A 51566-nucleotide genomic window follows, 5' to 3' on the forward strand; every position below is an offset into this window, starting at 1 on the left:
ATCCCATCCCGAACTCAGAAGTGAAACGCAAACGCGCCGATGGTAGTGTGGGGTCTCCCCATGTGAGAGTAGGTCATCGCCAAGCGCCTAATTATCTCATTGAGATGTAACCAAGCCAGCTGAATAAGCTGGCTTTTTTGCGTCTGCAATTTGTTAAATCCAGCCTAGTGTCTATTTAATTAGTCAGTTTCCCTCCTATTTTTCTCTCGATAATCCCTTTTTTACCTTCCACGATACGAATAATTTGCACCATTTGGCTTTATATCAATTCTATTAATATCCGCTACAACTGTTCTATCAGATTCAGTTCCGGAGAATAAGGCGGCAGTTTTATCTCAGATTATAAAATCTTCTGCCATCTTTGTTTGATGCCCCCGCACAGTCCATCATGATCGCGGTATAGCGGCCAAAGAACGTAGCTGCAGAAGTTAAGGTGAGGTGCAGCTGCATATAATCGTAGTTTGCAAAAGGCGCTATGATGGCTTTGGATGGCGAGTAAGGGTGGTTATTTAGGATAGCCCTGATGAAACAAGCGATAAATATTGGCTTTTTAAAATGTGATACCAAATTCAGACGGAGTGAAATTAGGACTGAGTGAACTTAGCAACGTTCTTTTCCATCAACTGATCACCTTATGAAGATAAGTTTTGCTGATGTACGAAGGCGTTAAGACACAATGGACAAACGAGCGTTTCGTATAAGCAATGATGGGAATTGGTATTGTGTGGTTTTCACGTATACACTTTTTTTACATTCCCCATCTAGCATCAGCTTTTAGGTTGAAATTTCAATGGAATTGCGTGGCTTATTGAGGTTATTGTCGCTATTGCTGTGTATGCCATTACTGGTGAATGCTGATCGTTTCATGGTGTCTAGTGCTAAATTTGCGGATCAAGATGTTAGCGCCAAGTCTGCTGTGATAGTCCGTTATTGCGTTGATCCTGATTGGTTGCCCTATGAAGGAATACGAGAAGGTAAGCATCTGGGGATTTCATCGGACTATATTCGTCATGTTGAGTCACATTCTTCCCTTAAGTTTCAGCTAGTGCCGACATCTTCTTGGACCGAAACTTTATCTTTTTTGCAAAGTGGTCAGTGCGATTTAACCCCTATGTTGAATAAAACGCTAATACGCGAGACTTATCTGCACTTCAGTGATGTCTATTTCCGCTCACCCAATGTGCTCGTTTCACTTAAAGAACAGCCTTTTCTGCAAGGATTGGAGAATATCAATACGCGTATTTTAGCCGTGCCCAAAGGTTATCGTTTAGCTGAGTATATTCAGCATTATTATCCTCAGATAGAAATGCTTACTGTTGCCAGTGAACCTGCGGGATTGCAGTCGGTTCTGGATAAACGTGCAGATCTGTTTGTTGGGTCAATGTTTTCGGTTAACGCTTACATTCAACAAATGGGATTTGAACATTTAAAAATTGCGGGTTGGGGCGGGCCGGAAGATGAGTTACGGATGGGGGTCGCTTATGGTCAAGAGTCCTTGTTACCTGTGATAAATAAAGCCTTAAACACTGTGAGTGAGCAAGAGCGGATCACGATTTATCAGAAGTGGAATAATGTGACTGTGATAGATGAGACTAACTATTCGCTTGTGTATCAAATTATCTGCGCGACGTGTCTGTTGCTCCTAATGTTGGGGGCGAGAACTTACTTTATGAGTCAATATAATCGAAGATTAACCGATAAGAATAAGCAGTTGGAAACTTTACGCGAACAGCTTGAAGCGTCAAATGCCGAACTCGAATTTTTATCTACCCACGACCCATTAACTAAATTGTATAACCGACATTACTTTAATCGCTTTTTTATTAATAACGAGCAGCATGATAAATCTGCTGGGGCAGGCATGTGCCTTGTAATGATTGATATCGACTACTTTAAAGAGATTAATGACACGCTAGGGCATAACGTCGGCGATCGCATTCTTGAGCAAGTGTCTCAGGTATTACAGCACTGTGTACGTGATTCTGATGTGGTTGCACGTTGGGGGGGCGAAGAATTTGTTATCCTCTGCCAACAGTCATTATTGCCATTAGTTGAAAGCTTGTGTGTGCGGATTGCGCAGAGGATTAACAATTATCAATTTACTGACAATGTTCACTTAACTTGTAGTTTTGGTGTCGCTAAGCTCGCAGAAAACGAACCTATACAATTGTGTTTTGAGCGTGCGGATCGAGCCCTTTATCGTGCTAAAGCACAAGGGCGTAATCAAATGTGCATCGACACGTAAGGGTTTACTCAAGACTGATTTGTGGTTATTTGGCTAAAAGACTGCGATTGAAGTGAGTCGCGGATGTCATCTCTATTTTGGAGATAGGTATAACATGATTGTTCTAGCATCCATGCTTGCAGGTTAATGTTTGATGTTTGTACTGACGATATGATAGAAATCCCTTGAAAATCGCTTTATTCCATTAAAATGACGTTTATTTAAGGTTTTTTATTGATTGAGTGAAAAATAAGCTAAAGTGTTTTACTTATCTGTTTTAGTTCGTGTTTATGGCTATTTACCTAAATTATTACGCGACTTTATCGTGAAAAAGTACTCTAGCCATTTGCGCCGAGCAGGGTTCCAATTTACAATATGCGCCTAAAATAATCTGATGTGCGGTGTGTCGGTGTTTGTCGCATACTCCGTCTACTTCTTAAACTACTCATTAAAGTTGAATCATGACCGAATTATCCAAATACAGAAACATTGGTATCTTCGCTCACGTTGACGCGGGTAAAACCACGACCACCGAGCGTATCCTTAAGCTAACCGGTAAAATCCATAAAATCGGTGAAGTTCACGATGGTGAATCTACCACTGACTTCATGGTACAGGAAGCTGAGCGCGGTATTACTATTCAGTCCGCTGCTGTAAGTTGCTTCTGGAAAGATCACCGTTTCAACGTTATCGACACCCCAGGACACGTTGACTTCACCGTTGAAGTTTATCGTTCTCTGAAAGTGCTTGATGGCGGTATCGGTGTATTCTGTGGTTCAGGCGGTGTTGAGCCTCAATCAGAAACTAACTGGCGCTATGCGAACGAATCTGAAGTTGCGCGTATTATCTTCGTAAACAAGTTAGACCGTATGGGTGCTGACTTCTTACGCGTTGTTAAGCAAACTAAAGACGTATTAGCTGCTACTCCACTGGTTATGGTTCTGCCAATCGGTGTTGAAGACGAATTCACTGGTGTTGTTGACCTATTAACTCGTAAAGCATACGTGTGGGATGATTCTGGTATTCCAGAAAACTTTGAAGTATTAGACGTTCCTGCTGATATGGTTGACATGGTTGAAGAATACCGTGAAATGCTGATCGAAACTGCAGTTGAACAAGACGATGCAGTGATGGAAGCGTACATGGAAGGCGAAGAGCCATCTATCGAAGACATCAAGCGTTGTATCCGTACTGGTACTCGCAAACTGGCATTCTTCCCAACATACTGTGGTTCTGCGTTCAAGAACAAAGGTATGCAACTGGTTCTTGATGCTGTTGTTGATTATTTACCAGCACCAGACGAAGTTGATCCACAACCATTGACTGACGAAGAAGGCAATGAAACTGGCGAATTCGCTATCGTTTCTGCTGATGAGCCATTAAAAGCGTTAGCGTTCAAAATCATGGATGACCGTTTCGGTGCCCTGACTTTCGTACGTATCTACTCAGGCCGTCTGAAGAAGGGTGATACCATCCTGAACAGCGCGACTGGCAAAACTGAACGTATCGGCCGTATGTGCGAAATGTACGCTGACGACCGTATTGAAATTGAATCAGCTCAAGCTGGCGACATTATCGCTATCGTGGGTATGAAGAACGTTCAAACTGGTCACACTTTATGTGACGTGAAACACCCAGTTACCTTAGAAGCTATGGTGTTCCCAGAGCCAGTTATCTCTATCGCAGTAGCGCCAAAAGATAAAGGCGGTTCTGAGAAAATGGGTATCGCTATCGGTAAGATGATCGCTGAAGATCCATCATTCCGCGTAGAAACTGACGAAGATTCAGGTGAAACCATCCTTAAAGGTATGGGCGAACTTCACTTAGACATCAAAGTAGACATTCTGAAGCGTACTTATGGTGTTGAATTGATCGTAGGTGAGCCACAAGTTGCTTACCGTGAAACCATTACTCAAATGGTTGAAGATCAATACACTCACAAGAAACAATCAGGTGGTTCTGGTCAATTCGGTAAGATCGAATATATCATCCGCCCAGGTGAGCCAAACACTGGTTTCGTGTTCAAATCTTCAGTTGTTGGTGGTAGCGTTCCGAAGGAATTCTGGCCAGCAGTTGAGAAAGGTTTCGCGAGCATGATGAACACAGGTACTATCGCTGGCTTCCCAGTGTTAGACGTTGAGTTCGAATTAACTGACGGTGCATTCCACGCAGTTGACTCATCAGCAATCGCGTTCGAAATCGCTGCTAAAGGTGCTTTCCGTCAGTCTATCGCTAAAGCTAAACCACAACTTCTTGAGCCAATCATGAAAGTTGACGTGTTCAGCCCAGATGACAACGTGGGTGACGTGATCGGTGACTTAAACCGTCGTCGCGGTATGATCAAAGACCAAGTAGCTGGTGTAACAGGTGTTCGCGTTAAAGCTGACGTACCGTTATCAGAAATGTTCGGTTATATCGGTACTTTACGTACAATGACTTCTGGTCGTGGTCAGTTCTCTATGGAGTTCTCACACTACAGCCAATGTCCAGCTAGCGTAGCTGAGAAAGTTGTTGCTCAAGTTAAAGAACGTAAAGCTGCTGAAGCTAAGAAGTAATTCTTAACTTATTTGGGCTAATATTTAGTTAGCAAATAAAAACCGCTGTCGGCCTCTAGGCTCGCAGCGGTTTTTTTATGGGTGAGACCCAACTGTAATTACCCGCTATGGCTGACGAAGTTTCGTATCCCGTTGTTTAAAATAATGTGATTGGTATTAGTTCTTGCTTTATCTTCTCAGCGTTCAGTTTTTTGTTTACTCAATTCGAGCAAGGCCTTGGCTGCCGGTGTTAAAGGTAAACTTTGGCGCCAAATAAGCGCCAGATCCCATGTCATTGCGGGCTGCATAGGTTTAAAGACCAGTTTACTGGTGCTTAATCGATTGCAGATAGGCTCAGGTAAAATAGCGACGCCCATATCGGCTTCGACCATGGCGGCGAGGAAATCCCACTGGCCGCTGCGAAAGGCAATATTGAGTTGAACACCTGCTTTGCGACTGAGGCGATTAATCAGTTTAGCGAGGGAGAAGTCTTCGTTATAGAGGATAAAAGGATAGGGCTGGAAGTCCTGCCATTTTAAGTGGTCTTTCTCGGCTAAGGGATGTCCTTCAGGCAGGCATGCGAGTAAAGGGTACTTAGTCAGGGGTTGGTTGACGAGTTCTGTCTCATGGGTCGTGGGGAGCGCGGTAAAGGCGATATCAAGACTGTTATTGAGCAATGCTTGTTCGCAGCCGAATCCACCGTACTCATACATGTGTAGTTCAACTCCCGGATAACGCTTACGATAGCTAGTGAGCAAACCAATAATAAGACTGCTCATCATAGGACATACACCCAGTCGCAACCGCCCCGATTTAAGACCGCTAAGGTTACTCATGTCCTCTTGCAGTCTATGCCATTGGCCTAGAATTTCCCGTGCACTGTGCTCAAAGAGCTGACCAGCTTGAGTTAACTCAACCTTTTGGTTATTCCGGATCAGCAAGGTTTCACCAAGGCTTTCTTCAAGTCTCTGGATTATTTTGCTTAGTGTCGGCTGGGTGATAAAACATTTCTGCGCGGCGCGGGTAAAGTTTTCAGTTTCCACTAAGGTCAGAAAACACTGTAAGGTCTTGATTGGGATGTTCATGCTTAAATGGAATCCATATTATGGAATTTATTCATTTTACTAATGATGGCCTAAGTATTACTTTGACCTTGTTAACAAAACAGGGGAATACCGATGAAATCAAGTTCAAGTCTGTGGGTAGGTGCTTTGTGGCAGGCGGCTATGCCTGTGGCAAAAGATGTGCAAAACGCTAAAGCGGCGCAAGTAACTAAAACGGCTCCAGCGGGTGATTTGCATAAAGCAAAACAACAAGTAAACCCAGCCTAGGCTGGGTTTTTACTTTTCTGTGTTTTAGATTCTGCTCTTATTTTCTTTTCCCTCGATTCTCACTTTGCCTTTTTAACTTCTGCTCAATCCCTTCCTTGGTGAAAGTACTGTTCAGCAACGGACGCTGAACCAGCGATAGACGTTTAGTCTTATATTTACTTGAATACTCATTACTGGCTCTAAGCTAACTCATTAGGATTGGATGCTTAAATAGCAAAAAAGCCACCCTAATCAATTCGGGTGGCTTTGCTCTGCAGGGGAGTGTGGTTTACTGGACGGAGAATTGATTCTCGACGAGTGGTTGCTTGTTTTCGGCCTGAGCGACATGGCATTGAGTACAGGCATAGTTATGTCCGTTAACTGTGCCTTTATCATCAATCACGTGGGACTTAGCTACTGGCGTGGCTTTCATGCGTTTTGCCTTGTCCCAACTATGGCAGCTTAAACAGCCATTTTTATCTAAGGTGATCTTGTAATCGTCCTTATGTGGGATGAGCGGTGGTTGCTCGCTAAAACTGCGCTCAATGGCGGTGCCGCGACTAGGATAAATCGCCATGGCATCGGCTGGGCGGATGTCGGTGATCGCCATGTTTCCTGCGAGGGATTGAATATTAACTGGTGCTACGTTGGTGTCGGTTTGCTGACCTGAACAGCCGGTAATGGCGACGAGTAACGCAGTTAAGGTGAGTATTTTTCTCATTGGTTATTCTCCGCCTTGAAGACTTTCACTGGGCATTTTTTAAAGTCAGTTTCTTTTGACAGGGGATCGGTTGCATCCAATATCAGTTTGTTGACTAACTGGCGCGCATCGAAGAAAGGCATAAATACTACGCCGCGTGGCGGTTTGTTACGGCCTTTGGTTTCAACTCGGGTTTTCACTTCACCGCGCGGTGAGGCCACTATGACTTCGTCACCACGTTGTACGCCGCGAGCTTTCGCATCTTCTGGATGCATGAAAATTTGCGCGTCGGGGTAGGCACGGTAAAGCTCTGGTACGCGGGCTGTCATCGAGCCAGTGTGCCAATGCTCCAGCACGCGGCCAGTCGACATCCATAAATCGTATTCTTCATTCGGCTCTTCGGCGGCGGGCTCATAGGGCAGGGCGAAAATCACCGCTTTGCCATCTGGCTTGCCATAGAATTTAAAGCCTTCACCCGCTTTGACATAAGGATCGCTCCCCTCAACGAAACGACGCAGAGTTTCTTTGCCATTAACGACTGGCCAGCGTAGGCCGCGGGTTTCATGGTAACGGTCAAAGTCGGCTAAATCATGGCCATGGCCACGACCGAAAGCTGCATATTCTTCGAAAATACCTTTTTGCAGGTAGAAACCGAAGTGTCCGCTCTCATCGTTTAATTCGGCTTTGCAATCGGAAATTGGGAACTTGTCGATCACGCCATTGGCAAATAGCACTTCATATAAGGTTTTATCCGCGTATTCCGGTTGTTTGGCTATCAGTTCGGCTGGCCAGACTTCGGAGACTTTGAATCGTTTCGAAAATTCGACTAGTTGCCACAGATCTGAGGTTGCGCCTTCTGGGGCTTTTACTTGCTGATGCCACATATGAGTACGGCGCTCGGCGTTGCCGTAAGCTCCTTCTTTCTCGACCCACATTGCCGTTGGCAAAATTAAATCTGCCGCCATAGCTGTGATGGTTGGATAAGGATCTGAAACCACGATAAAGTTTTCTGGGTTACGAAAGCCAGGGTAAATCTCATCGTTGATGTTAGGGCCTGCCTGCATATTATTGGTACACATGGTCCAGTAACAGTTGAGCTTGCCATCTTTGAGCATACGGCTCTGGAGTACGGCATGGTAGCCAGGTTTGGCGGGAATTGTCCCTTCTGGCACTTGCCATAGCTTTTCGGTAATGGCGCGGTGCTTGTCGTTAGTGACTTCCATATCGGCGGGTAAACGGTGGGCGAAAGTACCGACTTCACGGGCAGTCCCGCAAGCCGAAGGTTGACCTGTTAATGAAAAAGGACTGTTACCCGGTGTGGCAATTTTGCCCGTGAGCAAATGGATGTTGTAAAGCATGTTGTTCGCCCACACGCCGCGAACGTGTTGGTTAATGCCCATGGTCCACAGACTCATGACTTTAACGTTAGGGTCGGCATAGGCTTTGGCTAAAATCTCCAGCTTCTCTGGCTCGACGCCACTCATCTTGGCGGCATATTCCAGCGTATAAGTGCTGACAAACTTGGCATACTCGTCAAAGCTAATGGGCGTGGATTTACCATTGCCTGGATTTTTAGCTTTTTTCTCTAATGGATGTTCTGGACGCAGGCCATAGCCTATATCGTCAACGCCTAAGGCAAACTTAGTGTGTTTGGTAACAAAGTCGGTATTAACTGCTTTATTTTCAATAATGTAATTGGCGATATAGTTGAGGATCACTAAGTCCGACTGTGGGCGGAACACCATAGGGTTATCGGCTAAATCGAAGCTGCGGTTCTCAAAGGTCGACAGCACATGCACTCGGCACGTTGGACTGCTTAAACGTCTATCGGATATTCTTGCCCACAGAATTGGGTGCATCTCCGCCATGTTTGCGCCCCAGAGCACAAACTGATCGGCGGCTTCTAAATCGTCATAACAACCCATGGGCTCATCGATACCGAAGGTGCGCATAAAGCCGCCTACGGCTGAGGCCATGCAGTGGCGCGCATTAGGATCTATATTGTTGGTAAGGAAGCCTGCTTTATGAAGTTTAGAGGCGGCATAACCTTCCCAAATAGTCCATTGACCAGAGCCAAACATACCTACCGACGTCGGGCCTTTGGTGGCGAGACTGTGTTTCCATTTCGCGGCCATAGTATCGAAGGCCACATCCCAGCTGACTGGGGTGAACTCACCTTCTTTATGATATTTGCCGTCTTTCATCCGCAGCAATGGCGTGGTTAATCTGTCCTTGCCGTACATGATTTTTGATAGGAAATAACCTTTAATACAGTTAAGGCCACGGTTGACTGGACTTTCAGGATCGCCCTTAGTGGCGACCACTTTGCCCGCTTGGGTGCCCACTAATACGCTACACCCCACACCGCAGAAACGGCAGGGAGCTTTATCCCACTTGATACTGTCAGCTTGTTCGGCGGCTTCGACCATCTTAATGGGAAGTGTGACGCCAACGGCCGTCGCAGCGGCAACCGCTGCGTTGGCCTTGAGAAACTCGCGGCGGCTTATGCTCATAATATTTCCTCACTCTCTTGTACTAAGGGTTCTACTTGGTGGTAAATCAAGCTGGCAGATAACACGCCGGACAGGGCATTGATGGCTTCAATATTGTCAAGAATCGCTCTTTGGCTACTCCCTTCTAGGGTAACGACCAATTTTCCTTCGGGTGTAATTGCATGAATATCAGTACCCACTAATGCGCGGATATTGGCTTCAACCTGCTGTAAGGTTTTAGGCGTGGCATGCACCACAAGGCTGGTGACGTGGTATTCCTGACTCATATTGGATGACCTGTAGTAGCGTAAACTCGGTTACTTAAGATTAAAAAGGAGGGTAACCGAGTGCTGATACTGGCGAGTCTAGACCTGATAAAAAATGTGGGTATACCTCACAAGAGGTATTGAAAGCGATAGTCGATCCGGATCAAAGTTTTGCGAGTGATCTAACTCCCAGTTTGATATTTAAGCGCTTAGCACTGTCTTCACTAGGACATAGTGAGGAGTACATTTATGGAGAATACTATTGTGCATATCTGGAACCCGTGAACATTAACGGAAGCACAAGTGTGTAGATAGGAATCCTATACTTTTTTACCAATTACAGGTGGTTATAAAATTTCTGGGTAAGAGCAATAGTTGACGTGCATGCTTGCAAAATCCTGCGATAGAACATATTTAGGAATAATTAGTTATATTCACATTGTTTAGTATATATAAGACGTTAATAGCCCGTTAGCTCCATATAACCCGTACCTGTATGGCTGCCAGAGAGTTGCACTGGGCCTTCCCAGTAGGGCGTTGATAATGGCATAGCGCTATTGGGATTGAGCGGGGTGATAGTGAGGTCGATATTCTCGCTGGGGATTTTTACCTGCCAGCTAATGGGATAGTCGCCATTGACTGTGTGTTGCCATTTAAGAGGCGTCATCTGAATGTCATTGGGATTGTCAGTGGAATTGATGTTGCGCCCAGTGCCATCGGCAAACATTCTTCTGGCGCTATAAAATGCTGAGATAGGTGCATTCTTTGCGGACTCTGCTGGCGACTGATCCCGTAGCTGAAACAACATCAGCGTCGAGCCATCATTTAACCTGAGCGCGAACCAATCCCAGCCCTGTTGCGTTTTAGTGAGAAATTGCGAGCTCCATTCCCTGTCGAGCCAACCTTGGCCTGTGACTCGCTCCACTTTGCCATAGCGGTTGATTTCACCTGAAATTTCAATAAAGGGTTGGCTGTAATAGTAAGAGGCTACTTGGCCGTCGCGGCTTTTAAGGCTATAGCCGTTAACGCCTTGGTATTGCAGTGGCGCTTGGCTATTAAGCTGAAGTCGATAGCTAAAATCAGAATTCTCCACCGTTAAGGTCGCGGGAAAGAGTGCATTGGTTTCGCTCTGCCAGTGCCAGTTATCGAGGCGGATTTGATAAGGATCTAATTTCACCTCGGCAAACTCGCTATGGCGGCGCGACCACTTTTCGTGAGCCAGATGAGTTTGACTCGAGGTTAATGCGCTGTGGGCCAAGTAAAGCTGCTGAGTCTCCCACGTGGATTCATTTTTGGGCGTTGCATCTGTTACTTGCAGAGTTGTTTCTTGCGGAGCAGGGGGTTTAAGGGCGACTCTAAACTGAGTCCACTGAGCGCCGAGTTGCTCACCTGTTTCTGTCGTTAAATTCGCGGTCAGATACCACCATTCCTGGCGAAAGCCATTGTGCGCCAAGTGATCCCGCGGAAATTCAAATCTATAGCCGGGAACAACAGGCGTAAAAGCTAAATCATCTTGATTAGTAGAGGTTTTCCCCACCACATTGGCCATGGATTTGGACTGAGTGTTTTGCGTCGATGGCGTTTTATCACAGCCGCCGATCAGCATTAACCCAACTACTGCCCATACAATACTGTTTAGATTGAGTGTTTTCATCACAGTGTCTCCTGTTGCAGACTGGCGACCAGTGGTTTGCGGGTTTGCCAATACAGCGGTAAGAGTACGGCTAAGGTGCAGGTGGTTAAGGCAATCAGTATTGCATGGCCGTAAGCTTGCCAATCCCAAATCATTTTTATCGTCCAGCCAAAGGCTTGCAAGGTGATCTTATTAATAAGCAGGTAACCTAATAGCGCGCCCGTTGGCATAGCGAGCAGGCAAGTGATCAGTACCACAATCAGCATCTGCATAAACACCATGCCGCGCAGAGCATTACGACTGACGCCGAGGGAATACAGCCGTGCCAGTGGCGCTTGCCTTGCCTGAGTCAACATTAAGCAGGCACTAAAGAGGCCAATCGCGGCGACAATCAAGGTTAAACTATTCAGCACTAAGGTAATGGAAAAAGTGCGTTTAAACATAGCGATAGCTTGGGTTTTAATCTTAGTTTGGCTGTAGATTTGTGCTTGGGATAAACCTAACTCAGTCGCCAGTTGGACTTGTAGTTGATCAAGCTGCGCTTCACTTATCCTACTGCCTTGCTCTTTACCGTGAAAACTCGCCGCTAAACTGACTGGCAGTACAGGTAACTGGGCCCGTTGCCAAAGTGGCTGGCTGATAATGACCTCGTTTCGGGTATTGCCGTGGTCATAATAAATGCCGCCAATAATGGCTTTGCTGCTACCTGTTTTCTCGAGCACATCCAATGACACAGTATCACCAAGCTGTAATTGGTATTTGATGGCAAGAGGTTCGCTCACCAATACAACGGGTGCATTAAAGTAGGATTGCCACAATGTGGGCAGGCTTTCCTTAAGCGCACTGGTGTGCCGAGTCGAAAATTCATCGCGGCTGAGTAGGCTCACCGGAATCGTCTGCTCGCTCGGATTATCCGTTGAAACTGGCAGTGAAAGCTGGGCTTCAATTTGCCATTGTTGATAAAGACCGCTGACTCTTGGATCGTGCATCAGTTGGGTTTGAATAGTGTCGATACGCTGGCTCGGTGGGCGGATATAGAGATCGGCATGCAAGCGAGTTTCTAGCCAAGTTCGCAGAGTTTGCTCGAAGCTTCCAACGAGGGTGTTCATCGATATATTGGCACTGAGCGCCAGTAAGATCGCCATCATTGCAAGGGAAAGCGGTGCAATAAGCTCACGGGTTTCGGCGAGCAGATATTGCCATAATCCAGGACGTGCCAAGGGCATTAATGCACTGACGCCCCAATGCAATAATTGCGGCAACAATAAGGGAATAGCGATAGCGACGATACCGAGCAACACTAAGCTGATGTTATAGCTTTGGCTGAAGGGAAACAGCAGAGCCGCTAAGGTCAATAAGCCACAGGCTAAGGCAAATTGAATGCTATGAGTTTTGCGGTGTGCCTGCATTTGCTGATAACGATTCGCCCCTTGCGCCAATGCTTGGCGCGTAAGATCTAAATACAATGGCAAGCAAGCGGCGAGCGCGGCAATTAAGGTGAGGACAATTGCCTCAAAAAGCCAAGTCCATTGCCAAATACCGGGGAGCAAGTGGGCGCCATACATTTGCTCTAAGGTCATGGCGACCATAGGTTGCAGCCAGTGGCTGAGTTGCAAACCACTGATAAAGCCCAGACTTGAACCTATGACAACTAACAAAATTAATTCGAACATCAGTGCCGTCATCAAGGCGCTGCGCTCTATTCCCTGTTGCAATAACTGCACTAACAGTTTTTGCCGTTTCATTAGGCTGTAGCGCACACCGTTATAGGCGATAAAGAGGCCGACAACGAAGGCTAACATGCTCATGGCATTAAGATTAAGGTGAAAACTGCGGGTCAGCGCTATCAGCGCTTGGCCTTGATCTTGCTGGCTAAAGCTGGCCTTTTGCGGCGTAATCCCTAAAGCGTCGAGTTGGGATTTTAGTTTAGGTAGGTTTTCTCGCTCACTGAACATGGCGATATAGCTCAATCTGCCTTGCATGTTTAGTAATCGCTGGGCGAGGGACATATCGGCCAAGATGGCGCTGCCGAGACCAAAACTGTCATCAATTGCAATGACATCTAAGGTGCTATTTTCTAAAATAAGTTTACCGTCGGGCGCCACTTTGGCTGCTAGGCTGCGGCTCATGATTACTGTGGCTGCGCCGTTGATGAGATCGGCAAGCGGTAAGTCATTCATCTGTGGTGAGGTGGCTGATTGTGTGTCAGTCGAGGCGTTACTTCTCGATTTTTGTAGTGTTAATGCAGCGATCAAATCGCTGCCTTCCAGTTGCCAGAACTGACCGTTTTTACCGGAGATTTTGCCACTTACGACGGCGAGACTCTGACTTAATCCGGCTCGTCTCAAGGCGAAATAGATAGATTCATCTAAAGTGTTTTGTCCTAGGGGCGGCGTGAGTAGCACATCGGCGCGTTGACTCAGTAACTCAGTCGCCTCGCTATAGCTGCGCACGGCATTGTCGTTGGTTGCTTTAACCCCAATCAGCAGAGTCACAGCTAATGCGATACCGAGCAGAATGGCACCTGCTTGTATGGGCGCATGGCGATAATGGGCGATAAAAACCTTTAGGCTGAGCCACGTCAGCCTAAGCCAAGTTTGCTTAAGTCCAGTCTGTTTAAGTTCTGTTTGCTTAAGCGCTGTGGGAGTCGCCTTAGTGAGTCGTTTATTGTTCATAGATAGCGACTGCACCTTGGGATAAATGCCAACGTTTTTGCATGAAGGCGGCGCATTCTTCGCTGTGGGTGACCATCAAGATACTAGTTTGGCTTTCCCGTGCCAGTTCACACAGTAGTGCCATCACTTGTTTGCCTGACACATCATCTAAGTTACCCGTAGGTTCGTCGGCCAGTAGCAAGGTCGGTTTATGGGCTAAGGCGCGGGCGATGGCGACACGCTGTTGTTGACCGCCTGAAAGTGCTTCAACTTGGCGGTGAAGTAATGGCAAGAGCCCTAGTTTTTCAACCAGATAGTCACACCAGGCTGACCACGGCTGCGCGGTTAAACTTAAGGAGAAGGCGATATTGTCTTTCACGTTGAGTGGCGTGAGTAAGTTAAATTGCTGAAACACGACACCTAAGGAATTACGTCTGAAACGGCTCCAATCTTTGTCTTGCCAAGTTGAGGTGGACGCTTGTTCTAGCAAGATTTCACCCGAGTCTGGCGTTTCAAAGCCGGCGATCAGGTTGAGTAAGGTGCTTTTGCCGCTGCCGCTGGGACCTGTAAGCGCCACGGTTTCACCTCTGTGGATCTGTAGATTAACCGCTTGCAGTACTTGATGATATTGCTCACCATCGCGAAAGCCTTTGGTGACTTGGTTAAGCTTAGCGACGTCGGCCATTGAGCAACTCCTTTATATCCATTGGCGGCGGGTGTGGTAAGCAGTGTTTCAAACTGCGGCTACAACTTACTTAGTGGCCGCAATTTAGCATTGCCATTCTATGTTCAAGATAAAGCATTTTCTATTCAGATAGATACTGATTTTTCTTGTAATAGGATCATCCACGGGGGTAACAAAACATAAATCGTCACTTGGTGTAAAAATAGTCAACTGGATTAAATCCTCCGCGAACTGTGAGCAAACGGCTTGAGCTGACGCCGCATTTGTTGCATTCTGTGCGTCCTGTTAGCTTGGGAGTAAATCTCAATCTAGCAATCCGTTCGGATGAAGGTAGCAGGAGAGTGGGGAATTGACCCCACACCGACGAGGCAACTTTGGTTTTACAGAAGCGAGTCTTCTTATAAAAACAAAGCACTCTTTCAGGTGCCGATAGGCGTGGACTGTTACTGGACGAGCCTCTGGAGAGACTACCAGTTGCACTCATTGTGCAATCAGGTGGCGCCGAAGGCGAAAGTGTCGTGGTGTTATTGTATAACCTGCGACGCGAAACGCTCAGGCAAAAGGACAGAGGAGAGGATGACTGCACAGTCCCTGTCGTTTGTCGTCGTGGGCTATTTTTACTCTTTTGCTTGAGATGGAGCAGCACTTTTACTCTTATTGAAAGCACTCGTGTAGAGCTCTCGCTTGCTACGCTTTTAGCGTTCAGCTTAGGCGATTCTCGGCCGAGATTAGGTCAAAATAGTTCGCTATAGCGTCCGACTGCGGCGCGTCACAGCCATTTCTTTTCCTCCTCCGTTTATTAATTTTGTTGTTTAATATTCGAGGAATATCATGAGTTTTCAAGCTTTACTTGCCAGTATTAATGGCATCGTCTGGGGCCCAATTACCCTTTGTTTGCTGGTGGGTACAGGAGTTTACCTTACTGTGCGTCTCAAGCTTATCCAAGTATTTCGTCTGCCGATGGCGATGGGATTGTTGTTTAAACCTGCCAAAGGTCATGGGGATTTATCTTCCTTTGCCGCGCTTTGTACTGCGCTGTCCGCCACTATCGGTACCGGTAATATTGTCGGCGTGGCGACGGCAATAAAAATGGGCGGGCCAGGGGCGTTATTTTGGATGTGGCTGGCGGCATTTTTTGGCATGGCGACAAAATATGCTGAATGTATGTTGGCGGTAAAGTACCGTACCACCGATGCTCGTGGGCAGATTGCGGGTGGCCCTATGTATTATATCGAGCGCGGCCTTGGTCTGCCTTGGATGGCGAAATTGTTCGCTCTCTTTGGGGTTGGTGTGGCCTTTTTCGGTATCGGTACTTTTGCACAGGTTAACGCCATCAGCGATGCACTGACGATTGCCTTTGAGGTGCCGACTTGGTTGACTGCGATTGTGTTGACTGTGTTAGTTGCTGCAGTCACTTTGGGTGGCGTAAAGCGAATTTCGAATGTGGCGCAAAAGCTAGTGCCTGCCATGTCGATTGGTTATGTGCTGGCCTGCGTGTGGATTTTAGTGGGATTTTCTGAGCAAATTTTACCCGCCTTAGGTTTAGTTATTGAATCGGCCTTTACGCCACTCTCGGCAGCGGGAGGATTTTTAGGGGCAACAGTCGCGCAGGCGATTCAAATCGGTATTGCCCGCGGTGTGTTCTCGAACGAATCTGGATTAGGTAGTGCACCCATTGCCGCCGCTGCCGCTAAGACCAATGAACCCGTTGAGCAAGGTCTCGTCAGCATGACGGGTACTTTCTTCGATACCATTATCATTTGCACTATGACGGGGTTAGTGCTGATTATCACTGGGGTATGGAGTGGTGAGACGGCGGGTGCCGCGATGACGAGTGCTGCTTTTGCTCTGGGAGGTTCAGCGCTTGTGGGTCAGTATTTGGTGACGATTGCGCTAGTGTGTTTTGCGTTTACAACGATTTTGGGCTGGCATTATTATGGTGAACGCTGTTGGTATTACTTAGTCGGTGAGCGCGGGCTACGCATGTATCAAGTGGTGTTTTTGGTGCTGATTGCCGGTGGTGCTTTTATCAAACTGGATGTGATTTGGTTGTTGGCCGATACGGTTAATGGTTTGATGGCGATCCCTAACTTGATCGCCATTGTGGGCTTGAGGCATATCATTATCGCCGAAACCCAAAGTTATTTTGCTCGTATCTTACCTAATCAAACCTTAGAGACGGCTTCTTAGAGACGGCTTATTAGTATTGTTAAAACAATAAATTACTTCACATTATTTTAACTTTGACATTGTCGCCACTAAATTCTTCGTTTACTTTATAAGTGCTATTTTTAAATGCAGTGCTTATAAAATCGGGGGCTTTAGGGCGACACCATGGAAAAAAGTAAACTTCGTACTTTTCGCAGTAGGATTTTATCCCACATAGCCTTGCCTCTCATTTTAATTATGGCGAGTGTCTATGGTGTAAACGCTTGGTTTAGTTATATCTCCTCAGAGAATCGGCTTTACCATAGCCTGACACAAGAGGCGAGTCATTCGGCTTCTCGTCTGCAGTTTCTGCTCGAGCATGCGGAGGCCAACACTCAAGGTCTTGCTGATTTTATTGGTTTTTTGTCAAGTAAAGAAGACATGAATGACACTGAGAGTGTTAAAAGTGTCTTGATGAATCGAGTCAAACGTAATCCTGATTTTTTTGGCTCCGCAGTCGCATTTAAACCGAACACCTTTCCTAATCGCAAGCTCTTTTCTCCCTATGTTTACCGCGACACCAGTGGCAGCGACGATCTCCATTATCTCGATATTGGCGCTGAAGGCTACGACTATACCGATGGCACTTGGGATTGGTGGAGCAAGGCTATCAATCAAGCGAACGGTTATTGGTCAAAGGCATACTTTGATGAGGGGGCGGGAAATATTCTGATGTTGACCTATTCGGCTCCTTTTGGTGCGATAGGTAATTATTTTGGGGTTGCGACGGTTGATTTAGCCTTAGATGGATTGCCAAAACAATTGGGGATTGCACCAAATCGTCTGGTGGTTTTAGACGATCAAGGGCGGCTTATTTATCATGTAGATAAAGAAAAAGTGCTGGCAACGACTTCAGCCCAGTGGCTCGATAAGAATAAAGATAAAAATGCCGATTTTTGGACGTTACAGGATAAAAGGCTTGATGGTCAAGCAAGGTTTGTCGATAACCAAGATGTTGTTTATCTTGCGAGTATTGCGACTGTACCGCATTTAAAGTGGCGTGTGATTGTATTAGCGCCAGAACAAGATTTATTCAACTCCCTGCTTGATGATCTGGCATCTATCATCCTCAATTTAAGCTTATTAACCCTCTTATTATTGCTGACTTGTTATCTGGCGGCGAAACGGTTAACTCGGCCGTTAGAGCTACTCGAGTCGGGTATCTTGTCCTTTGGACAGGGTAAAACTCAGCAGCTTATTGTACCTAAAGGTGCCGTAAGTGAGATTGTGACGCTGAGTAATACCTTCAATCAAATGGCGGAATTACTTGCAGAACGTGAACAAGCCATTCTTGATTCCCGCGGTAATCGCTTTGCGCGCCTAATTGATGGTATGAGTGATAAATCTTTCTATTGTTCCCTCGAACCTAATGGCCAACTCGCCCAGGTTAGTGAGGGGGTAACTAAGGTGCTGGGGATCTCCCCTGATTTGCTCAAGCGCAAATATCAAAGACTCTTCTCGGCTAATCCCCTCAATGAGAAGAACTGGGAATATACCGATTTAGCCTTAAAGGGCCAGAATGTGCCTTCGCATCAAGTGGAAATGCTAGATGAAAAAGGGTATTTAAGAAGGCTCGATGTCTTTATGCAGCCATTATTATCAGATACTGGTGAGTTAATGTCGGTGGAAATGTTATTTACCGATATTACTGAGCAGTTTTCGGCGGCGGCTTGGTCAAATGCCGTGCTTGAGGCTGCGCCTGAGGCCATGTTGATTGTCGACCAACAGGGGTTAATCGTTTTTACTAACAGTCGTTGCCAGCAGCTTTTTGGATTTGATACAGGGGCTATGTTGGGTTTGCAAGTTGAGCAGTTACTACCACAAGAATTGGGTACCCGACATGTTCTTGAGCGACAACAATTCCTTCGCGAAGGCCGCGATAGAGGCATGGCAAATGCGCGTCATGTTCGGGCTTTAAAAGCCGATGGTAATGAATTTATTGCTGAAATAGCGCTGAGTATGCTCCCTGCGGATGCGGATGGACAAAAGCAAGTTGCAGCTTCGATTCGCGATATGACGGATAAAATTGCGGTTGAACTTAAAATTCGGGAGAGTGAGGAGCGTTTTCGTGGATTGGTCTCCAATATCCCTAGCGCCGTATATCGTTTACGTATTGGCGATATTTGGGTAATGGAATATATCAGTGACAATATTGGTGAAATTACGGGATATGCCGCAAGCCAATTTATCAATAATCAGAATCGTACTTATATCTCTTTGATCATCGAGGAAGATCGGGGCTTCTGCCTGCACGAAATGGATAAAGCACTCGCACTTCAAGCTACCTTTGAAGTGGAATATCGTATCCGCCATCGCGATGGCAGTGTGCGCTGGGTGCATGAGAAAGGTAAGGCAAGTTATACCGAAGAGGGCGTTCCACTTTGGTTCGACGGCAGTATTGATGACATCACAGAGAGTAAGTTTGCTATAGGACAGCTAGAGGCTTCGCGCCTGCAATTGACCAATATTACAGAGTCTATTCCTTGTACCGTGTACCAATTGTTGTGGCACTCGCCTACTGATCGCAGATTTACCTTTCTCTCTGGTGCGGCAATGAAAATGCTGGGGCTACATCGTGATGATCTTATTAGTAATTTTGACATCATCGCTGAGCGAATTTTTGATGAAGAAAGGCCGGATGTCGTGCTGGCACTTTCGGGTAAGAGTGAAGATAGGTTTCAATGGATCCGCGAGTTTCGTTATCGCCATCCCAATGGCAGCATACGTTGGATGGAGGCGGGTGCGAGCGGCCATGTAGAAGATGGCGCTATTACTTGGAATGGGTATGTAATGGACATCACCCAACGCAAGAGCATAGAACAAGAGTTAGCCCTCAGTGAAGCGCACTTTAAGGCACTGTTCGATGGTGCGACCATTGGTATCGTCAATGTGGATGTTAAAGGCGTTATCTTAGATTGTAATGACCAATTCTGTGCCGATATGGCGCGGTCACGGGAGAGTTTACGCAATACCGCAATTTTTGAGGTCCTTAGCGCGCAAGATAAGCTTATTGCCAAGGCGCAATTTAAGGAATTGGTCGGTGGCAAAATTGACCATTATCGTGGCGAGAGAAGCTTTATTCGTCCTTCTGGTGCGCCTTTATGGATGACGGTCAATGTGTCGGCACTGTTAGATGCCCAAGGACAATTTGAATCGGCTGTGATCAGCATGGTCGATATGACAGAGCTTAAATTGCTCTCCGATGAACTGTTACTTGCCAAAGAGCAAGCCGATGCCGCCAGTAAAGCCAAAGGTGACTTCTTGGCGAATATGTCCCACGAAATACGCACCCCAATGAACGCCATTATCGGCATGTCGCAGCTGTGCTTGCAGACAGAGCTTGATCAAAAACAGAAAAATTATGTAGAGAAGATTGAGCGGGCATCGCAGTCTCTACTATCAATTATCAATGATATTCTGGATTTCTCTAAGATTGAAGCGGGTAAGCTCGACATAGAATCTGTGCCATTTCAGCTCGACACTATGTTGGAAGATCTCAGCGATATGTTTTCTGAGAAAGCCGCCCACAAACAGATTGAATTATTGTTTGCCGTTGCGCCCAATGTGCCTCGTTATCTGTTAGGGGATTCGCTGCGGTTAGGGCAAGTGTTGATTAATCTGATGAATAACGCCATTAAGTTCACCGAACGGGGTGAGGTGTTATTGTCGCTAAGCTTAGTTGAGCAGCAAGATGATGATGTCGTGCTGCGTTTTAGTGTGCGTGACAGCGGCATAGGCTTAACTGAGCAGCAGCAAGCAAAATTATTTAAATCCTTTACCCAAGCGGATACTTCAACCACCCGTAAATACGGTGGTACAGGCTTAGGCTTGGCTATTTGCAAGCAACTCGTTGAACTCATGGGGGGCAATATTGGTGTCGAAAGTCAATTTGGTCATGGCAGCACCTTCTATTTCACTGTGAAGTTACAAATTTCCGAGGGCCAAAAATTAGTGCTTGAGCAAGAGCTTGAGGGCATGTCTGTGCTGGTGGTAGATGATAACGCGACCGCCAGAGACATAATGCGTACAACGCTCGAAAGTATGGGCTTTAGAGTCGATACGGTTCGTTCAGGTGAAGAAGCAATAAGCCGCTGTTTACTGCAGACCTATGAAGTGGCATTAATCGATTGGAAAATGCCCAATATGGACGGGTTAGAAACCGCCCGTCAGATCCAACTACAGGCTAAGTCTCAGCCTAAGATCTTGATGGTATCCGCCCATGCGAATCATGAATTTATCACTCAAATTGAGCAATTAGCACTGGCGGGGTACATCAGTAAACCCATCAGCGCCTCACGCATGCTCGATGGCATAATGAATGCGATTGGCCGTGAAGGCATATTGCCAGTAAGACGCCGCACTGAAGAGCTGGCTCCGCAGTTATTATTACCACTTCAAGGGAAGCGTATCTTATTAGTGGAAGATAACGAGATGAATCTCGAAGTCGCCAGCGAGTTTTTAGAGCAAGTGGGGATTATTTTATCCATCGCGACCAATGGCCAAATTGCCTTAGATAAGCTATCCCAACAGCATTTCGATTTAGTGTTAATGGACTGCCAAATGCCAGTGATGGATGGTTATCAAGCCACTAAAGCGATAAGGAAAAGGCCTGAGTTGGCAAATTTACCTGTCGTTGCTATGACTGCGAATGCGATGGCTGGTGATAGAGATATGTGTCTTCGGGCTGGGATGAATGACCATATTGCCAAGCCCATAGAAGTGAATGTGCTCTATCAAACCCTATTGAAATACCTCGGATCTTCTTCTGGAATTTCTGCAGCGATAAGGGCGGAAGCCTCAACTCAGTTAACTTCGTCCAGCGCACAGGGGGAAGTCAGCAATGGCGCTGATAAAACGGTATTGCTCAAGTGGCCAGAACACCCTGAGTTGGATATTGATAGAGGTTTGCAACTGGTGCAGCATTCGACGCGTCTTTATCAACGAATCTTTGATCGTTTCGTGAGCAGTCAACGTAATGTGGTGGAGCAGGTTCGCAAAGCCATCGCGGCGAATCAAGTCGAAGATGCGGTGCGTATCGCCCACACCCTTAAAGGCTTAGCGGGTAATTTAAGTTCGGCAAAATTGGTGGAATTAGCACGTTTGCTTGAGTTGCATTTAACAGAGAAAGCGCCTTATGAAGATGAGTTAGTTCAAATTCAACCGCTAGTGGCCTCTATCTGCGATGCGATTGAACAGGCTAAGCCTGTGATAGTGAATCAAGCCGAGCCCCAAGCGGTGGACTTGCTATCAGATGAGGACTTGAGAGCCGCATTACGGGTCTTACGTCAGAATCTAGATGAAGCCGATGCTAGTGCTGTGGCAAAAATTGATGCGTTAAAGCCGAAGGTGAGTAGTGCGATGTGGCAAGCGTTAAGCCCTGCCTTGTCTATGATTAATCAGTACCAGTTTGATGAGGCAATCGACTTAATTGACGATGTGATTACACAGTTAGGATAGAAAGCGGTAGCGCGAATTTATAATGTGTGACATTGAGTGGAGTTGTTAATGGAAAAAGCAACAATATTAGTCGTCGATGACACACCTGAGAATATCGATATTTTGATTGGTATTCTAGGTGATGATTACAAAGTCAAAGTGGCGATCGATGGACCAAGGGCATTAGCGTTAGTGACAAAGTCGCGGCCTGACTTAATTCTGCTCGATGTCATGATGCCAGGTATGAATGGCTATGAAGTCTGCAAGCTGCTAAAGCAAGAGCCGCTGACCAGCCATATTCCGGTGATCTTCGTGACCGCCTTATCTGAAATTGCTGATGAAGCCCAAGGTTTTGCATTGGGCGCGGTGGATTACATTACTAAGCCTGTCAGTGCGCCTGTCGTTAAAGCGCGAGTTAAAACGCATCTTGCGCTCTATGATCAAAAACGTCTACTCGAACAACAAGTTAAAGTTCGTACTCACGAATTAGAAGAAACCCGTTTCGAGATTATCCGTCGTCTTGGCCGTGCTGCTGAATACAAGGACAACGAGACGGGTCTACATGTTGTGCGTATGAGTCATTACGCCCGCATATTAGCGATAAAGCTCGGCTTACCGACGACCTTTTGTGACTTGATTTTTAATGCGGCGCCTATGCACGATATTGGTAAAATCGGTACGCCCGATGCTGTGCTGAAAAAGCCTGGGAAACTTGATGCGCAGGAATGGGAAATTATGCAGCAGCACGCTGCCATAGGTGCAGAGATTATTGGTGAACATAGCGATCCGTTATTGCAAATGGCCCGTCGTATCGCCTTAACTCACCATGAGAAGTGGGATGGTTCAGGTTACCCCAATGGCTTGGTTGGCGAAGAAATCCCCCTTGAAGGGCGTATCACCGCGATTGCGGATGTGTTCGATGCGCTGACTTCGCAACGGCCTTACAAGCAGGCTTGGACGATTGAAGCAACTATGGAGCTATTTGAAAATCAAGCGGGAAAACATTTCGATCCCAAGCTGGTGGAGGAGTTCAAGCAAATCCTGCCAGAAGCAATTGCCATTCGAGATACTTATTTAGAAAATTGATGCTCGAAGTGCATTGACTAAGATAAAGGCGCCATTGGCGCCTTTATTCTGCTTCAATATTTTATACTCATCATATTAAATCAAAGCATTACGCTTCATCTAATGAGTAGGGCAGGGCTTGGATCGTTAAATGTGATTGTTCATCGTCGGCAAAACGCAGCTGAGTATCATTAGGCGTGTCATTAGGAAGTACGGCGGTTAACAAGACTTGATTGCCACGCTGTACAAACTCAATGATTTGACCGCCACGGCGAAAACTGTCTTCCATCGCGATTTCGAGGCCTGATGCTAGGGTGATTTGAAGACTAGTGTGGCCGCGCAAAATATACAGGGCGCGTTTATTACCACCGCGATATTTCATTCGCGCTATGGTTTCTTGTCCCATGTAACAGCCCTTATTGAAGCTGATACCGTTAACCGCTTGTAGATTACACATCTGCGGTACGTACTGGCTGGCATGGCTGGCGGCAAGGTTGGGGTAACCTGCTGCAATCTCTAACGCTTGCCATGCACTGGCGTCAAATACACTCAGTTCCGATTGCGCAACTAAAGCCGCTGCGGCATCTGGTGTTAATACTAAAATAAAACGTTCAGCGTCTTTTAAAATCGCACCATTTTCAATGAGTGTGAGCTCTTGCTGAATGTCACCAAAATGTTTGTTCACGAATTGGCTTGCCTGTTCACCGGCAACGCCGAGCAGAGTCCACTCAGCGGATGCATTGCTTAAGGTGGCTTTACTAAACACGGCATATTTTTGTAACTGGGGTAAATCGACTTCGATGGCATCCTTTGGCATCAACATAAAGAGTGCATCTTGAATGGCAAAGGTTCTGAAACTGGCCAGCATTTTACCTTTAGGATCGCAATGCGCGCCCCAGCGCCATTGATCCGTGGCTAATGAGCTGATATCTGTGGTCACTTGGCCATGGATAAAACTGCGGCCTTGTTCTCCAACGACTTTGATGAGGCCTAAATGAGATAAGTTGGCAAGCATAAGTGGAGGCAAGGTAGCGTCCAGATCCCAATGGGGCGTAGAAACTGAAATAGTCATAGCGAGATCCTGAAAATGAAGACGATGTGAGAGGCTAGATTGTAACGGAATTCCAGTTGGCTCAAAAGCATAAGGCGCACATATCTGTGAATGATCTGTGCGCCTTATTATGTGTGCTTTAGTCGATAGGCTTAAAGCGAGTGGAGTTTAAAGTTTAAAACAGCACGCGGGTACGCAATGTACCTTCAATGGCTTTAAGTTCAACTAAGGCTTCTTCCGCTTGAGTTGTGTCGACTTCCATCACGACATAACCAATTTCTGCGGTGGTCTGCAAATATTGGGCGGCGATGTTGATGCCTTTTTCCGAGAAGGCTTGGTTGATCTTGATCAACACGCCCGGACGGTTTTGGTGAATATGCAGCAAGCGCGAGGTGCCTTTATGCGTTGGTAATGACACTTCAGGGAAGTTAACCGCAGAAACGGTTGAGCCGTTGTCTGAGTATTTAGCGAGCTTACCCGCGACTTCAATACCAATGTTTTCTTGGGCTTCTGCAGTACTCCCACCCACATGCGGTGTCAGCAATACGTTATCAAGACCTCGAAGTGGGCTGATAAATTCATCGTCATTCGATTGTGGCTCAACCGGGAACACATCAATCGCCGCGCCAGCGAGGTGACGCTCTTTCAAGGCGACCGTTAAGGCCTCGATATCGACTACAGTACCGCGTGATGCGTTGATAAAGATGCTGCCCTTTTTCATTGCTGCAAACTCGGCAGCGCCTATCATGTCTTTTGTTTGTGGAGTTTCAGGGACATGTAAGCTTACTACATCAGCTTGTGCTAATAGGAGTTCCAACGAATGGACTTGTTGTGCGTTACCTAGTGGCAGTTTGTCTTCGATATCGAAGAACACGACGCGCATACCTAAGGTTTCCGCCAGAATGCCAAGCTGAGTACCAATATGGCCGTAACCAATCACACCTAAGGTTTTACCACGCACTTCATAGCTGCCCGCTGCGGTTTTCATCCAGCCGCCACGGTGAGCGATAGCGTTGCGTTCAGGGATACCCCGCATCAACATAATGATCTCGCCAATCACGAGTTCTGCAACACTGCGCGTGTTTGAGAAGGGTGCGTTAAATACTGGGATACCAAGGGATTCGGCGGTGGCAAGGTCAACTTGGTTGGTTCCAATACAGAAACATCCAATCGCGATTAACTTCTCGGCACGTTTCAGCACCTCAGCAGTTAATTGGGTACGCGAACGAAGTCCCACAAAATGCGCATCTTTAATGGACTCAAGTAAGGCTTCATCGCTTAAGGAAGCTTTGTGGTATTCGATATTGGTGTATCCCGCACGTTCAAATACATCGACCGCAGATTGGTGGACGCCTTCCAACAGCAGGATCTTGATCTTATCCTTGTCCAGCGAATGTTTCGCCATGATATGGGTACCCTCTAATTAATAGAAATGTTTCTTATGATATGCTCACAACCTTCACCCACCAAAGTAGCACTTTTTTTACTCAGTGTGGAGGGCTAGATGGCTAAAGTTAATATTCTAAATTTAGAACAATATCGCATAAGAGGAAGAAACATTGAATAACAAAATCGCATGGTGCGGTATTTACCTCTCAGTTTTGGTGTGGTCGGCGATAAAACCCGCAGATCCTTTTACATGGTGGCTCGAAGCCTTACCTGCATTGATTGCTGTACCGATTTTATTCTTTACTCGTAAACGTTTTCCACTAACACCTTTAGTATATTTTCTCGTCTTAATACACTGCTGTGTGTTGTTTGTCGGCGCTCATTATACTTACGCTGAAGTGCCATTATTCGACACGATTGCCGATTGGATGGGTTCAGAACGTAATAATTACGATAAAGTGGGTCATTTTGCGCAAGGTTTTATCCCAGCCATGCTCGCCCGTGAAATTATGTTGCGTAATCAAGCTGTTAAACCTGGGGCTTGGTGTGCGTTTCTTGCCACTTGTTTTGTACTCGCTTTTTCGGCGTTTTATGAACTGATCGAATGGTGGGTTGCCGTGGCAACTGGCGAAGGGGCTGAAGCCTTTTTAGGGACTCAAGGCTATGTATGGGATACCCAATCTGACATGTTTCTTGCCCTCATTGGTGCAATTGTCGCGTTAGCTTTACTGTCTCGTTTTCAAGATAAACAAATCGCGAGACTCAAGCAGAGGATTTAGCGGCTAAAAGTGGGTGATGCTCTCTGTTCGAGTTGTAAGACTTTCTTCCCTGAAATGTATGGTGTGAGTGTGGTGACATTGAGTTGTCATACTTTAGTGTTGTTATTGTGTTTTCTTTGTGTTGCAACTTTGGATTGATAACGTCATAGTTGGAAAGTATTAGGTGCTGGGCGTTGGCCAAGTAAAACGGTATTTTTGACTGTTATTCCATTTTATTGTGGTGAGTTAGTCGAACCTACTAGCATTAAACAGGGAATAGTACATTTGGGTGATGTTTTTCAATCGTTAACTAGTCAGAATCAACTAGGTTAATGGAATGTTGAAAAATCTAACTAAAAAGACGAGTCAAACATACCATTTTGCAATAGAGAATACTTTTCAGGGAGGAGAGTCATTGAGCACAATTAATGAATTGGTTTTTTTACACCAAATGGCCGCGCCATGTCATTTAGCGTTACTCGCTGAATCCATAGGTTTGAAAACGCGTATAGTAAAGCATGCGGCTGAACTGGATTTAGACAAGAGTCGCCGTAGTTTTTATCTGATCACCCAAAAAGGTTCAGCATTAGATAACAAAGGGATACCTCTGTTAGCTTCGCGATTAGTGTCACATTTTCCTGTGGCGCTGTATCAAGTTGAGCGAGACTCCTTAGACCAAGAATCTGCAATGTTACTCGGCATTCGAGGTATTTTATTTGCCGATCAACGTATGGATCTGATGTTAACGGGTTTACGTAAAATGGTGGCAGAGGAACTTTGGTACGATAGAACTTTGCTAAGCAAAATGTTCCGCCGTGTCGTACAAAAGTTAGAAGGTAATAATGAGATGCCCTCTGATACTGTGGCTATGCTGCAGATGCTGACATCCCGTGAACGCACTATCATTCAATTCGTATCGAGTGGTGCGAGGAATAAAGAAATCGCTCATAGGTTATGTATCAGCGAACATACAGTGAAGGCGCATATTTCTTCTATTTTCCGCAAGACCCAGTCTCGTAATCGGGTTGAGCTTTTACGTTGGGCGCAAACCTATCAAACTCACTTTGAGCTGTGCAGTTAGTCAGTTAAAGATATTGGTCGTTAGCTTATCGCTTTGAGTGGTTAATGTTAATGATTGCTGGCATATCAACATAGAAAAGCGGGAATGTTTATTTAAACATTCCCGCTTTTTGTTTAACACCCTTTTTATAAACCACCACTAAAGAGTTTAGCTGTGGTGGTTTAACAGTATTGACTAGTATTGCACTACAGTGGCAACGTTCATATTGCCTGATTGGTTCACGTTGATGCTGTTGTTAGTGCCTGCTTGAGAACCTAACACTAAGTTGTCATTACCCGTTTGAGTGATTGACAGGCTGTTATTGTCACCGCGAACACCAAATGAATTTGACGCAAATGAAGTGTCGTTATCGCCGCCTACCCAGTTACCGTTACCTGATTGAGTAATTTGCGCGGTGTTTTCATCACCTTCAATAATCAGGTCAATAACGTTAAGATCGCCACTTTGAAGTGCGCTGACATCGGCATTGTTGTTGCCAGCAACAGAAATCAATGTTTCGTTCTCAGCGCCATCTTGCTCAACATCAACTTCGTTATCGCTACCCACGGCATCTACATAAGCAAAGTTCTCATCACCTTCTTGGCTAACTTCAATACTGTTATCTTCACCATCAGCGAAGGCAATGATTTCGTTGTTATCGCCTTTAGAAGATAAATCGAAGTCGTTATCTGTGCCGTATGCACCAAAGGTCGCGAAGTTCGCATCGCCTTTTTGTTTCAAGTCAACATCGTTGCTATCGCCCCATACTTGGAACTCCGCACCGTTGACATCGCCTTTTTGAGTGATAGTAATATCGTTATCATCACCTTGGATATCGGCCACTAAAGTATCACCGATAGTGTTGCCGCTGCCATTTTGGGTAATATCGACACTGTTGTCATCACCCGTAGTCATCGCAAGATAAGCCGTGTTGCCGTTACCTTTTTGATCCATTGAAATATCGTTTTTGCTGCCCGCCAGTGCGTAAACGAAGCCTACATGGTTATCACCCTTTTGGACCATGTCTACTTTGTTGTTGTCGCCTGCAATACCCTTAGCCGCGCCAAAGTTGTTGTTACCCGCTTGATTAACAGAAACGTCGTTGTTGTTACCCACGTTAGCGGTTAAGTCGAGAGCGATTAAACCTGCTTGGTTGTTGTCACCGATTTGTGTGATTTTACCGTCGTTGTTGCTGCCTTCAACGCGAAAAACTGCAAAGTTTGCGTCGCCTTCTTGCTCAACAAACACGCTGTTTTCAGCGCCAGTGATTTCAACTTGGCTTTCGTTGACTTCGCCTAATTGGTTAACGAATACCGTGTTATCGTTGCCAGTAACATCGCTACTGCTTTGGTTAAAGAAACCATCTTGCGACACATTTACATTGTTGTTGTCACCTACAACATTTGCACTTGCCACATGCCAGTCAACTTGTTGCGTTATTTGGACCTTGTTATCATCACCCGTTGAATTAATAGCCGCTTCATGCCACACACCGTCTTGGATGACAGTTGCGGTTTGATCTGTACCTGTTTGCACAACCGCAGCAGCGTTAAGGCCACCCGTTTGTGAGACTAAAGTGTCTTGGGCTTGGCCTGACTGTACTACGCTAATTTCACTCACTGTACTGGCAGCAAAAGCTTGACCGCTTAAACCTGTTGCAATGGCCAAAGCAATAAGTGATTTTTTAGCTTGTGATTTCATGTGACGCTCCCTGTTTAATATTGAGTTATTGAGATTGCAGCACCATCCGCAATCTGTTGAATCGAAAAGTTGCCGCTTCCTAGTTGGTTCAGTTGCACGAGATTGTCATTGCCAATTTGTGTCACTGAAGCCGTATTTTGACTGCCGACTTGCAGTAGTTGGACTTCATTGTTTGAACCAATCTGTGTGATTAGCGCATCGTTATCATTGCCCACTTGTGTTACATCGGCCTTGTTATCGCTGCCTGACTGGAACAGTAATCCTTGGTTGGCAGTGCCTTGTTGAACCAGCTCGATAAGGTTATCGCGACCGGAACGTTCCAGTAATGCCTGAAGGGTTACGGGTAACTCGTTGACATTCAGCTCTTGTGCTGAAGTCATACAACTACAGAGCAAGATCAGCGGCACCAAAAAGCGTATAGAGGTATTTGGCACGGGTGACTCCTTGCATCAAATATCTTGGGCTGCTTAAAGCAACTTGCATCCCAAATTCAGACCTGAAGATACGAGTCCCGTTAATATGTCGCAATTGGCCAAACGGGTATTTATTCTAGAAAGGATTAACAGAAGGTAAATGATAGCTGTATTTATATCGTGTTGATTAAATAGATTTTATATGTTTATTGACGTGTTTTTATTTAAGGGGTCTAGCCTAGTTGTCCTAGTAGTTAAGTCGTATTTGTTGTGAAGAGAGTATTTGATTTTTAAACAATGTAATAACAAGTGAAGGGAAATACATCGACTATCGCGTTTGCATTTTCTTGATAAAAAAGCACGCGTTTGTGCCAGCGAGAAACTGCTGAGGAGTTTAATTAACTGTAGCAACCTATGTCATTTACCCTGTTTGTAACAACAGGCTTCTTGTCCTTGCAGTAATGAATCCTAGGTTAAACAAAGGGACATTGCTGTGAGCGGAAGATTAACCATTATTATGATTAAATTCCTTAATGAGGTAGAGAGAAGATTAATACTACTGTTTTATGCGAGATCAGTGCTTTTCTGGTTTTTTTAACTCTTCATGGAATGCTTCGGTACTGATTTGGCTTTTACGGTCTTCCAGTTGTTGCATCGCACTGTTATTACTCACAGTTAACGCATTGAAGCGAGTATTGATATCGTCCATTTCGTTAATGTATTCAGGATCGGTTTTCTCTTTATTTTGCCAATAACGTTTACGTTCTAATTTCTGCAATTCACTGGCGCGCAGAATTTCAAAATAGCTATTTTCCTGCTTAAGACGATATATCTCGCCGTCGAGTAACTGCAATAATTTTTCTTTAGAAATGGTTCGACTATTCAGTAGAGTGTGTAAGGGATCGACAGGAATGTCTCTTTTATCAGAGTCTACTTCAGTCGTTATCCCTAACTGGTATTCGATTTTATGTTGGCTAAATTCCTGCGGGCAAGCGGTTTGGCTAAAGACAATTTTGTCATCTTTACGGCATTTATAAATGGTATTTGCCTGTATTGCAGTGGGCAAAATAACACAAATTAGGGTGAGTATCAGTCTTGCCATGAGGCCACAAATCCTTTGTACACTTGCATAGCTATTATGATTTAATTGTTTGATTAAGCATGATAAATAGTGATTATGACGTTTATATTATTATGCCTTTTTAACCGTTTATTGTTAGGTCGACGGGCTGTTAAGCCCAATAAATTAAAGGATTAGCCATGCATCATTAGAAGGTCAAATTCACTCGTCAATGTCTGCCGCTAATCATTTACCTTAAATTAACATCTGCATCATACTATGGCGTAAATTTAGGGATAAAACCAGTTTTTTGACGCTTCAAATTTTTGGCGCTTGGATTGATTCTAAAGAAGAAAATAGCTTCTGGTCGGTCATTAGGTAAATAAAAAGGAGCGACTGCTCCTTTTTATTTATTGATAACGCTTAAGAGATTAGCGATCGAACCTTAAGTTGTCGATAAGTCGCGCTTTACCTATATAGGCGGCGGCCAAAATGACTAAGGTTTGGTCTTGGCTCTGCGCTTTCTCAAGCGTGTGGGCATGACGAATTTCCAGATAATCCGGCGTAAAGCCCGCCGCCACTAAACTGATTTTCGCTTGCTCGGTGACAGCATCAACACTCTGACCTTGTTTGATCCCTGCAGCCATAGCATCTATCGCCTGTTTTAATGCTGGTGCAGCGGCTTTTTCTGCGGCGGTGAGATAACCATTGCGCGAACTCATGGCTAAACCTGAGTCCTCACGTATGGTATCAACACCGATAATCTCAATCGGTAATGACAAGTCTTCAACCATAGTTTCAATGACTAATAGCTGTTGATAGTCTTTATTGCCAAAGAGTGCCACATCGGGCTGTACTATGTTGAATAGTTTACAGACGATTGTCGCAACGCCTCGAAAATGCCCCGGACGGCTAGCGCCGCAGAGCAGATCTGAAATACCTGGCACTTCAACATAGGTTTGTTGCGCTAAGCCCTTGGGATACATCACGGCTGGCGTTGGGGTAAACAGCAACTCAGCGCCAGCAGCCGTGAGGGCTTCACTGTCGGCGGCGAGTGTGCGTGGGTAGGCATCGAGATCTTCGTTCTGGCCAAACTGCATTGGATTGACGAAAATCGATACCACCACATGATCACAACGTTTAGCCGCTTCTTTCACTAAGGTGATGTGTCCCCGATGGAGATTGCCCATGGTCGGCACGAAGGCGACAGTTTCGCCCTTGGCACGCCATGCACGCACTTGAGTGCGAATATCATCAATATGGGCGCTAGTGATCATTGAGCCTTACCTTGCATAAATCTGTTATTTGTTAAAAGTGTGTTCTTCGCCAGGAAAGGTTCCTTGGGCAACTTCGTCGATATAAGCACGTACCGCAGAACGAATTTCACCGGTTTGTTTTAGGTAGTTTTTCGAGAAACGTGGAATGTAACCACTTGAAATACCTAACACATCATGCATCACCAAGATTTGGCCATCGGTCGATGCGCCTGCGCCAATTCCAATGACTGGAATCGTTAAGGCTTGAGTGATCGCCGCAGCGAGAGGCGCAGGGATACATTCCACTACGAGTAGTTGAGCCCCTGCAGCTTCTAAAGCCTTAGCTTCGTCGAGGATGCGCTGGGCATTTTCGGCATCGCGGCCTTGCACTTTAAAACCACCAAATACATGAACCGACTGAGGCGTTAAGCCTAAGTGAGCACACACGGGAATACCGCGTTCCGTGAGCTTAGTGACGGTTTCGAGTAACCAGTGTCCGCCTTCGACTTTGACCATGTTCGCGCCAGCTTGCATTAACTCAGTGGCGTTGACCATGGCTTGTTCTGGTGTGGCGTAACTCATAAAGGGCATATCGGCGATCAGCAGGGCACGTTCGATACCGCGACGAACACAGCGAGTATGGTAAGCGATTTCTGCAGTAGCGACGGGCAGGGTATCGTCATGGCCTTGGAGAACCATTCCCAAAGAATCGCCGACCAGCAGCACATCGACACCTTCGCTATCGAACGCGCTGGCAAAACTGGCATCATAGGCTGTCAGTGCCGTGAATTTTCTACCTTCCTGTTTGTATTTCAACAGGGTTGAGCTAGTAATTTTAGACATATGGATGATCTTCAAACCAAATAGAAGTGGTGTTATAAGCTAACTGAGGACGGACTTCAATGATCAATGCCCAGTTGTTGTAACTCGGCCAACATTTTTGTATCGATAAGACTGTCGATGGCAGTGTTGCAAGGCAGAATCAGATCCGGTGCAATTGCGGCTAAAGGCACGAGCACAAAGCTGCGCGTTTTCATGCCGTAGTGGGGCACTTTGAGTCTAGGAATGTCAATGTTCTCATTACCATACAAGAGTAAATCGAGATCTAAGGTTCTCGGCCCCCAACGCTCTAGGCGGACTCGTCCTTGGGTGTTTTCAATATGCTGCAGTGCATCGAGTAAGGCTAATGGCGCAAGATCAGTATCGAAACTCGCCACCGCGTTAATATAATTGGGTTGCACGACATCGCCCATGGGCGTCGAATGGTAATAGGGAGAAACGACGAGACTATTGCCTAAGGCTAAGGCGGACAATGCCATCACGGCATTGTCCAATTGCGCCTTGGGATCTTTAAGATTTGCGCCTAATGCGACGTAGACGCGGGGCATTATTCAGCCGTTTTAACTTTAGGTGTACCACTCGCTTTAGGTGCGCTCGTCGGCGCTGAACCATCGGCATTCGGTGTACGAGGACGGCGACGACGTTGGGTGGCATTACGGTTGCGGTTTGGCGATTTACTGCCGCTACGCGCTATAGCTAAACGTTCTGTTTCATCGGCTTCGACAAATTGTTGCCACCAAGCGGCACTTTTAGCGACATTACCCGCTTCGACTTCGCCCCTGAGTAAGAGTAAATCGTATGCGGCTCTAAACTTAGGGTGTTCCATTAGTTTAAAGGCGCGAGTGCCTTGGCTACGATCAAAGCGTAACTGTAACTGCCAAATGTCTTTTGCTGGCGTACTAAAACGGCGTGGAATACTAATGGTTTGGCATTGCTGCTCCATCACATCGCCCATGGCGGCAAAGAAGGCATCATATAACGTCAGGCCACTTTCAACGGCAATATCTTCGGCGCGTTGACGCAGTGGATACCAGAGAAGCGCAGCATAGAAGAATGAAGGTGTCACCGGCTTATCTTCGTTAACTCTTTGATCTGTGCTCTTCATGATGGCTTGCACCATTTTCATGGTCGTGCCTTTAGGATCATCTTTTAGCAGAGCGGCCACTTGCGGAAACAGCGGCGCGAATAGCTTGTATTCTTGCATCAGTTCGAAGTTGGCTAAGGCTTTGCCTGCAAAGAAGAGTTTTAACACTTCTTCGTACATACGTGCTGCCGGAATATCTTTTAGCAGCGGCGCTAATTGTTTAATCGGCGCGGCTGTGACGGTTTCGATACCCATGTTGAGTTTAGTGGCGAAACGCACTGCCCTTAACATACGCACCGGATCTTCACGGTAACGGGTTTCTGGATCGCCAATTAATCTTAGGGTGCCCGCTTTGAGATCGGCCATACCGCCGCCATAGCTGCGAATCGAGTAATCGCTGATATCGTAATAGAGGGCATTGACGGTAAAGTCGCGGCGCTCGGCATCTTCATCGATTTCGCCATAGACGTTATCGCGCAGCAAACGCCCTTCGGCATTGGCTTTAGAGACTTTCTCATTACTTTCGCCATGGTGACCACGGAAGGTGGCGACTTCAATCACATCGCGACCGAAAACAATGTGCGCTAAGCGGAAACGGCGACCGACAACACGGCAATTACGGAATAATTTTTTGATTTCTTCCGGTGTTGCATTGGTCACTATGTCGAAATCTTTCGGTTCAATCCCTAAGAGTAAATCGCGTACACCGCCGCCGACTAAATAGGCTTTAAAGCCAGATTTATTCAGTCTGTATAATACCTTAAGGGCATTCTCGCTGATTTGTTTGCGCGAGATGGTATGGGCATCTCTTGGTACTAACTCTAAACTCAAAGCACCGGAACTTTGTTCAGGTGTTGTTGGTTCAATCTGAGCTGGAGTCGGAGCGGTCGTTTTAGGCGCGTCTTCAAATAGCTGTTTGCAGAATTGGCTGATACGGCGAAAAATGGGACACCTCGAAATATGATCTGTTATTTGATTAAAAATCTGGCGGCTATCATATACCAAATGCGGCCTAATGAGTATATCAGGGCTCGATCAGTATCTCAGATTGTTGCGGTATAGTGGATAATTGAAACTGATCCACGGCTTGAGCGAGCATTTGCGCCACAGAGCCATGGGTCTCAACGGGTTGTTGGCCTAAAAATGCCAGCGCCGCATTGAGGCTCGCCTGTGGATTAAGTGTATCAATTGCCTGTGCATGATTCTGTTTTGAGAGCTTAAAGCCTTTACTTATGCAGGCGAGTGGCAAGTGCAGCCATTGCGGTGCGGCTAAACCAAAACTTTGATACAAACTCAGTTGGCGACAACTGGCCTCGATTAAGTCGCAGCCTCGCACCACTTCGGTGACCCCTTGATAAGCATCGTCGAGTACCACGGCTAGTTGATAGGCGTACAGACCATCACTGCGTTTGATGATGAAATCCTCTGCGGCAAAATGGCTATCAACGCAAATATAGCCCATTAGATTGTCATCAAATTCTTGCACTTGCGCCGTGTTGACGATTCGCACCGCACCCGACCTAACAAGATTTGCAGACTGGGTTTGTGGCAATCGGTGGCAGCGGCCATCGTAGACGCCGCCCATGGCTTGAATTTGCTTGCGACTACATTGGCAGAAATAGGCTTTATCTTGGGCGAGCAGCGAGTCAATTTGCGCTTGATAAGCTGCTGTGCGCTGGCTTTGATACAGAGGCACATCATCCCACTCAAATCCATAGGCTTCTAAGGTGCGTAAGATATCATCGGCGGCGCCTTTGACTTCCCGCGGTGGGTCTATATCTTCGATGCGGATCAGCCATTTACCCTGTAGCGAGCGGGCGCGCAGATAGCTGCCAAGGGCGGCGATAAGCGAGCCAAAGTGCAAGGCACCCGAAGGCGAAGGCGCAAAGCGGCCGACATAGGGCTGGCTGGATAAATCGGAATGTAATGGCTTTGACATAACAACTAGATGGCGTTTTAAAGTCGCGACGGTAAAAGTGGATGTATTTTAGAGGGATGCTAAGAGAAAAGCGAATCGGGGTAAATTGGAGTGAGCTTGGCTTAAGCTCGTCGAGTTTACGAGTTGTTAGAAACAAATAGGCGGGGAAATCCCCGCCCAGTATGCTTGATTAACCAGCCATTTGTTTCTCTTTGATCTCTGCAAGCGTTTTACAGTCGATGCATTGATCGGCTGTTGGACGCGCTTCGAGACGGCGGATGCCGATTTCGATACCGCAAGAATCACAGAAGCCGAAATCGTCTTCTTCAATTTTTTGCAGTGTTTTTTCGATTTTTTTGATCAGCTTACGTTCTCTATCGCGAGCACGAAGTTCGAGGCTGAACTCTTCTTCTTGTGCTGCACGGTCAACAGGATCGGGAAAGTTTGCGGCTTCGTCCTGCATGTGGCTAAGAGTACGGTCGACCTCTTCACGCAACTGATTGCGCCAAGCTTCAAGAATTGTCTTGAAGTGACCCAGTTGCTTAGCGTTCATATACTCCTCACCCGGCTTTTCCTGGTAAGGATTTACACCTGCGATAGCGAGTACGCCAAGTTTTTTGGTGCCTTCAGGCATAACGCATCTCCTGTAATCATTTGCGTTTGTAGGGCGTCCTTAAGAACGGCCGCTATCTATAGCAGAATCTTCACATCGAGGCAAACTTTTCATTCTGCTTTGATTGAATTTTTTGACTATGTTCGCTAATTCAAATGAAATCAAATTTAACTCAGCCTTAACATCATACTCGTACATCGCAGGCTTGGGCTAGGTGAATCTCAGTCGGGGAGATTTTACAGCGATAGGCTAGCACTTCAACGCCGGCTAACACAGCCATTTTCAGTAACTTAGCATATTCAGGGTCGATATGTGCTGCGGGGGCAACACTGAATATTTCACTATGCTGCACCACAAATAGCAATACGGCTCGATGGCCTTGACTCACCATGTGCATCAATTCACGTAAATGTTTTTGACCGCGTAGGCTCACAGCATCGGGAAAATAACCTTTGCCATCTTCGAGCAAAGTACAACTTTTGACTTCTATATAACAGGCGGGTTTTTGAGCACCCTGTAGCAGGATATCGATGCGACTATTTTCATCACCGTATTTGACTTCACGGCTGAGGCTATCATAACCCGTGAGTTCCTTGATGATACCTTTATTGATGGCTTCTTCGGCTAAGGTGTTCGCCTGACCCGAGTGGATACCGATTAAGCCTGCATCTGGCGTGGTCATCAGTTCCCACGTATGGGCATATTTACGTTTAGGGTTATCAGAGGTAGAAAACCACACTGTTTCACCGGGATACAGGCAATTACGCATAGAACCCGTATTGGGGCAATGTAGGGTGATCTCACTGCCATCGCTTAGCTGCACATCGGCCAGAAAACGCTTATAGCGGCGCAATAAAATGCCCTGTTGTAGTGGCGGTGTAAATTCCATCGATAGACCTATCTCGGCTGTTCAAGGTCGCAAAGCCTAGCAAATTTCGCAAATGTTTACAGATTTTACCTGAGTTACTTCAGCCAATCGCTTTGCGTCATCGCCTGCTAGCAGTAAACTGCCGCCATAAAGTTTGTTCTGATTGCTGATTGATTGTTCTAAAACGAATCGAAAAATAAGGATCCCTAATGAGTGAACTAAAAGTAACTGAATTAATGAAAGTGCAATTAACCAAAGAAGCGCCGGCCGCCCACTGGGGCAAAGCTGATGTGACTTATACTGCCGACGGTGCGCAAATTCATTTAGCGGGTGGCGATGAGCTGCGTCAAATTCAAATGGCGGCCCGTAAACTGCGCAGCCAAGGCATTAGTAGCGTGGTATTGGCCGGACAGCTTTGGGATCTGAATAGCCAGTGGGTGTTTGCCCAAGGTTTCGCGACGGCAAAACCAGGTTATCAAATCCATTGGTGTGGTGATGAAGCTGTGCAAGCCGAATTGCAACGCCGACTCGATGTGGCAACCTTTGCCCGTCAACTGATCAACGATACGCCTGAAAACCTGTCGCCAGTGAAGCTTGCCCAACAAGCAGCAAAATGGTTGGCTGACGTTGGTGGCGACAAGGTGAGTTATCGGATTATCGAAGGCGAAGCGCTGCTTGAAGAACAGTGGATTGGTATCCATGCTGTGGGTCGCGGCAGTGAGCGTCCACCAGCAATGTTAGAGTTAGACTTCAACCCATTAGCCGCCGATGCACCCGTGTCTGTGGCGCTTGTGGGTAAAGGGATTACCTTTGATTCTGGCGGCTACAGCATCAAAGCTTCTGAAGGCATGTTAGGCATGAAATGCGACATGGGCGGCGCGGCGACTGTGACTGCTGCACTTGGTTTAGCGATCAAGTCTGGCCTCAACAAACGCGTTAAACTCTTCTTATGTTGTGCTGAAAACTTGATCAGCGGTCGCGCCTATAAGTTAGGTGACATTCTGACCTACAAAAATGGTGTAACAGTTGAAGTGGTGAACACAGATGCGGAAGGGCGCTTAGTGTTGGCCGATGGCCTACAAGCTGCTTCTGCTACAGGCGCACCTTTTATTATCGATGCAGCGACCCTTACAGGCGCCGCTGTGATGGCGGTGGGTTCTAACTACAACGCGATTTTCTCGCCACAGGCGGATGTGTTGCAACTGGCCCAGCAAAAAGCCACTAGCGTTGCCGAGCGCGTATGGCCGCTGCCGCTGGATCCTTGGCACAAAGAAATGTGTCCATCTGCCTATGCTGACACCGCAAACAGCCGCGCAATGAAAGGCGGTGGTGCAGGTGGTGCTTCTAATGCCGCTGGTTTCTTATGGCGTTTCGTGTCACCCGAAGCTAAATGGTTACACGTTGATTTAGCGGGCGCTTTTGAAGATTCAGCTTCTGCCATGTGGGGCGCGGGTGCAACGACCCACGGCGTATTGACTATTAGTGAATTGATTAAAGGCTAAGCCTAGATTTAAGTCTAGCGCTAAGACTAAGTCAGATATATTAGCTAAGATCCATTAAGGTTCTGTAGCTTTGATTAAACCGCCTACGGGCGGTTTTTTATTGGTTGAAAGATTAGAACACTCGTTTACTTGGCGTTTTAGCGGCTTCATGGCATGTTATGGCTGAGCATTTTTAATCGGGAAACATGATGATAACTATACGAAAAGCGACGAAAGCGGATGCTCAGGCCTGCTGGGATATCCGCAATGCGGCCATCAATAAAGGTTGCGCCGGATTTTATGATGCGGGCGATCTGGTGATTTGGACCGAGGGCGAACTGACCGAGCAATTTAGTCGTATCGTCGATGCACATTTTTATGTGGCAGAGTTGTCCTCTAACGAGTCGCAGCTTAAGACTGTGGTCGGCACTGCCATGTTGGATGAACCCTATGCTCAGTTAGAAGCCTTGTTTGTTTCCCCCGATGCTATGGGGTTAGGTGTTGGCAAGGTATTGCTACAATTTATTGAAACTATGGCTTTTAATCAGGGGATTGCCCAGCTCAGATTGGAGTCAACTTTAAATGCGGTGGATTTCTATCGCCACTGTGGTTTTGGTGGTGAAGGTTTAGAGGAGGAATCTATCTACTGCTCGCCCAGAGGAATAGCCTTAGAGTGTATGGTGATGTATAAAAATCTAGGGCGGTCTTTGGCCTGCTAGGGCGCAGTAAAAAACGCTGCTGCTAGAATCTAGGGCGTTGCTTTGCAACTGCTAGAACGCCGCGTTGCGGCTACGGATAACGGCACGCAGCAAACTGCTACAGAACGTCACTTTTTGACTTACGATTTATGCAACGGACTTTGCTCTTACGGTGAGCGCAGCGTTCTGTGAGTGAGTTTACGAATGTTCTATTTTCCTAGAATCTAAAGCCTAGAACCTATTTTCTGAGATGTTGTTGACATACTCAAGGAAATCGACAGAGCAAGTATGAATGTGGAATTAACTCTGAAGATTTAGAGTTTAAGCTAAGGTTGCTGACATATTCGAGGGAATCAACAGATCAAGCATAGATGTGGAATTCATTCTTCATATAAGGTTGCTGACATACTCAAGGAAATCAACAGATCAAGTATGGATGTGGAATTAACTCTGAAGACTTAAAGTTACGTTAAAAAGGTTGCTGACATACTTAAGGAAATCGACAGATCAAGTATGGATGTGGAATTAACTCTGAAGACTTAAAGTTACGTTAACAGGTTGCTGACATACTCAAGGGAATCAAGAGATCAAGCATGGATGCGGAATTAACTTATATAGTTTCGTTAAAAAGGTTGCTGACATACTCAAGGAAATCAACAGATCAAGATGGGGGAATTAACTCCCAAGAGTATGCCAACTATCGTTCTTTCGCCTGAAATCCCGATGCCGACAAGATTAGCGCTAGTGGCTTAAATAAAACTTAATCCATTGCAAAAAAAGACTTTATTTCCTTAGCCTTTAGTCAAAATTGCCCACAAATCCTCAAGGTTTCAGTTCGCCTCTGGAGTATTAAGTTGTTGACGTTTTTCCATCAAATCTTTAATCAAAGGCGTGAGGATCAGCTCCATCGCCAGCGACATTTTGCCGCCGGGGACGACGAGTGTGTTGACCCGTGACATAAATGAACCTTGGATCATATTGAGGTAATAGGGGAAGTCGACATTATTGATACCGCGGAAGCGGATCACCACAAAGCTCTCGTCTAAGCTCGGAATATCTTTGGCACTAAATGGGTTAGAGGTATCGACCGTCGGTACTCGCTGAAAGTTAATGTGAGTACGGGAGAACTGTGGCGTCATGTGCTTAATATAGTCGTCCATACTGCGCACAATTGATCCCATGACTTTTTCACGGCTGTGGCCACGCTCCGAAGTATCGCGGATAATTTTTTGGATCCACTCTAAGTTGACTATGGGGACCATGCCGATCAGCAAGTCCACATGCTGGGCGACATTGGCATCACCAGTAACTACGCCGCCATGTAAGCCTTCGTAGTAGAGCATATCGGTATTTTCAGGTAGTGGTCGCCATTGAGTAAAAGTGCCGGGCATCTGGTTAAAAGGCACTGCCTCATCGAAGGTGTGTAAATAGCTGCGGGTTTCACCTTGGCCTGTGGTGCTGTAATCGCGAAAGCATTGCTCTAAACGAGCAAAGTTATTAGCCTCTGGGCCAAAATAGCTAAGATTGCGGTTTTCAGCTTGGGATTTGCGGATCATGACTTCCATTTCGGCGCGGGTAAAATGATGAAAACTGTCGCCTTCGACAAAGGCGGCGTTGATCCCGAGTTGGCGAAAAATATGGCTAAAGGCGGTGGTAGTCGTGGTGGTTCCCGCGCCTGATGAGCCTGTAACTGCAATAATGGGATGTTTTGCTGACATTTTTTCTACCTAGCTAGGAACCAAAAGAGCCGCTTATGGGTAAGCGATAAAAACGCGAGTACTATTTATACGGTACAGAGGTAGGACTGGTCAATCTTGCTGCTGTGCTATTTGATCTGCTGAACGTATGGCGAAGGATTCATCGTCTTCACTGTACTCTAATTTCAGCTTGCCTTGCTTAAGTGCTTGTTGACATTGGATTATAGCTTGAGCAAGCTCCTGCTCATCGAGACTGGCAAAGCTGCCATCCTCCACTTGACCGAAGAGATATTCGCGGATCACATTGGCGAGCGTTTCCTTGGGGAGTTGTAACAGGGTTTCATAGGGAATGAGCATCGGTGTTTCCTTGGGTGATATTGTCGCCGTTGATTGGGTCTGCGCTAAGTGAGTCAACACTTTGATCGCCTAATAAAAAATGTAAAATCCGTCTCTCAAGGTAGAAGCGCGGTTTCCAAGGTGTACCGCCTTCAATAAAGCCGACATGGCCGCCATAGGGATGCAGTTCGTATTCCACATAGCCCGACAATTGACTCGATTGGGGGATCACTTCATCGGTCATAAAGGGATCGTCCTTAGCATGTATGATGAGCGTCGGTTTAGTTATACGGCTGACAAAGGGTAAGCCACTGGCACGCGTATAGTAATCGTCGACGCCGTCAAAGCCGTGTAATGGCGCTGTGACTTTATCGTCAAAATCATAGAAGGTATTTAAACGGTCGACCTGCAACTGGCTTAGCGGCATAGAGATGGCTAAGTCGGGATCATTCAGTTTATGGCTTATCTTCTGTTGCAACTGTTTGATTAAATAACTTTGATACACCTTTGAAAAGCCATTTTCCAAGCGTTTAGCACAGGCTGACAATTGCAGCGGCGCAGAGACAACCACTGCGCGGGCTAATAAACTATCATTCTGATATTCGCCTTGATACTTCGTCAGCACATTGCCGCCTAAACTGTAACCTACGGCTAATAAGGGCGATTGCGGATACGCGATTTTCAGTGTCGATAGACTAAACTGTAAATCGTCCGTATCGCCACTGTGATAACTGCGGGCGAGGCGATTGGCCTCACCCGAACAACTTCTGTGATGATGCACGACGGCAGCGAGTTGCTGTTCCTTACAGGCTTGCAGTATCCGCCGCGCATAATGGGACTGAGCACTTCCTTCTAAGCCGTGGATGATCACCACGATCGGTTTGCCAGACTGTGGAACATCCTGCCAATCTAAATCGATAAAATCGCCATCGGGTAACTCTAAGCGCTGCCGCTGTAATGCTGGTTTGGCCACTTTAGTGAATACGGGTAAAATCGTTTGTATATGGGGGCTCTTGGCCCACCAAGGTGGCATAAAGGAATTTGGCATAGATGTTTATCTTGGTATCGGCTATTGCTGAAAATTAAAACGTGTGTTTAATTTATACCCAAACCAACTCAAAATGCTGAAATTCGTATTTTGAGGTCGCTTGGGTATAAACTCGCGGCCATTGTAGCACAATTGTTTTTTATGCTGATATTTAGGCCGACATTTAGGTTGATAATTAGGAGATAGAGATGAAGCGACGAACCTTTATAGTGGGCGCGTTTGCCGGTACGGCGGCGTTAGCCTTAGGGGTTAATCTCTATTCTCCTGAGTTTAGTTTGCCCGAGGATAGCGAAGGCAAAGATTATCGTTTGTTGTTTAGCGTGCTTTTGCCTGTGATGCTCGACGGCGCCTTGCCTGATGTGGCCATCCATAAGTTGGCGGCGCAAAACCGCACTTTAGATGCCATCAAACAGTCGATTGCTGTGTTACCCGATGAGCAGCAGACCGAATTGTTTGAGCTGCTCGATATGCTCGAAAATCGTCTTGGTTTACTGGTACTCACCTCGAGCATGACGCCGCTATTGATGCGCTCTCCCGCCGAGTTAACTGAAATGCTAGAAACCTGGCGCCACAGTTATTTTGCTTTGTTACAAACGGCTTATCTCGGATTGCGGGAATTAGTGATGGCAAGTTACTACGCTTGTCCTGAGCACTGGAGCCGCCTGCATTATGCCAAACCTGAACTGTTCAAATAGCGAGTCCATTTTTAACCTAATCAAACGCCGAATAATAAGCATCTTACCCGCGATAGTGGAGCACTCAAGTTGGCAATCATAGATCCTATAGTGAATGGTTTAAACTCTGGTTGGTTGCACACTGATGCGAGCCAATTGCAAGAAAACCAGCAGTTTGAAGCTGATGTGATTATTGTCGGCACAGGTGCTGGCGGCGGTGTGGCGGCTGAAATTCTCACCCAAGCAGGGCTGAGCGTGATCATGATTGAGGCGGGACCGCTAAAATCCTCCAGCGATTTTAATATGGAAGAGCGAGTCGCTTACCCCAACTTGTATCAACAAGCTGCGGCGATGAAAACCGCCGATAAGGCGATTGGTATTTTTCAAGGCCGTGCAGTCGGTGGCTCAACCACAGTTAACTGGACCACTTCTATTCGCACTCCGACCGAGGCGTTAGCCTTTTGGGCGCAACATAAATCGGTTGTTGGGCTTAATCGCGAGAGTTTAGATCCTTGGTTTGAGCAAATGGAACAACGGCTCAACATTCATGAATGGAATTATGAGCCTAATCGCAATAATGCCGCCCTGAAGCAAGGTTGTATCAATCTTGGCTGGGAATACACAGTCATTAAACGCAATGTGGCGGGTTGTTGGAATACCGGCTATTGCGGCATGGGTTGTCCGGTCAATGCGAAGCAATCTATGCTAGTCACCACGATTCCCGCGGCACTTGAGAAAGGTGCGCAGCTGATCAGTCGCGCTAAAGTGACTAAGATTGAGCACCATAATGGCCAAGTGTTTGCGTTAAAGGCGAAGGCGTTGGATGTGAATTTACGACCCACTGACGTTGAGCTGTTATTTAAGGCTAAACATTATATTTTGAGTGCGGGTGCTATCCATACACCGACGATTTTGATGCGTTCGCAAGTGCCCGATCCCCACCAACTTTTGGGTAAACGCACCTTTTTACATCCTACTTTGTTATCCGGCGGCGTATTTGCCGATTCGATCAATGGCCATAGCGGTGCGCCGCAATCTATCTATTCCGATGAATTTGTGTGGAACAATGGCGCCGATGGTGAGCTGGGTTATAAACTCGAAGTGCCGCCGGTGCATCCGATTTTAATCGCCTCTAAAACTTTAGGTTATGGTACGAGCCATGCTGAGTTAATGTCACAATTCAATCAGTTGCAAGTGACTATCGCTTTGATCCGCGATGGCTATCATCCCGACAGTCAAGGCGGTGAAGTGCACTTAACGGATAAGGGCTTTGCTTTAGATTATCCGTTGACCGATGCTTTTTGGCGGGCCGCGAGACGCGCTTTTGTTAGTATGGCGGAGTTACAATTCTCGGCGGGCGCCTTAAAAGTGTTGCCGATCAGCGATGGCATGCCTTACTTGTCCTCGTGGAAAGACGCCAAAGAGAGTATTGCGCAGATGTCACTCGCGCCACTGCGCACTATCGTTGCATCGGCCCATGTGATGGGCGGTTGTCCCTTCGGCGAAGATGAAAAGCTTTCTATGGTCAACAGTTATGGTCAGTCGCACTATTTAGAGAATTTATCTGTAATGGATGGTTCTATCTTCCCGACCAGCCTTGGCGCTAACCCGCAGCTGTCGATTTATGGCATCACGGCACGTAATGCCACCGCACTCGCACAGAAGCTCACTGACGGTAAAGCCTGATGTTATCTTATCAAAATGCAGCTTAGCTTGATAAAGCTTGATGGGGTGTGAATGTCTGAAAACACATTACGGGAAGGTGGTTGCTTATGCGGGGCGATTCGTTACCAGATTGAAGGTGAACCCTTTGATGCGGATTATTGCCACTGCCGTTCGTGCCAAAAAAGCACGGGATCTGCATTTGGGGCTTGGATGGATTTTAAACTCAGCCAAGTGATTTGGCTTAAAGGTCAGGTGACTGAGTTCGCATCGTCCGAGTTTATTCGCCGTGGATTTTGTGACAAGTGCGGTACATCGTTAACTTACCGACATACTCAATATCCCGATTATTCGACCTTGAGCATAGCGAGTCTGGACGATGCTAACCAAGTTAAGCCTAAGTACCATATTTACACTGATAGTCAGTTGAACTGGTTGGTGATCAAGGATGACTGTGAACGCTATCCGCAAGGCCGCAGCTGTTAGCGGCTCAGATGATCATAGCGTTAATTTGATTTAGCTTATTATTGCTTTTATGTGATTGATTTAAAATGATTTGTTTGGATTAGATCAGGGCGCGATGAGGCCGATTTCGTTGGCGTCAATGTCACTGAGTCCAAACAGGCTTAAGTAGCTCACCAGATTCGTTGCTTGGCCGCTTGGGCTGAGTTCATTGAGTTTATTCAAGATGGTTCGCTGCGCTTTACGTTCCATCATTAGCTCAACGGCGAGCATCTGCTGATACTCTTGTTCATTCAGGCTGGACTTAGCGAGTTTGCGTAATTTGCGGTAGGGCATGAGGAATCTTTCATCCCATTCACCTACGGCATTCATCAGCGTTTGCCATTGGTCTGTGCTGTATTGCTGCGGCCCAGACACATCCATAGTGATATCTAAATATTGTGCCAGTAGCAGTAGATTGACGTTCACCTGACAGCTATTTTGCAATTCGAGACAGAGCGCTTTGTTTTGCGCATAGCTCATATCACACCATTGCCAGAGTTGACTGTCGAACTGGGTTAAAACCGCCATACTATTTCCTTGTATTGCCGCTGCTACTGACTTTTATGTAAAAGAACGCTGGAGTTATTGTTGCTCCATGACCTCTTGCTCCATTGCATCTATCTCTTCTTGCAACTCGAGCCATTGCATTTCACTGTCTTCTAAGGTTTGCGTCAAGCTCGTTCGCTCGGTTAATACCGAGGTTAGCTTGGCTTTGTTATCTTGATCATACAATTCGCTATCGGCCAGCAAGTGTTCTAGCTCGGCGAGGCGTTCGCTCAGCTTTTGTTGCTCGGTTTCTAACTTAGTTTGTTTGCGCTTGAGCGGCGATACCTTTTGGCGGATTTCGGCCTCGAGGCGTTTTTGCTGTTTTTTATCGGCGGCAGGTTTGATCTCGTCGCTGGTGCTGTTTTGATTCGAGTTGGCTTTCGCCGCATCGAGCAACCATTGGTGATAATCGTCTAAGTCACCGTCGAAGGCGCGCACTTCACCTTGATCGACCAGATAGTAATCGCTACAGGTTAATCGCAGTAAATGCCTATCGTGCGAGACGACAACCATAGCACCTTCAAAGGTTTGCAGTGCCATTGTTAGGGCGTGGCGCATCTCTAAGTCTAAATGGTTGGTGGGTTCATCGAGCAGCAATAGGTTTGGGCGTTGCCAAACTAATAGTGCTAACACTAAACGGGCTTTCTCGCCGCCAGAAAAGGGGCGTACAGGTGAGAGCGCCATATCGCCGTTAAAACCAAAACCGCCTAAGAAGTTGCGCAACTCTTGTTCTCTGGCATTGGGCGCCAGACGCACTAAATGCTGCATCGGCGTATCGTCGAGGCGCAAAAATTCGATTTGATGCTGGGCAAAGTAACCGATATTGACGCCAGGATTAGGTTCATACAAACCTGTCATTGGCGATAATTGGCCCGATAACAGTTTGATTAATGTCGATTTACCCGCGCCGTTACGGCCAAGCAAACCAATGCGCGCGCCCGGCACTAAGTTTAAATGCACCTTGCTCAGGATTGGCTTGTCGCCATAACCTATTGCGACTTGCTCCATCTTAATCAGAGGATTGGGCAGGGCTTCAGGGGCACGAAACTCCATATAAAAGGGGCTGTCGGCTTGAGACGGCAACAACTCCGTCATGCGCTCTAGCGCTTTTAAGCGGCTCTGCGCTTGTTTGGCTTTACTGGCCTTGTAACGGAAACGGTCAACGAAGGACTGCATGTGCGCACGTTCTTTTTGTTGGCGTTCGAAGGCAACCTGTTGCTGCGACATACGTTCGGCACGAATGCGCTCAAAGGCACTGTAATTGCCTTTGTAGAAATTGAGTTTTTGATTTTCAACGTGGACGATTTCATCAACGATTTCATCGATAAAGTCCCTATCATGGCTGATTAAAATCAGCGTGCCTTGATAGGACTTAATCCAACCTTCGAGCCAGTACATGGTATCTAAGTCCAAGTGGTTGGTCGGTTCGTCGAGGAGTAATAAGTCAGAGCGGCACAGTAGCGCTTGGGCTAAGTTGAGGCGCATACGCCAACCACCCGAAAAGCTTTTCACTGGATTGCTTTGCTCGGCTTCACTAAAGCCCAGACCCGCTAACAATGAACCCGCGCGCGAATGAATCGCATAACCACCGATAGCGTCGATTTTGCCGTGTAAGAGTGCGATGGCATTGCCGTCGTTATCTTCTTGGGCCTTGTGTAATAGGGCTTCTAATTGACGATATTCGCTATCGCCATCGATCACATATTCCAGTGCCGAGACGTCGAGCGCAGGGGTTTCTTGGGCCACAGTGGCAATTTGCCAGCCAGAAGGCAGACTAAATTCACCTTTATCTAGGCTTAAGTGACCTAAAATTAATGCGAGCAGTGAAGATTTGCCTGTGCCGTTAGCACCGACTAAACCGACCTTATGGCCGGGATAAATCGTGAGAGAGGTCTCATCTAGCAGGGTTTTGCTGCCACGGATTAATTGCGCTTGGTTGATGCTGATCATTAACTACAACTTGGTTAGAACGTAAATTCGTCAGGGCACAGATAATAGCGTACAACCCCGTATCAAACCACAGCCTGACCCGATAACTCGGACAATTATTCGACTTTTCAGGACGATCTTCAGTGAATCGCATCACATCGACCTAAGGCCTCATACTTTCAGGTAACACTGGCATTCAATCATCAGTGTGGCAAAATAGCGGCAATTTCTTCGGCCGAGTCCCTTGGCCCTGCTATCTGGTCCTTTATCTATTATGACAAACACTAAAATCAAAAAGCGTTTCGTAGCCGGTGCTAAGTGCCCAAAATGCAGCGCCAAAGACAGCATTTTACTCTACAAGGAAAACGGCATCGAAACCGTTGAATGCACAGAGTGTGACTACCGTGAACAGCAAACCGATGAAAAGGTCACTGAAAAAGCCACCGGGGCAGTGATCGGCGTGTTTAAGCCGGATTAGGTTAAAGCTTTAATTCAATTGGATCGCTTTGGCTGAGGACGTCTGTCCTATGTCTTATTTTTCCGTTTGTACCTTTGCGAGTAAAGGTGTGCAACTCATTAACCACTCGCATTCCAGTGACACGCCGTGAATATATCCCTATAGGCTCGACGGCGGCATCCATGCCGCCAACGGTCACTTCCATGCCAGTGCTTAATTCGATTTATCTCTAAGTAATGAATGTGACATCCAGCCCAATGGCATTGCGTTTTCATTATCGGATTACCTTCAATTGGTGGATGATACAGGTCGAATTATTCGAAGCGACAAACGTGGGGCAATCAGTGAAAATAGCGTTAAGTTACTGGCAAGATTAAATATCCCACATGACAATTGGCTCAAACTCACTGCTGAGTTTGGCAAGCTATTTCATGGCCCAGTGGGCACGCTGCAAGAACTCCCCGATTACTGCGAACATTTAGAAAAGCGACGACGGCACTTTGCAGCAAGCTGTCAGCACTTTCACAGCAACTAACTGTAATCCTTCTTAACCAAATCAATCACTACCCATTTGTTTTATTGGGTGGGTTAGCATGTCTTAAATACACCAATTTTTAATGAGTTAGCTCAAATTTATGCCTCAGCTTTAGCCCTTAAACTTTTGATGATTCTAATTTAAGCAATTTTAGCTCGTACAAGTTGTAGACAAACTGAAAGTGCATTATGTTGTTGATCTAACAATGGATGGCCAGATTTTTAGTCGTAAAAGATAAATCTATAGAATGCCACTTATATAGACTTTTAGCTCTCTCATTAATATGCATTGCGATAGCATGACAAGTGCTGTAGGTTCATGTTTTAAATTAGTGGTTTATATTTTCTAATGTGAGGGGAAGATGTCTGAAGTAGATATTGTTGAACAATACACACTGATAAGGCCACAGTATGAGATATTTACTGAACGGACTCGAACACTAATTGATGAGCTTTTGAAAATTCAAGGCATAAAAACTCATCTTATTGAAGGTCGCACTAAAACAGTTGATAGTTTCAGAGAAAAAATCAGACGTCCAGAAAAGTCATATGCAGATCCACTAGCGGAACTGTCCGATTTATCTGGAGTTAGAATTATTGTCTATTATTTAGATGATGTTCAAAAAGTTGCAGATATACTATCTAGTCAATTTACAGTCCTTGAATCAGAATCCTCTCATTTAGCTAGTGAATATTCGCCAGACCGGTTCGGATATATTTCACTTCATTCAGTTATTTCGTTAAATCCAGATAGAGAAAAACTCCCAGAGTGGAAAGCGTATAAGGGATATCGGTCAGAAATACAAATACGAACTGTATTGCAACATAGTTGGGCTGCGGTATCGCACGCATTGCAGTATAAACATGAATCAGATGTGCCTAAACAACTACGACGAAAACTATATCGTCTTTCAGGTTTGTTCGAGTTGGCTGATGAAGAGTTTATTTCTGTCAGAAATGAAACTGAACTATTGAGAACTAAAACTGTTCAGGCACTGGATCGAGGAAATATGGAAGTTCCATTGAATTCTATTTCACTGAGCGAATTTATACAGCGATGGGACAAGTTTGGAGAACTTAAGTTGTTGATGGAATCTATAGGATTTATCTTCGCCAGTCCACCATTCGATGAACATGAACATGATGATAAAGATTATTTTGGAGAGTTCGCTTCTCATTGTGAAAAGCTAGGAATTCGCACTATTCAGGAACTTGAATCTATTATCGATTATGATGCTGAATCCTTTCTCAAGCGCATTTACAATGATTCGGATTGGTTTGTTTCCGAGGGGTTTGCTTTGTCTTTGCTTTTAATACGAGCCAGAGTAGATGAATTCACTGTTAACGATTTGGTCTCAGCAGGCTGGGGAAGTATTATTGCCACTAGAGTTATTGACGCCGCAATAGAAGATAGAAAAGACTCAAGTAGACCTAAGGGGCGACGTAACTAAATGCTCTGATACCTTTAAATATTGATGTTAATCAACAGGTGTATGCACATTGTAATCTGGAGTATTAACACTTTAATTCTAGTTCGATTTAGTTGTTTTTTACTTGAACCATTTACCGTTCTATTTTTTCGAATGTTTAGACCGTGATTTCGCGTTATTCTTTTGTAAACTTCCTTGTTATTCTGCCTCCATCAGCAAAGCGTTTGCGTCTTGTGTTAGCCGTACGGTCTTGGCGTTTCACGCACCGCTTTGCTCAACCGATAGGAGAGCAGCAATGAAAGTATTAAGTCAGTTTTCCGCCAAAGCCGCGATGGATGGCGATGGGGTCAATATTCGCCGTGTCGTCGATTTTGTGACGACTAAATTTGATCCTTTCTTGATGATCGACGAAATAAAATCCGATGATGAACAAGACTTTATCGGTGGCTTCCCCGTACATCCCCATCGCGGGATGGAGACCTTCACTTACATTCGTAAGGGCGGTTTTGAGCACCGTGACCAAATGGGTAATGTGAAGGCGATTCGTGCCGGCGATGTGCAGTGGATGAGTACAGGGTTCGGTGTAGTGCATTCTGAAATGCCACTTGCCGATGCTGTCGATGGTCTGCATGGATTTCAAATTTGGGTCAATATGCCCGCCAAAGACAAGCTGCGTCCAGCTAAGTATCAAGATACTGCGGGTAGCGCGAGCGTTGAAGTGACCAATAACACTGGCGCTAGCTTAAAAGCCTTAGCGGGTGATTGGGGCTTTAAAGATCAACCGCTTATTAGTGCAGCTATTCAAGGGTTAGCGGGCGAAGCAGCCATTGCTGATTTAAGTCTAGCGCCAAATGCTGAGGCCACGCTCGATTTGTCTCAACATGAGTTTGTCGCCTTGTACTTGTATCAAGGTGACTTATATAAAAGCGATTCGAGTAAGGGTGAGGACTCACACTGGTCATCTACTTCAAATCAACATCATCAGGGCGAGTTTTTAGTGCTCGATAGCCAAAGTGTGCTTAAGTTTAAAGCCGATGAGCGCGGCGCTGGGATGCTACTGTTTGCGGGTAAACCTATCCGTGAAAAAATCGTCCAGATGGGTCCCTTTGTGATGAACACCCAAGCGGAGATTCAGCAGGCGATTCGCGATTACCAAGAAGGGCGTTTCGGCCAGATCGCGTAATTTGTTAAATCTGCCGCACTGAGCTAATTCTAAATCCAAGCCTAAGCCCTGTATTCCTGCCTGTCTCTTGATCACATCTTTTGCTCAAGAGACAAGGCTAGCTGGTAACCTTCAAGGATGGTTTGCAGTTTAAACCATCCTTGCCATAACCTTTCCCAGCCCACAATTC

Annotated in this window: 40 protein-coding genes, 1 rRNA gene, 1 pseudogene and 1 riboswitch; of the genes and pseudogenes, 18 read left to right on the forward strand and 24 right to left on the reverse strand. The window is 46.2% G+C overall.

Going from position 1 to position 51566, the window contains the following annotated elements; all coding sequences use genetic code 11:
• The 3 genes from rrf to fusA all read left to right on the forward strand — a co-directional run.
• A 5S ribosomal RNA gene (gene rrf / locus KO531_RS21470) occupies positions 1-85 on the forward strand; the annotation flags it as partial.
• Between the two features lie 705 nt (positions 86-790).
• Positions 791-2245 (forward strand): diguanylate cyclase, encoded by a 1455-nt coding sequence (locus KO531_RS21475; RefSeq protein WP_219252212.1) that lies wholly within the window; start codon positions 791-793, stop codon positions 2243-2245.
• A gap of 440 nt (positions 2246-2685) precedes the next feature.
• Entirely contained in the window at positions 2686-4779 is a 2094-nt protein-coding gene (fusA, locus tag KO531_RS21480) for an elongation factor G (protein WP_105251504.1), read from the forward strand.
• Between the two features lie 176 nt (positions 4780-4955).
• On the opposite strand, the gene KO531_RS21485 is transcribed toward fusA, so the two are convergent.
• A complete protein-coding gene (locus KO531_RS21485; protein WP_105251505.1) occupies positions 4956-5843 on the reverse strand; it encodes a LysR family transcriptional regulator in 888 nt (295 codons plus the stop codon).
• A 93-nt stretch (positions 5844-5936) separates the two neighbouring features.
• Between KO531_RS21485 and KO531_RS21490 the strand changes: the two genes are divergently transcribed.
• A complete protein-coding gene (locus KO531_RS21490) occupies positions 5937-6089 on the forward strand; it encodes a hypothetical protein (RefSeq protein ID WP_081729124.1) in 153 nt (50 codons plus the stop codon).
• Positions 6090-6357: 268 nt separating this feature from the next.
• Here KO531_RS21490 and KO531_RS21495 read toward each other — a convergent pair whose 3' ends face one another.
• The 6 genes from KO531_RS21495 to KO531_RS21520 form a co-directional block, all read right to left on the reverse strand.
• Complete coding sequence (locus KO531_RS21495) at positions 6358-6789, reverse strand: nitrate reductase cytochrome c-type subunit (RefSeq protein ID WP_028761791.1); 432 nt, start codon at positions 6787-6789, stop codon at positions 6358-6360.
• A complete protein-coding gene (gene napA / locus KO531_RS21500) occupies positions 6786-9281 on the reverse strand; it encodes a nitrate reductase catalytic subunit NapA (protein WP_219252213.1) in 2496 nt (831 codons plus the stop codon). The genes KO531_RS21495 and napA overlap by 4 nt, the downstream gene beginning before the upstream one ends.
• The gene (locus KO531_RS21505) at positions 9278-9547 is read right to left on the reverse strand and encodes a chaperone NapD (protein ID WP_071940060.1); all 270 of its coding nucleotides are present in this window, start codon (positions 9545-9547) and stop codon (positions 9278-9280) included. Before KO531_RS21505 ends, napA begins: the two co-directional genes overlap by 4 nt.
• A 439-nt stretch (positions 9548-9986) precedes the next feature.
• Positions 9987-11180, reverse strand: a complete 1194-nt coding sequence (locus KO531_RS21510; protein ID WP_219252214.1) for a lipocalin-like domain-containing protein — start codon at positions 11178-11180, stop codon at positions 9987-9989.
• Positions 11180-13834, reverse strand: a complete 2655-nt coding sequence (locus KO531_RS21515; protein WP_219252215.1) for an FtsX-like permease family protein — start codon at positions 13832-13834, stop codon at positions 11180-11182. The genes KO531_RS21510 and KO531_RS21515 overlap by 1 nt, the downstream gene beginning before the upstream one ends.
• On the reverse strand, positions 13824-14498 hold the full coding sequence (locus KO531_RS21520; RefSeq protein ID WP_219252216.1) for an ABC transporter ATP-binding protein: 675 nt from the start codon (positions 14496-14498) through the stop codon (positions 13824-13826). The genes KO531_RS21515 and KO531_RS21520 overlap by 11 nt, the downstream gene beginning before the upstream one ends.
• A gap of 448 nt (positions 14499-14946) precedes the next feature.
• Positions 14947-15076, forward strand: a riboswitch (glycine riboswitch).
• A 253-nt stretch (positions 15077-15329) separates the two neighbouring features.
• On the opposite strand from KO531_RS21520, the gene KO531_RS21525 reads away from it, so the two are divergent.
• From KO531_RS21525 to KO531_RS21535, 3 genes are all read left to right on the forward strand, one after another.
• On the forward strand, positions 15330-16688 hold the full coding sequence (locus KO531_RS21525; protein ID WP_219252217.1) for a sodium:alanine symporter family protein: 1359 nt from the start codon (positions 15330-15332) through the stop codon (positions 16686-16688).
• 144 nt (positions 16689-16832) lie between these two features.
• Positions 16833-22163 (forward strand): PAS domain S-box protein, encoded by a 5331-nt coding sequence (locus tag KO531_RS21530; protein ID WP_219252218.1) that lies wholly within the window; start codon positions 16833-16835, stop codon positions 22161-22163.
• A gap of 48 nt (positions 22164-22211) precedes the next feature.
• Entirely contained in the window at positions 22212-23228 is a 1017-nt protein-coding gene (locus KO531_RS21535) for a two-component system response regulator (RefSeq protein WP_028759378.1), read from the forward strand.
• Between the two features lie 88 nt (positions 23229-23316).
• On the opposite strand, the gene ygfZ is transcribed toward KO531_RS21535, so the two are convergent.
• Together ygfZ and serA are read right to left on the reverse strand one after the other, a co-directional pair.
• Entirely contained in the window at positions 23317-24279 is a 963-nt protein-coding gene (gene ygfZ / locus KO531_RS21540; protein WP_105251514.1) for a tRNA-modifying protein YgfZ, read from the reverse strand.
• Between the two features lie 154 nt (positions 24280-24433).
• The gene (gene serA, locus KO531_RS21545; protein WP_105251515.1) at positions 24434-25663 is read right to left on the reverse strand and encodes a phosphoglycerate dehydrogenase; all 1230 of its coding nucleotides are present in this window, start codon (positions 25661-25663) and stop codon (positions 24434-24436) included.
• A 154-nt stretch (positions 25664-25817) separates the two neighbouring features.
• On the opposite strand from serA, the gene KO531_RS21550 reads away from it, so the two are divergent.
• Together KO531_RS21550 and KO531_RS21555 are read left to right on the forward strand one after the other, a co-directional pair.
• Positions 25818-26426, forward strand: a complete 609-nt coding sequence (locus tag KO531_RS21550; RefSeq protein WP_105251516.1) for a DUF2238 domain-containing protein — start codon at positions 25818-25820, stop codon at positions 26424-26426.
• A 394-nt stretch (positions 26427-26820) separates the two neighbouring features.
• Positions 26821-27486: a LuxR C-terminal-related transcriptional regulator gene (locus KO531_RS21555; protein ID WP_014611267.1), complete on the forward strand. Its 666-nt coding sequence runs from the start codon at positions 26821-26823 to the stop codon at positions 27484-27486.
• 174 nt (positions 27487-27660) lie between these two features.
• Here KO531_RS21555 and KO531_RS21560 read toward each other — a convergent pair whose 3' ends face one another.
• From KO531_RS21560 to sfsA, 10 genes are all read right to left on the reverse strand, one after another.
• Positions 27661-29166, reverse strand: coding sequence for a curlin (locus KO531_RS21560; RefSeq protein ID WP_219252219.1), 1506 nt, complete (start codon positions 29164-29166; stop codon positions 27661-27663).
• A gap of 14 nt (positions 29167-29180) precedes the next feature.
• A complete protein-coding gene (locus tag KO531_RS21565; protein WP_105251518.1) occupies positions 29181-29600 on the reverse strand; it encodes a curlin in 420 nt (139 codons plus the stop codon).
• 553 nt (positions 29601-30153) lie between these two features.
• Positions 30154-30681 (reverse strand): DUF4124 domain-containing protein, encoded by a 528-nt coding sequence (locus tag KO531_RS21570; protein ID WP_168822497.1) that lies wholly within the window; start codon positions 30679-30681, stop codon positions 30154-30156.
• 389 nt (positions 30682-31070) lie between these two features.
• Positions 31071-31916 (reverse strand): pantoate--beta-alanine ligase, encoded by an 846-nt coding sequence (gene panC / locus KO531_RS21575; RefSeq protein ID WP_173246722.1) that lies wholly within the window; start codon positions 31914-31916, stop codon positions 31071-31073.
• A gap of 24 nt (positions 31917-31940) precedes the next feature.
• The gene (panB, locus tag KO531_RS21580) at positions 31941-32738 is read right to left on the reverse strand and encodes a 3-methyl-2-oxobutanoate hydroxymethyltransferase (RefSeq protein ID WP_219252220.1); all 798 of its coding nucleotides are present in this window, start codon (positions 32736-32738) and stop codon (positions 31941-31943) included.
• Between the two features lie 56 nt (positions 32739-32794).
• Positions 32795-33283, reverse strand: a complete 489-nt coding sequence (folK, locus tag KO531_RS21585) for a 2-amino-4-hydroxy-6-hydroxymethyldihydropteridine diphosphokinase (RefSeq protein WP_131525364.1) — start codon at positions 33281-33283, stop codon at positions 32795-32797.
• The gene (locus KO531_RS21590) at positions 33283-34824 is read right to left on the reverse strand and encodes a polynucleotide adenylyltransferase PcnB (protein WP_219234459.1); all 1542 of its coding nucleotides are present in this window, start codon (positions 34822-34824) and stop codon (positions 33283-33285) included. Before KO531_RS21590 ends, folK begins: the two co-directional genes overlap by 1 nt.
• 19 nt (positions 34825-34843) lie before the next feature.
• A complete protein-coding gene (gluQRS, locus tag KO531_RS21595) occupies positions 34844-35758 on the reverse strand; it encodes a tRNA glutamyl-Q(34) synthetase GluQRS (protein WP_219252221.1) in 915 nt (304 codons plus the stop codon).
• Between the two features lie 169 nt (positions 35759-35927).
• On the reverse strand, positions 35928-36371 hold the full coding sequence (gene dksA / locus KO531_RS21600; protein WP_006082967.1) for an RNA polymerase-binding protein DksA: 444 nt from the start codon (positions 36369-36371) through the stop codon (positions 35928-35930).
• A 163-nt stretch (positions 36372-36534) separates the two neighbouring features.
• Positions 36535-37239 carry a DNA/RNA nuclease SfsA gene (sfsA, locus tag KO531_RS21605; protein WP_219252222.1) on the reverse strand — a complete coding sequence of 235 codons (705 nt, stop codon included), beginning with the start codon at positions 37237-37239 and terminating at the stop codon, positions 36535-36537.
• Positions 37240-37427: 188 nt separating this feature from the next.
• On the opposite strand from sfsA, the gene pepB reads away from it, so the two are divergent.
• Both pepB and KO531_RS21615 read left to right on the forward strand, forming a co-directional pair.
• A complete protein-coding gene (gene pepB / locus KO531_RS21610; RefSeq protein ID WP_219252223.1) occupies positions 37428-38720 on the forward strand; it encodes an aminopeptidase PepB in 1293 nt (430 codons plus the stop codon).
• A gap of 188 nt (positions 38721-38908) precedes the next feature.
• The gene (locus KO531_RS21615; RefSeq protein WP_219252224.1) at positions 38909-39418 is read left to right on the forward strand and encodes a GNAT family N-acetyltransferase; all 510 of its coding nucleotides are present in this window, start codon (positions 38909-38911) and stop codon (positions 39416-39418) included.
• Between the two features lie 809 nt (positions 39419-40227).
• Here the strand turns inward: KO531_RS21615 and KO531_RS21620 are convergent.
• The 3 genes from KO531_RS21620 to KO531_RS21630 all read right to left on the reverse strand — a co-directional run bounded on the left by KO531_RS21620 (position 40228) and on the right by KO531_RS21630 (position 42478).
• The gene (locus tag KO531_RS21620) at positions 40228-41115 is read right to left on the reverse strand and encodes a phosphoribulokinase (RefSeq protein ID WP_011847692.1); all 888 of its coding nucleotides are present in this window, start codon (positions 41113-41115) and stop codon (positions 40228-40230) included.
• Positions 41116-41205: 90 nt separating this feature from the next.
• Positions 41206-41451 carry a YheU family protein gene (locus KO531_RS21625; RefSeq protein WP_173497284.1) on the reverse strand — a complete coding sequence of 82 codons (246 nt, stop codon included), beginning with the start codon at positions 41449-41451 and terminating at the stop codon, positions 41206-41208.
• Positions 41435-42478: a hydrolase gene (locus tag KO531_RS21630; RefSeq protein ID WP_219252225.1), complete on the reverse strand. Its 1044-nt coding sequence runs from the start codon at positions 42476-42478 to the stop codon at positions 41435-41437. The genes KO531_RS21625 and KO531_RS21630 overlap by 17 nt, the downstream gene beginning before the upstream one ends.
• Before the next feature lie 188 nt (positions 42479-42666).
• On the opposite strand from KO531_RS21630, the gene KO531_RS21635 reads away from it, so the two are divergent.
• From KO531_RS21635 to KO531_RS21645, 3 genes are all read left to right on the forward strand, one after another.
• On the forward strand, positions 42667-43173 hold the full coding sequence (locus tag KO531_RS21635) for a TAT leader-containing periplasmic protein (RefSeq protein WP_219252226.1): 507 nt from the start codon (positions 42667-42669) through the stop codon (positions 43171-43173).
• A gap of 69 nt (positions 43174-43242) precedes the next feature.
• Positions 43243-44838: a GMC family oxidoreductase gene (locus KO531_RS21640; RefSeq protein WP_219252227.1), complete on the forward strand. Its 1596-nt coding sequence runs from the start codon at positions 43243-43245 to the stop codon at positions 44836-44838.
• A 51-nt stretch (positions 44839-44889) separates the two neighbouring features.
• Positions 44890-45300 carry a GFA family protein gene (locus tag KO531_RS21645; RefSeq protein WP_219252228.1) on the forward strand — a complete coding sequence of 137 codons (411 nt, stop codon included), beginning with the start codon at positions 44890-44892 and terminating at the stop codon, positions 45298-45300.
• 84 nt (positions 45301-45384) lie between these two features.
• Here the strand turns inward: KO531_RS21645 and KO531_RS21650 are convergent, their stop codons facing one another.
• Both KO531_RS21650 and KO531_RS21655 read right to left on the reverse strand, forming a co-directional pair.
• Positions 45385-45846, reverse strand: coding sequence for a TIGR02444 family protein (locus tag KO531_RS21650; RefSeq protein ID WP_113939753.1), 462 nt, complete (start codon positions 45844-45846; stop codon positions 45385-45387).
• Between the two features lie 54 nt (positions 45847-45900).
• A complete protein-coding gene (locus tag KO531_RS21655; RefSeq protein ID WP_198572870.1) occupies positions 45901-47814 on the reverse strand; it encodes an ABC transporter ATP-binding protein in 1914 nt (637 codons plus the stop codon).
• A 253-nt stretch (positions 47815-48067) separates the two neighbouring features.
• Here KO531_RS21655 and KO531_RS21660 point away from each other — a divergent pair, with 253 nt between their 5' ends.
• From KO531_RS21660 to KO531_RS21675, 4 genes and pseudogenes are all read left to right on the forward strand, one after another.
• Positions 48068-48271, forward strand: a complete 204-nt coding sequence (locus tag KO531_RS21660; RefSeq protein WP_012088350.1) for a YheV family putative zinc ribbon protein — start codon at positions 48068-48070, stop codon at positions 48269-48271.
• A gap of 214 nt (positions 48272-48485) precedes the next feature.
• Positions 48486-48785 (forward strand): annotated as a pseudogene (locus KO531_RS21665) (transposase); the annotation flags it as partial.
• A 361-nt stretch (positions 48786-49146) separates the two neighbouring features.
• Positions 49147-50235 carry a hypothetical protein gene (locus KO531_RS21670; protein WP_219252229.1) on the forward strand — a complete coding sequence of 363 codons (1089 nt, stop codon included), beginning with the start codon at positions 49147-49149 and terminating at the stop codon, positions 50233-50235.
• Positions 50236-50509: 274 nt separating this feature from the next.
• Entirely contained in the window at positions 50510-51397 is an 888-nt protein-coding gene (locus KO531_RS21675; protein WP_219252230.1) for a pirin family protein, read from the forward strand.
• Positions 51398-51566 lie beyond the last annotated feature (169 nt).

It is taken from the genome of Shewanella sp. NKUCC06_TVS, assembly GCF_019345515.1.
GTDB lineage: Bacteria > Pseudomonadota > Gammaproteobacteria > Enterobacterales > Shewanellaceae > Shewanella > Shewanella oncorhynchi.

Bases quoted from the DNA above. Each gene is read 5' to 3' on its own strand.
- napA (WP_219252213.1), bottom strand. From the start codon at position 9,281: ATGAGCATAAGCCGCCGCGAGTTTCTCAAGGCCAACGCAGCGGTTGCC.
- KO531_RS21485 (WP_105251505.1), bottom strand. From the start codon at position 5,843: ATGAACATCCCAATCAAGACCTTACAGTGTTTTCTGACCTTAGTGGAA.
- KO531_RS21560 (WP_219252219.1), bottom strand. From the start codon at position 29,166: ATGAAATCACAAGCTAAAAAATCACTTATTGCTTTGGCCATTGCAACA.
- panB (WP_219252220.1), bottom strand. From the start codon at position 32,738: ATGTCTAAAATTACTAGCTCAACCCTGTTGAAATACAAACAGGAAGGT.
- KO531_RS21645 (WP_219252228.1), top strand. From the start codon at position 44,890: ATGTCTGAAAACACATTACGGGAAGGTGGTTGCTTATGCGGGGCGATT.
- KO531_RS21535 (WP_028759378.1), top strand. From the start codon at position 22,212: ATGGAAAAAGCAACAATATTAGTCGTCGATGACACACCTGAGAATATC.
- KO531_RS21490 (WP_081729124.1), top strand. From the start codon at position 5,937: ATGAAATCAAGTTCAAGTCTGTGGGTAGGTGCTTTGTGGCAGGCGGCT.
- KO531_RS21475 (WP_219252212.1), top strand. From the start codon at position 791: ATGGAATTGCGTGGCTTATTGAGGTTATTGTCGCTATTGCTGTGTATG.
- KO531_RS21625 (WP_173497284.1), bottom strand. From the start codon at position 41,451: ATGCTCATTCCCTATGAAACCCTGTTACAACTCCCCAAGGAAACGCTC.
- KO531_RS21670 (WP_219252229.1), top strand. From the start codon at position 49,147: ATGTCTGAAGTAGATATTGTTGAACAATACACACTGATAAGGCCACAG.
- KO531_RS21515 (WP_219252215.1), bottom strand. From the start codon at position 13,834: ATGAACAATAAACGACTCACTAAGGCGACTCCCACAGCGCTTAAGCAA.
- serA (WP_105251515.1), bottom strand. From the start codon at position 25,663: ATGGCGAAACATTCGCTGGACAAGGATAAGATCAAGATCCTGCTGTTG.
- dksA (WP_006082967.1), bottom strand. From the start codon at position 36,371: ATGCCTGAAGGCACCAAAAAACTTGGCGTACTCGCTATCGCAGGTGTA.
- KO531_RS21495 (WP_028761791.1), bottom strand. From the start codon at position 6,789: ATGAGAAAAATACTCACCTTAACTGCGTTACTCGTCGCCATTACCGGC.
- gluQRS (WP_219252221.1), bottom strand. From the start codon at position 35,758: ATGTCAAAGCCATTACATTCCGATTTATCCAGCCAGCCCTATGTCGGC.
- KO531_RS21520 (WP_219252216.1), bottom strand. From the start codon at position 14,498: ATGGCCGACGTCGCTAAGCTTAACCAAGTCACCAAAGGCTTTCGCGAT.
- sfsA (WP_219252222.1), bottom strand. From the start codon at position 37,239: ATGGAATTTACACCGCCACTACAACAGGGCATTTTATTGCGCCGCTAT.
- KO531_RS21530 (WP_219252218.1), top strand. From the start codon at position 16,833: ATGGAAAAAAGTAAACTTCGTACTTTTCGCAGTAGGATTTTATCCCAC.
- KO531_RS21630 (WP_219252225.1), bottom strand. From the start codon at position 42,478: ATGCCAAATTCCTTTATGCCACCTTGGTGGGCCAAGAGCCCCCATATA.
- panC (WP_173246722.1), bottom strand. From the start codon at position 31,916: ATGATCACTAGCGCCCATATTGATGATATTCGCACTCAAGTGCGTGCA.
- KO531_RS21505 (WP_071940060.1), bottom strand. From the start codon at position 9,547: ATGAGTCAGGAATACCACGTCACCAGCCTTGTGGTGCATGCCACGCCT.
- ygfZ (WP_105251514.1), bottom strand. From the start codon at position 24,279: ATGACTATTTCAGTTTCTACGCCCCATTGGGATCTGGACGCTACCTTG.
- KO531_RS21635 (WP_219252226.1), top strand. From the start codon at position 42,667: ATGAAGCGACGAACCTTTATAGTGGGCGCGTTTGCCGGTACGGCGGCG.
- fusA (WP_105251504.1), top strand. From the start codon at position 2,686: ATGACCGAATTATCCAAATACAGAAACATTGGTATCTTCGCTCACGTT.
- KO531_RS21510 (WP_219252214.1), bottom strand. From the start codon at position 11,180: ATGAAAACACTCAATCTAAACAGTATTGTATGGGCAGTAGTTGGGTTA.
- KO531_RS21655 (WP_198572870.1), bottom strand. From the start codon at position 47,814: ATGATCAGCATCAACCAAGCGCAATTAATCCGTGGCAGCAAAACCCTG.
- folK (WP_131525364.1), bottom strand. From the start codon at position 33,283: ATGCCCCGCGTCTACGTCGCATTAGGCGCAAATCTTAAAGATCCCAAG.
- KO531_RS21615 (WP_219252224.1), top strand. From the start codon at position 38,909: ATGATAACTATACGAAAAGCGACGAAAGCGGATGCTCAGGCCTGCTGG.
- pepB (WP_219252223.1), top strand. From the start codon at position 37,428: ATGAGTGAACTAAAAGTAACTGAATTAATGAAAGTGCAATTAACCAAA.
- KO531_RS21570 (WP_168822497.1), bottom strand. From the start codon at position 30,681: ATGGCAAGACTGATACTCACCCTAATTTGTGTTATTTTGCCCACTGCA.
- KO531_RS21660 (WP_012088350.1), top strand. From the start codon at position 48,068: ATGACAAACACTAAAATCAAAAAGCGTTTCGTAGCCGGTGCTAAGTGC.
- KO531_RS21525 (WP_219252217.1), top strand. From the start codon at position 15,330: ATGAGTTTTCAAGCTTTACTTGCCAGTATTAATGGCATCGTCTGGGGC.
- KO531_RS21675 (WP_219252230.1), top strand. From the start codon at position 50,510: ATGAAAGTATTAAGTCAGTTTTCCGCCAAAGCCGCGATGGATGGCGAT.
- KO531_RS21650 (WP_113939753.1), bottom strand. From the start codon at position 45,846: ATGGCGGTTTTAACCCAGTTCGACAGTCAACTCTGGCAATGGTGTGAT.
- KO531_RS21620 (WP_011847692.1), bottom strand. From the start codon at position 41,115: ATGTCAGCAAAACATCCCATTATTGCAGTTACAGGCTCATCAGGCGCG.